This is a genomic window from bacterium (genome assembly GCA_023150945.1).
Taxonomy (GTDB): Bacteria; Zhuqueibacterota; Zhuqueibacteria; order Zhuqueibacterales; family Zhuqueibacteraceae; genus Coneutiohabitans.
The window spans coordinates 57,672-115,342 of record JAKLJX010000020.1 but is presented as its reverse complement, the minus strand read 5'-3'; the positions used below and the strand labels follow the sequence as shown (position 1 = coordinate 115,342).

General features: G+C 59.2%; 36 protein-coding genes (2 of these 36 cut by a window edge). 13 read left to right on the top strand and 23 right to left on the bottom strand.

Annotated features, from left to right (window positions below):
- From L6R21_21885 to L6R21_21810, 16 genes are all read right to left on the bottom strand, one after another.
- A protein-coding gene (locus tag L6R21_21885; protein MCK6561859.1) for a virulence factor family protein crosses the window boundary here: on the bottom strand, positions 1-1,147 show its 5' portion. It extends 248 nt beyond the left edge of the window; only the first 1,147 of its 1,395 coding nucleotides appear in the window; its start codon is at positions 1,145-1,147; its stop codon lies beyond the left edge, outside the window.
- On the bottom strand, positions 1,144-2,208 hold the full coding sequence (locus tag L6R21_21880) for a flippase-like domain-containing protein (GenBank protein ID MCK6561858.1): 1,065 nt from the start codon (positions 2,206-2,208) through the stop codon (positions 1,144-1,146). The genes L6R21_21885 and L6R21_21880 overlap by 4 nt, the downstream gene beginning before the upstream one ends.
- A 60-nt stretch (positions 2,209-2,268) precedes the next feature.
- Positions 2,269-3,918 carry a phosphatidylglycerol lysyltransferase domain-containing protein gene (locus tag L6R21_21875; protein ID MCK6561857.1) on the bottom strand — a complete coding sequence of 550 codons (1,650 nt, stop codon included), beginning with the start codon at positions 3,916-3,918 and terminating at the stop codon, positions 2,269-2,271.
- Positions 3,919-3,952: 34 nt separating this feature from the next.
- A complete protein-coding gene (locus L6R21_21870; GenBank protein MCK6561856.1) occupies positions 3,953-5,050 on the bottom strand; it encodes a PP2C family protein-serine/threonine phosphatase in 1,098 nt (365 codons plus the stop codon).
- 117 nt (positions 5,051-5,167) lie between these two features.
- On the bottom strand, positions 5,168-5,650 hold the full coding sequence (locus tag L6R21_21865) for a hypothetical protein (protein MCK6561855.1): 483 nt from the start codon (positions 5,648-5,650) through the stop codon (positions 5,168-5,170).
- The gene (locus L6R21_21860) at positions 5,620-8,694 is read right to left on the bottom strand and encodes a peptidase S9 (GenBank protein MCK6561854.1); all 3,075 of its coding nucleotides are present in this window, start codon (positions 8,692-8,694) and stop codon (positions 5,620-5,622) included. Before L6R21_21860 ends, L6R21_21865 begins: the two co-directional genes overlap by 31 nt.
- Positions 8,695-8,833: 139 nt before the next feature.
- Complete coding sequence (locus L6R21_21855; protein MCK6561853.1) at positions 8,834-9,223, bottom strand: DUF1634 domain-containing protein; 390 nt, start codon at positions 9,221-9,223, stop codon at positions 8,834-8,836.
- On the bottom strand, positions 9,224-10,060 hold the full coding sequence (locus tag L6R21_21850; protein ID MCK6561852.1) for a sulfite exporter TauE/SafE family protein: 837 nt from the start codon (positions 10,058-10,060) through the stop codon (positions 9,224-9,226).
- Between the two features lie 40 nt (positions 10,061-10,100).
- Positions 10,101-11,480 carry a magnesium transporter gene (gene mgtE, locus L6R21_21845; protein ID MCK6561851.1) on the bottom strand — a complete coding sequence of 460 codons (1,380 nt, stop codon included), beginning with the start codon at positions 11,478-11,480 and terminating at the stop codon, positions 10,101-10,103.
- A gap of 90 nt (positions 11,481-11,570) precedes the next feature.
- Positions 11,571-13,091: a DegQ family serine endoprotease gene (locus L6R21_21840; protein MCK6561850.1), complete on the bottom strand. Its 1,521-nt coding sequence runs from the start codon at positions 13,089-13,091 to the stop codon at positions 11,571-11,573.
- A gap of 93 nt (positions 13,092-13,184) precedes the next feature.
- Positions 13,185-13,649 (bottom strand): peptidoglycan-binding protein, encoded by a 465-nt coding sequence (locus L6R21_21835; GenBank protein MCK6561849.1) that lies wholly within the window; start codon positions 13,647-13,649, stop codon positions 13,185-13,187.
- 112 nt (positions 13,650-13,761) lie between these two features.
- Positions 13,762-14,436, bottom strand: a complete 675-nt coding sequence (locus L6R21_21830) for an opacity family porin (GenBank protein MCK6561848.1) — start codon at positions 14,434-14,436, stop codon at positions 13,762-13,764.
- 32 nt (positions 14,437-14,468) lie between these two features.
- On the bottom strand, positions 14,469-14,963 hold the full coding sequence (locus tag L6R21_21825) for a response regulator (protein MCK6561847.1): 495 nt from the start codon (positions 14,961-14,963) through the stop codon (positions 14,469-14,471).
- Positions 14,964-15,530: 567 nt separating this feature from the next.
- On the bottom strand, positions 15,531-16,889 hold the full coding sequence (locus tag L6R21_21820; GenBank protein ID MCK6561846.1) for a sigma-54 dependent transcriptional regulator: 1,359 nt from the start codon (positions 16,887-16,889) through the stop codon (positions 15,531-15,533).
- A complete protein-coding gene (locus tag L6R21_21815) occupies positions 16,886-18,352 on the bottom strand; it encodes an ATP-binding protein (GenBank protein ID MCK6561845.1) in 1,467 nt (488 codons plus the stop codon). The genes L6R21_21820 and L6R21_21815 overlap by 4 nt, the downstream gene beginning before the upstream one ends.
- Complete coding sequence (locus tag L6R21_21810; protein MCK6561844.1) at positions 18,349-18,750, bottom strand: hypothetical protein; 402 nt, start codon at positions 18,748-18,750, stop codon at positions 18,349-18,351. Before L6R21_21810 ends, L6R21_21815 begins: the two co-directional genes overlap by 4 nt.
- Before the next feature lie 492 nt (positions 18,751-19,242).
- Between L6R21_21810 and L6R21_21805 the strand changes: the two genes are divergently transcribed.
- The 7 genes from L6R21_21805 (at position 19,243) to L6R21_21775 (ending at position 37,155) form a co-directional block, all read left to right on the top strand.
- Positions 19,243-19,629, top strand: coding sequence for a hypothetical protein (locus L6R21_21805; protein MCK6561843.1), 387 nt, complete (start codon positions 19,243-19,245; stop codon positions 19,627-19,629).
- A complete protein-coding gene (locus L6R21_21800) occupies positions 19,626-22,034 on the top strand; it encodes a S8 family serine peptidase (GenBank protein MCK6561842.1) in 2,409 nt (802 codons plus the stop codon). Before L6R21_21805 ends, L6R21_21800 begins: the two co-directional genes overlap by 4 nt.
- Positions 22,027-25,461 (top strand): hypothetical protein, encoded by a 3,435-nt coding sequence (locus tag L6R21_21795; GenBank protein MCK6561841.1) that lies wholly within the window; start codon positions 22,027-22,029, stop codon positions 25,459-25,461. The genes L6R21_21800 and L6R21_21795 overlap by 8 nt, the downstream gene beginning before the upstream one ends.
- Positions 25,458-28,760, top strand: a complete 3,303-nt coding sequence (locus L6R21_21790) for a hypothetical protein (GenBank protein ID MCK6561840.1) — start codon at positions 25,458-25,460, stop codon at positions 28,758-28,760. Before L6R21_21795 ends, L6R21_21790 begins: the two co-directional genes overlap by 4 nt.
- A gap of 285 nt (positions 28,761-29,045) precedes the next feature.
- Positions 29,046-29,498: an IS200/IS605 family transposase gene (tnpA, locus tag L6R21_21785; GenBank protein ID MCK6561839.1), complete on the top strand. Its 453-nt coding sequence runs from the start codon at positions 29,046-29,048 to the stop codon at positions 29,496-29,498.
- A 346-nt stretch (positions 29,499-29,844) separates the two neighbouring features.
- On the top strand, positions 29,845-35,289 hold the full coding sequence (locus L6R21_21780) for a hypothetical protein (GenBank protein MCK6561838.1): 5,445 nt from the start codon (positions 29,845-29,847) through the stop codon (positions 35,287-35,289).
- A 6-nt stretch (positions 35,290-35,295) separates the two neighbouring features.
- Positions 35,296-37,155: a hypothetical protein gene (locus L6R21_21775; GenBank protein ID MCK6561837.1), complete on the top strand. Its 1,860-nt coding sequence runs from the start codon at positions 35,296-35,298 to the stop codon at positions 37,153-37,155.
- Positions 37,156-38,167: 1,012 nt separating this feature from the next.
- Here the strand turns inward: L6R21_21775 and L6R21_21770 are convergent.
- From L6R21_21770 to L6R21_21755, 4 genes are all read right to left on the bottom strand, one after another.
- Positions 38,168-39,166 carry an ABC transporter permease gene (locus L6R21_21770; GenBank protein ID MCK6561836.1) on the bottom strand — a complete coding sequence of 333 codons (999 nt, stop codon included), beginning with the start codon at positions 39,164-39,166 and terminating at the stop codon, positions 38,168-38,170.
- Position 39,167: 1 nt separating this feature from the next.
- Positions 39,168-40,706 carry a sugar ABC transporter ATP-binding protein gene (locus L6R21_21765; GenBank protein ID MCK6561835.1) on the bottom strand — a complete coding sequence of 513 codons (1,539 nt, stop codon included), beginning with the start codon at positions 40,704-40,706 and terminating at the stop codon, positions 39,168-39,170.
- Positions 40,694-41,686, bottom strand: coding sequence for a substrate-binding domain-containing protein (locus tag L6R21_21760; protein MCK6561834.1), 993 nt, complete (start codon positions 41,684-41,686; stop codon positions 40,694-40,696). The genes L6R21_21765 and L6R21_21760 overlap by 13 nt, the downstream gene beginning before the upstream one ends.
- 173 nt (positions 41,687-41,859) lie before the next feature.
- Positions 41,860-43,332 carry a rhamnulokinase gene (locus L6R21_21755; protein MCK6561833.1) on the bottom strand — a complete coding sequence of 491 codons (1,473 nt, stop codon included), beginning with the start codon at positions 43,330-43,332 and terminating at the stop codon, positions 41,860-41,862.
- 429 nt (positions 43,333-43,761) lie between these two features.
- On the opposite strand from L6R21_21755, the gene L6R21_21750 reads away from it, so the two are divergent.
- The 6 genes from L6R21_21750 (at position 43,762) to L6R21_21725 (ending at position 55,786) form a co-directional block, all read left to right on the top strand.
- Positions 43,762-45,732, top strand: coding sequence for a DUF362 domain-containing protein (locus tag L6R21_21750; protein ID MCK6561832.1), 1,971 nt, complete (start codon positions 43,762-43,764; stop codon positions 45,730-45,732).
- Between the two features lie 256 nt (positions 45,733-45,988).
- A complete protein-coding gene (locus tag L6R21_21745) occupies positions 45,989-47,461 on the top strand; it encodes a glycosyl hydrolase (GenBank protein ID MCK6561831.1) in 1,473 nt (490 codons plus the stop codon).
- A gap of 149 nt (positions 47,462-47,610) precedes the next feature.
- Positions 47,611-48,624 (top strand): glycoside hydrolase family 88 protein, encoded by a 1,014-nt coding sequence (locus tag L6R21_21740; GenBank protein ID MCK6561830.1) that lies wholly within the window; start codon positions 47,611-47,613, stop codon positions 48,622-48,624.
- 109 nt (positions 48,625-48,733) lie between these two features.
- Positions 48,734-51,070 (top strand): alpha-xylosidase, encoded by a 2,337-nt coding sequence (locus L6R21_21735; protein ID MCK6561829.1) that lies wholly within the window; start codon positions 48,734-48,736, stop codon positions 51,068-51,070.
- An 80-nt stretch (positions 51,071-51,150) separates the two neighbouring features.
- Complete coding sequence (locus L6R21_21730; GenBank protein ID MCK6561828.1) at positions 51,151-53,604, top strand: DUF4982 domain-containing protein; 2,454 nt, start codon at positions 51,151-51,153, stop codon at positions 53,602-53,604.
- Positions 53,605-54,013: 409 nt separating this feature from the next.
- Positions 54,014-55,786, top strand: coding sequence for a right-handed parallel beta-helix repeat-containing protein (locus L6R21_21725; GenBank protein ID MCK6561827.1), 1,773 nt, complete (start codon positions 54,014-54,016; stop codon positions 55,784-55,786).
- A gap of 48 nt (positions 55,787-55,834) precedes the next feature.
- Here the strand turns inward: L6R21_21725 and galK are convergent, their stop codons facing one another.
- The 3 genes in view from galK to L6R21_21710 are tightly spaced (at most 11 nt apart) and all read right to left on the bottom strand, a layout consistent with a single transcriptional unit that may run on beyond the window.
- Positions 55,835-57,043: a galactokinase gene (gene galK / locus L6R21_21720; protein MCK6561826.1), complete on the bottom strand. Its 1,209-nt coding sequence runs from the start codon at positions 57,041-57,043 to the stop codon at positions 55,835-55,837.
- Between the two features lie 4 nt (positions 57,044-57,047).
- A complete protein-coding gene (locus tag L6R21_21715; GenBank protein ID MCK6561825.1) occupies positions 57,048-57,269 on the bottom strand; it encodes a hypothetical protein in 222 nt (73 codons plus the stop codon).
- Between the two features lie 11 nt (positions 57,270-57,280).
- Positions 57,281-57,671: the final stretch of a sodium:solute symporter family protein gene (locus L6R21_21710; GenBank protein MCK6561824.1), read on the bottom strand. 1,271 nt of this gene lie beyond the right edge of the window; only the last 391 of its 1,662 coding nucleotides appear in the window; the start codon falls outside the window, past its right edge — the gene reads right to left on this strand; the stop codon is at positions 57,281-57,283.

The window sequence follows — 57,671 nt, the reverse complement described above, 5'->3', positions numbered from 1 at the left end:
CTGTTGCGCTCGGTCCGAGAAAAACGAGCAATTCCACTTTGGCGCGCAACTCGTCCGGCAGCCGGTTGACCACAAAAGGAAGCACGTCCGCGCCGAAGGAATAACCGATGAGTATCAATTTCTCCTTTTTCCACGCGGACAAATAATGGCGCAGCAGGCGTTCCACATCGTTGGCTGTTCCCTCCGGCGTGCGTTTCGTCCAGAAGTATTTAAGTGAGTTCAACCCGACCACTGGAATGCCGTGTGCGGCCAGGGTGTTGCTCAATCCTTTGTCCGTCACGCCCCAGCCGCCGTCACCGGTGATATGAAGGGCCATGAGATTTCCGCCGTCACCGCCGCACGGAACCTCGATGAGTGGCAAATCTTGCAGCGCTCGTTCATGCGGCCCCGGCTCGCTTTCGCTTTTCATTGCGAGGCGTGCGAATGCCTGCTTGAATTGGGGCATCCAATTCTTTTGCACGGAAAAACCATGCCCGACCTTCGGCAGCATCACAAGCTCACCCTGTTTGACTTGCTTGACGTATTTTGCCGTAGAGTCGGAATTGCAGACTTGGTCGCTGGTTCCCTGCAAAGCGATCCAGGGGACCTCAAGATTGGCAGCCGGCAGAAAGCTGAAGCCTTTGCCTTTGCGACCGGACTGCCATTCCAAACCACTGCCTTTGCATAGTGGTTTGCTGAGCGGCAAGTCCGGACAGAAGCCAAGGCTGATGGCGCCGCCAAAAGTGGTGGACGGCGCCTGCACCAGCGTTGCATAGACCAGCGTGGCGCCGGAAGAATATCCCACCAACACCGGCGTCACGTAGCGCGGGTAGCCGAGTTGCTTCTGCACAAACTGGCTGAGCGCTTCGAAATCCGCTGCGGGATAAGCGCACTGGTCATCGGCGCCTTCGAGTTGTCGGAGATAATGGGTAATATCAACGCCAACAACAAGCGCATCGAGATGCGCCAGCGCTTGCGCCATATCGATCACGCCCAAATTCCAGCCGCCGTCGCCGGAAACGAAGAGCACAACGTGCGCCGGCTGCGGCTTTTCGCGATAGAGAAAGACTTTGCCGAAGCGGCCGAAACGCAGGGAATCTTCCGTGCGAGCGAGGCTGAGGTTGGCCAGAAGAGAAGCAATGCCAATGAACAGGAGAATGCGTTTCATTTTTCGTCCGCAGATAATCTATTTTTTGTTTTGCTCATTATCCCGCCGATCTCGCCGCGAATCGTCGCCAAAGTCATTCCGGATTGGCTAATTGCGAGCAAGCCGAGCAGCCACAGCGGGATCGTCAACACGATGAACACCACCACCGAAAAAGCGGTGGCCAGCGTTTTATCAATGCCAAAGAGCTGCAGGCCGACGACGGTGAAGAATTGATAGGTGCCGATATTGGAAGGCGCGTTGGGAATCGCGGTGCCGATGTGCACGATGAGCAGCACCACCGCGCCCGCCCAAAACGACAACTGCAGGCCGCACGCCCGCATGACCAGCCAGAAGGCGATGATCTGAAAAACGAGAATGAAAGCCGAGACCAGCATGGCGACATAAGAGAAACGCGAAGCGCCAATACTGCGCACCTCGTTCGCTAAATGTTCGACGAATCTTGTTATTGTACGCAGCGGTTTCCAGGCGGAGATTTTTTTCTCACTGCGCACGCGAGGTTTGCCGAAAACCAGGTAGACGAACAAACTGATTGCCATCAAAACGAGGACGCCCAGGATTTCTTCGGCCGCGAGGAGATCGTGGGGCAATGGCACGAAGAAGGCCGCGACGCCAATGGCGAGCGCCAACCAGACGCCGTCAAATAAACGCTCGACAGCCATCGACGGGATGACGGATACAAACGCCGCCGGCAGCCAGCGCGAAACCAAATAGGCACGCACCAGTTCGCCGACGCGCAAAGGCACAATCTCGTTTGTGAAGAGTCCGGCGTAGATCGCCTGCGTCGTTCGCATGGAGGAAATTTTTCCGAGCGAGCGCAGCAGCAGCTCCCACCGCAGACCCTGGCAGTAATAGCTCAAAATATCAAAGAAGATCGCAACGCCAATCAACCACCAGTTGAGGTGTGTGAAGCTGTGCCAAAGCCGTCTGGCGTGAATGTCGTGAAAGACCCACACCAGGCAAACTGCGGCGATGAAATAGCCCAACGCTTGTTTGAGCCATGGGGACCCGCGTTTGGTCACGGCAGTGGGACTGGTGGTCAATTCGAGGGCGGGCTGATTCATGGCAAGACCTTGCGCGACGCGCGACATAAGCCGGCAGCATGTTCTGTACTCACTGCCTGCTCAATTCTCAATTTCCGCCACTTTGCTGAGCGCCACGCCCAGTCTCGGCAAGTCGAGCAGGCTGCGCAGCACGTCATAGCGCGGCTCCCAAAAGTCGGCGAACTTGGCTTTGTATTGGCGCAAGCCGGTGTAGCTGAACAGAAAATTCAAATGCTGGAAGAAATAATGTATGGCGCGCTCTTCCGGCGTGGCTTCCTCGCGTTCTTGAAAGCCGGACATGGGCGCCATGCCCAGATTGAAGCGCGTGAAGCCTTGTTCTTTGGCATGCTGAAAGACTTTCACAAACAAATAATCCATGACGCCGTTCGGTGCGTGTACCCGCCGGCGCATCAAATCCACGGTGCTCTCGCCGCGCGCAAAGGAGGGAATGATATTGACGAATGCGAGAATCTTTTCATCTTTGTCCGCTGCCGCCAGCACCGGTGTGGAACGCAGATAATTTGGCTCAAAAAGCCCCAGGGTGAAGCGCCGCTCGCGCCGGCCGGGCGTCTGCAGCCATTCATCCGAAACTTCCCGCAATTGGACAATTATTTCATCCGCCAGCGGCGGCGCGTAATGCACGGCGTGCACGCCGGATTTTTCCAGCCGATTGACGGCCTGGCGCATTTCCTTCCTGACGTTTCCCGCCAACGAAAACGCAGTCAAATCCACGATGGCATCGTCGCCGATCTTGAGTCTGCGAAAACCGAGCTTCTGGTAGAGCGATAAAAAATCCGGTGAGGTTTGATGAAAGGCCAGGTGCCAATCATTCTCCTGGCAGAATTCCGTGAACGCACGAATCGTGTGCTCCATCTCTGCTTCCGGTCCGGTGGGATCGCCGAGCGCGATCGCGAAATTGGCGCCGACACGATAGGCCACGAAGCTGTTCGGTGATCCGCCGAAGAAAATCGATTTGTCCGGCCACGATTTGAAATAGTCGAGCGAGGAACGGCCATACGCGCGCACGATCTCCGCCGCGCGCTCGCGTTCATGCGGCGCGGTGCGAAAACGATAAAGCACCGGACGGAACAAGGCAACCAGTGAATAGCCCATGGCGGTGAGCGTGATCAATTGCAGCGAATCCAGAAACCAGCGGGCATAATGCGTGTGCGGCTTAAGTTGCGGATCGGGATTGAGCGACAAATATTCGAGCGTGCGATGGATGGCATCGTTCCAGTGGAAATTGATGCCGAATTCATGCGGTTCTAATAGCCAAAAGCCCAGAACGCCGTAGGCGAAGGCCGCAATCACGGCAATGCCAAAACGCAACAAGCCCCAGCGCAGATCGGGCATGCTGCTCCTCACCGTAAAAATCTTGCGCGCGAACGTCAACGCCACGACGAGTACAAGTGACAGCGTCGCTTCTTCGTAGTCGAGGCCCTTGGTGAGGTGAAACACGATCGCGGCGCTGGCCAGCAGCAGCACACTCCACCAAGCGCGCTGCTTGCGTTTGTAAACGTTGAGCGAAGAGATGATCAACGCGAAGCCGATGAGCACGGTTAAGAAACGCGAGAGATGCAGAAATTCGAGCGGAAAAATTCTTATCAAGATGGCTGTGCGCTCCGGCAGGCTGGGGCCGATGACGGAATAAAGATTCAATACACCGCTGCCGAGCGTGACCAGGGTGACGACCCCAATCGTCCAGGACCGCGCTTTGAGATGATTTTGCATGATTTCATCATTCACTGCAGCCACGTTAAGCATTTCACACCACTGCCAGCACCACCAGCGTCAGATCATCCGAATACCGGCTTTGGCAGAATTCGGCGGCGGCACGAATCACGCGTTCCTTCAGGCCCGCGGCGTCAAGCTGGCGGTGTTCGCGCAGCAGGTGCAGCAATCGCTGCTCGCCGAATGCTTGCTCTTTGAAACTGGTGCATTCGATCAAGCCGTCCGTGAACAGCACCAACCGGTCGCCGGCGGCGAGTCGGATTTCGCCGGTTTGATATTGGCGATTTGCCTCCAATCCCAGCGGTATTCCGCCCAGGTCGAGGCGGGTCCAAGTGCCATCACGATGCAAGAGAATGGGCTGATTGTGTCCGGCATTGACATAAACCAGGCTGCGGCTTTCGGTGTCGAGCAGGGCATAGAAAAAGGTGATGAAGTTACCATCCGCGACGTTGCCGCACACCAGCCGGTTCAGTTTTTTGCAAAGTGCGGCCGGGTCTGTGTTGTGAGCGGCGAGCAGCTTGACGGCGGCTTGCAAATTCGACATCAGCAGCGCCGCCGGCAGGCCGTGGCCGGAGACATCAGCGATGCACAGCCCCAAGGCGTGTTCATTGAGCGGCAAGACATCGAAATAATCTCCGGCAACAGTGTCTGCCGGCTGCCACGCCGTGGCGATTTCATAGCCGGGAATTTGTGGAACCTGCCTGGGCAGCAGGCCGAGCTGGATTTTTCGCGCCATGCGTTTTTCCCGTTGCACGGCCTCCTGCAAACCCGCCAGCAGGAAAGTGAAGAGCAGGAAGAAGCCGAAGATGCCGAGGGTATTCCAGGTCGAAAAGATTGGATGCAAATGGGAGGGCGAAGCCAGCACGTCGGCCAGCAGCCAGGCCGCCGCGCTCATCAACGAAATCACGGCGCCGGCCGCTTTCCCGACAAACCACGCCACAAAAAAGATCGGGATGAGATAGAAAATCGAGAACGTCAATTCGACGCCGGTCGCGTAATCCAGGCCAAAAATCACCGCCACCATGAGATAACCAAGGGTGAGCAGCTTCATATGCGATTGCCGGCTGAAATACGCGAGCAGGCTATTCAGTTTTTCACGAAAGTTCTGCTCCATTTGATCAAGTAAACCCATAAGCAATCCATCGTGTCATTGACTCGCCCGGGCAAACCAAGTGGCCATTGCAAAACCATCCCTCCCGCGTGAGCGGGAGGAACGAGTTGTTGTTGTTTGCCGGCAGTGGCGCGGCAATCACTTGGCTTTTGCATGCCAGTCGACCAGCAACGCATTGGGCGGCACCGGCTGGGTCACGTCAATGCCATGCGACGTTTTGAGAAACTCACGGAATTTGACGGCCCAAGGCTTCTGCGAAGTGGCCAGGCTTTGAAATGCTTTGGCCGGATCCTTGACCTCGAAGCTGGCGACTGCAAAATCTCCCTGCGGCGTGTGCTGTAACCAAACTTGCTCACGCGAAATCCCCGCCGCCAGGAAGACCTCGTCGTGCTCCTGGTTGTTGACGATCATCTCTTTATTCCACTTCTTCATTTGTTCCAATCCGCCGGGCAGGATCGGTGCGAAAAAGCAATAGTTCGCCATCGTGCATGCCTCCTGAGTGATGAGGGTGCCGTTATCCCGCAAGGTGGATGAACGAAGGGATTGGCTTGGCCTGCCTTGCCAGGCTGCAGCTTTCCAATCTGCGTGTATCAAAACCCCGCGGTAAAATTGAACTGCCAAAACCATCCTTTTTGCGGTCGATCCACCGGATTGACGTAATCAGCTTCCACCACGGCGTAGCCCAACAAATTGAGACGGGCCGTGGCGCCATAGCTCCGCACCGCATCGCGACCGCCGCCCAAGAAGCTGGCTTTGTCCTTTCTCGTCCACGCCCAGCCCGCGTCATAAAACACGCCGGTTTCAATGGGAAAAACGCCGTAGAATCCCGGGCCCAAGTGGAGCAAGCCGAGCAAGGGGAAGCGCACTTCGAAATTGGCAATGGCCAGGCGCGAGCCGATGAGCCGATCAAACACCGGGCTGTCAAAAGTCGTATCCGAGGTGGCAACAAATTCATTCGTGTTGAAAGAGTTGCTGCCGTAGCCGCGCACCAAGCCGGGATAGCCGAGGAACAGCGGCGTGAGCCGGCCGTCTTCCGCATCTTTGCCGTAGCGGCCAAAATGCAGCAATCTGCCGGCGACTGTGATCGGTTTGATCAGCATGAAATAGCGGCGATAATCCGCGAGCAGCGTGTTCATCGCGATCGTGCCGATGGTCGGAGAGAAATCGAGGCGATAACTTTGCCCGAGCAGCGGACTGGTGGCGCCGAACACCGAGGAGTCATACACCAGTGCCAGGTCGGTGTTGGCAAGATAAAGCGCACTGGGCGCGGGCAGCTTGTGCGTGTCGTCGATGACCTTTTGGCCGGCATCATACGAAAATGCCCGCGTGCGCAACTGCTCGGAGAAACTGATACGCTGCATGCCCACGGAAAATTCCACCCGCTGCGTCCGGCTGAGCGGATAGGCCAGTAAACCAGCGATTTCCTGATTGAGCTGGCGAGAGCGCAGTTCTTCCTGCACGTCGAGCACGTCGCCATTGTTGCCCGGCGCGTAGAACTCGCCGCTCTGGCTGATGATGTACGGAATCTGCTGCAGCACCACGCCCCAATTCAACCGGTGGGTCGTGTTGGTGTATCCGAGCTGACCGGCAAAATCTCTGAACGCGCCATCGATCTGCGCCTGCGTGACCAAACCGAGCGTGTGATTGCCGAGCATGTCGCTCCACAAAAATGAAATGCCGCCGCCCAAAAACGCGCCGTAACTGTCGTAGCCGGCAGCCAAAGTGGGCTGGCCAATATAGGCCAGCCGCAACTTGGAACTGTAATTGACCACGCGCTCCGTGCTCGTATCGGATAATCCCATCGTCGCATTGTGCAGAACCGAATCGAGTTTGGTGGCAACGCGCGCCATGGGCGGCAACTCCGCGGGGTTGGCGTCATCGGCAGATTGCGCTGCCGGCTTGCCGGCCAGCACTTCCGGCGCGTCCACGGTATAGATGTTGTATTTGCCGTCCTCGAACACGCTGAAAGCAAGTCGATTGGTCTTCTGCGCCACTGAAAGTGCCGGACTCGAGGGCGTAATGCCGCTCACGCCGGTGTAAAGATTGGTCACTCGAAAAAGACTGCCGCTCGCCAGCTCGACGCGATAGATATTCGAAACGCCGTTTTGGTCCGAAATGAAGTAGATACTTTTGCCGTCCGGCGACCATTGCGGGTTGAGGTGCTTGCCTTCTGAGAACCCGGGCACTTGGGAAATGTTGCCGGTCGCCACGTCATACAGCGCCAGGCGATAATTGCCTGCTCGCAAAAGGTTGAGATCGGCAGTGAAACGATCGGTGGCAAAGACGATCTGCTTGCCGTCCGGTGACCACGCCGGATGCAAATCCGAATAAAGATCATTCGTCACGCGCTGCAAGCTGTCGGCTTGCAGATCATAGATGAAAATATCGCTCATGCCGTTGGCCAAAGCCGAAAAGGCAATGCGCCGCCCCTCCGGCGACCAGGTCGGATTGAAAACTTCGCCGAGCTGCGGCAGGCGGATTTCGCGGCTGATTTTGTCCTTTTTCACGTCGAGCACGCCGAGGCCGGGCCGGCCTTTGGTGACGAGCGCAAAAGCAATGCGGTCGCCGTTTGCGTCCCAAGCGCCGGCCGAGCTGATGAATTCCAGACTCTCCAAATGCGGATTCCGTTCGGCGCGCAGAATATTGCGCTTGATCTTGCCGGTTTCCGCATCGGCGAGAAACAGGTCGATGGCGAACAAGCCTTTTTCCGAAAAGAAGATCACATTTTTGCCGTCGGGACTTAACACCGGGCCGACGTTAAGCTCGCTGCCGCCCCGTTTCTTGCTGATGATCTGCTTACCGTATTTCTCCGGCGCTTCCGTGGTTTTCAGCAGCGGGTCGTAGGCCGCATGCAGCGCTTTGTGCCAATCATTCGCCAACGTATCCGGCCCGACATGCAGCACCTGGCGAATGGCGCGCTCGAGGTTTCCCGATTTGCCGGACTCTTTCAGCAAGTTGTCGATTTTGTCATCACCCCAGCGCCCGGCGATATAAGCCAGCAGCGCCTGACCGTAGCGATACGGAAAAAAGCGCGAATCGTCGAGCTGCCGGTATGATGGCAGCCGCTTTTCGGATTTGACGGCATCGCGCATCCACATCGCGGTGTTGGGGTCATTAGGGCCGAGCGACAGAAATTCCGCCATGCCTTCGATAAACCACAACGGCAATTGCAGGCCAACGTCGGAGCGAAACCTGCCGCCGGTATTCACGCCGGTGATGTCGTATTGAAACGCATGCACCAGCTCATGGCCGATGACGTGATCGGTCTCGGCAATCGGCCCGGCAAACGGCAGCACGACGCGGCGCTGCAACGCTTCGGTGACGCCGCCGGTGCCCTCGCCGATTTCGCCGCTAACGGCGTTGGTTTGCTGAAATTGGGGAGAGCTGGCGTAAAGCAAAATGGGCTGGCGGCCGCTCAGCTCGTGCTGCAAAATGAATTTGTGCCGCGCGTACCAGCGTTCGGCCATGCGCGCCGCCTGCTGCGCAGCTTCCCTTTCTTCGGGATAGAAATAAACATCGAAATGGTCGGTCTGGAGAATTTCGAATTTGAAGTTTTCATACTGCACGCGGTTTTGGCCGAAGTATTGGGCTTCCGCGCGGCGCACCAACGTTGTGCTTAACACCAAAAGCGCGGTCAAGAAAGAATGAAAGCAAAATGATCGCATGGCGTGGGCTCCTTTCCCAGGTTTGAGCCCTTTCTGATATAGTGAAACTGCTTTGTCCGGCCCGCTCCGCTTTCGGGCCTGATACTGATCCGCGGACCACCACGCTGCGCCGCACCTCCTCCGGCTGCCCGCCGGCGGCTCACAGCGACATGCCGAACAGGCTGAAGAGGAGCGCCGCCAGGACGATGAGGCTGATCAAAGAGTACAAACGGTCGTGGAGCCACAAGAAGGCCAGCAGGGCAAAGACCACACGAAACACGGGCGTGGCAATCAGGAGCAACATGCCCGCCAGAATGATCCCCCGGCCTCTGATCTGCATGGCGTTGTGCAGAATGCCGTCGGCGGTCCGCAAGTCTTTGGGCTCGCCTTGAAAGAAATGGTAGTCCGGCACCTCTGTGCCATGGCGATACAGAAAGAGGGCTGCGCCGGCCAGCGCCACCAAAGCGGCCAGCAGTACGCCGGTGCGCAGCAGATTGCCGATGATTTGCTCCATGCGGTGCTCGCCGGCTGATTGCCTCAGTTGTTCCATTTAGAAGCGTCCTCCAATTCCCTTGATGATCATTTGCACCGCCAGCGCCAGAACAATGGCGCTGAACAGCAAGCGCAGCCACCGGGTTTGGGCATAAACCAGCACGCGCGCGCCCAGCAGCGAACCGGCCAGGACGCCGAGCATCACCGGCATCGCCAGGCCCGGCTCGAGGTAGCCGCGCTGGAGATAGACACCGGCACTCGCCGCGGCCGTGACGCCGATCATGAAGTTGCTCGTCGTGGTGGAGACTTTGAACGGTAGGCGCATCGCCTGGTCCATTGCCAGCACTTTCACCGCGCCGGAGCCGATGCCGAGCAAACCGGAGAGCGTGCCGGCGATGAACATCAGGCTGAATCCCTGCGGCACATGATAGACATTGTACCGTACCGATTGCTCCGGACCGGGATAACTGCCATTCAACTTCAGCCACGTGGCGATGCGATCCGGCGGTGTTTGGCTTTGGTCATGACGGCGCGGGCGTTGCGATAGGTAAGCAGAAAATATCAAGACGACGCCAAAGATCACGGCAATGAGGTTCGCCGACAATACCGCGGCCAGGTGAGCGCCCAGCAGCGCGCCGAAAGTGGTGGCGATCTCCAGGAACATGCCGACGCGAATATTCGACAAGCCGTCTTTCACATACGCCGCCGCGGCACCCGACGAGGTGGCGATCACGGAAATCAGCGAGGCGCCGATGGCGTAGCGAATGTCAACGCCGAATCCCAGCGTCAGCATGGGAATGAGCACGACACCCCCGCCCAATCCGGTGAGCGCCCCCAGGAATCCCGCCAACAGGGAGCCGGCGCAAACGGCAGAGGTCAGTTCAAGGAGATTCATCATTGCTCAATTGACTTTTTTGTGCCCGCATGGCCTTTGCCTAAAGCAAAGTGCCGTGCAAGACAACCAGTGCGAGGGAAAAGTATATCACCAATCCGGTGACATCGACCAGGGTGGCGACGAACGGCGCGGAAGACGCGGCCGGGTCAAAGCCCAATCGTCGCATGACAAATGGCAGCATCGAGCCGGTGAGCGAGCCCCAGGTGACAACGCCGACCAGGCTCAGGGCAACGGTTGCCGCCACGAGCAAATAGTGCGGCCCGTAAAGGGTGGCATGGCGCGGCCAGGAAACGATGCGCACGAAGGCTATCGTGCCGAGTATCGCACCGAGTGCAAGGCCGGTGAAGAATTCACGGCGCATCACGCGCCACCACTGGCGCAGTCGAACTTCCTCCAGCGCCATGGCGCGGATGATGAGCGAGGCCGCTTGCGAGCCGGAATTGCCGCCGCTGCTGATGATGAGCGGAATGAACAACGCCAACACCACGGCACGAGCGATTTCGTGTTCGAAATAGCCCATGGCCGTTGCCGTCAGCATTTCGCCAAGAAACAAGGCCGTGAGCCATCCGGCGCGTTTTTTTATCATGCGCAAGAAGCCGATGCGCAAATAAGGCTCATCGAGCGCTTCGACCGCCGCCATTTTGTGTATATCTTCCGTTGCTTCCTTCTCGACCACGTCGATGATGTCATCGACCGTGACGATGCCGATGAGCACGCCGTCGGAATCCGTCACCGGCAGAGCGACGCGATCGTATTTTTGCATGAGCTTCGCCGCCGCCTCCCGGTCGGCATAAGCCGAGAGCGCCACGTAGCGATAATCCATGACGGTGGCCACTGCTTCCGACGGATCGGCAAGAATCAGTTTCCGCAGGCGCAAATCGTCGATGAGCTTGCCGTGATGGTCAACGACGTAGATCATGTTGATGGTTTCGGCATCCTTGCCGTAGTGGCGAATGTGTTCCACCGCCCGGCCGATCGTCCACTCCGGCCGGATCGCGACGTATTCCGGCGTCATCAGCCGGCCGACGCTTTGTTCGGGATAGCCGAGCAGTTGGCGCGTCTTGCTCAGCTCCTCCGCAGAAAGCAGGCCGAGCAGTTGCTGCGTCACCTGCGCCGGCAGCTCGCCAAAGAGCTTGGTGCGATCATCCGGCGCCGATTCCTCCAGCAATTGCCGGACGTGCTCCGTCGTCAAGCTTTGCAACAGGCGATGTTGCTCCGGCAGGGGGAGATGGGCAAAAACTTCCGCGGCTCTGCCGCGCGGGAGAAGCCGGAACAACAGCGGCTGCTCTTTCTCCGGCAGGCTCAACAGCAGGTCTGCGGCCTCCGGCACTTCCCACTCCGCCATCCCGTCTTTCAAACCGGTGTAGTCTTTGTTGCGGAGTAGCTCATCGATGTCAGGGCCGAGCAGCTCTTTGAGCATTGGCACGATCTCCTCAGAAAACTCACATTCCCGTGAAGATTTTGGGAGCATTCAAGAACCATGGGGACTTTGGGTGCGACTACAAGCGCGCTACGGTAACTGCAGCGCTACGTAGAAAGTGTTTTGTCCCCGGCGTACCAGCAGCGCCACGCTTTCACCGTTGCGCAGGCTCGCAAGCATGCGGTTGAAGTCTCGAGCCGAGGTTACGGCGACACGGTTGATCTCCTTGATCAAATCGCCCTGTTGCAATCCGGCCTCCTCCGCCGGGCTGCCCGGCGCAACCTCCGTCACCATGACGCCGTGCTCGCGCTGATAACCCAATTGCTGCGCGATATCCGGCGTCAAATTTTGAATTGTCAGGCCGAGCTTTTTGCTGGTTTGTGCCTCCGGTTGTTGCGCTTCCGGCTGCTGCTCGCGGCCGCCACGCCCTCTCGGGCGCTCGCCCAGGATCACTTTGACCTGCAGCTCGCGGCCGTCGCGCAACAATGAAATCTTCACCGAAGTTCCCGGCGCTGTTTGCGCGACCAGATTGCGCAACGCGGTACTGTTCTTCACCTGCTCGCCGTTGAATGTGGTAATGAAGTCACCGCGCTTGATGCCGCCCCGGTCCGCCGGCCCGTCCGGGGTCACGTCTCCCACCAGCGCGCCTTCCGTGCGCTTCAACCTCAACGCCTTCGCCAAATTCTCATCAATATCCTGCGGCATGAGCGCGAGATAGCCGCGCGTGATCTTGCCCTGCTTCATGAGCTGATCCATGACGTTTCTCGCCATGTTGACCGGAATCGCGAAGCCGATGCCGACGTTGCCGCCGGAGGGACTGCTGATGGCGGTATTGATGCCGATGACATTGCCGTCCAAATCCGCGAGCGCGCCGCCGCTGTTGCCGGGATTGATCGAAGCATCGGTTTGAATGAAATCTTCGTAATCCGCCAAACCGACATTCGAGCGCCCCTTCGCGCTGATAATGCCGGCGGTCACGGTGTGCAGAAGCTGAAAGGGATTGCCGACGGCAATGACCCATTGCCCGACTTTGACGTTGTCAGAATTACCCAAAGTGACCGCAGGCAGGTTCTTCGCCTCGATTTTGATCACCGCCACATCGGTCTGGGGATCAGTGCCAATGACCCTGGCCGAATATTTCTTCTGATCGGACATGACCACCGTCAGTTTCTCGGCGCCGTCAACCACATGATTATTGGTTAAGATGAAACCGTCGCTGCTCACAATTACGCCTGAGCCCAACCCGCGCACCGTCTGCTTCTGATCACCCTGCGGAATCTGGCCGAAGAAGTGTTTGAAGAAATCGTCGCCAAAAAAATCGCGGAAAGGATCCTCCGGCGAGCCGAAGGGACTGGCGACCTGCACTTCTTGCTCGGAAAAGATCGGCACGACTGAAACACTGACCTTATCCGCGGCGCTTTCGAAGAGATCACTCAACTGACCGGCGAGCGCGCGCGCCGCCGAGGGAGACGAGTTTTGCGACAAACTGTCCGGCTTGCTGCGGCCGGCACTGACCGGCGTCCACTCCAGACTGGAGGCGATGAGGAGTCCGCCTGCGAGTCCGGCAACCAGCGCGATCAGAACGAACAATGGAGGTTTATGCCTTTTCACGAGATCAGTACTCCGCAATTGGCAAAAAGGGCGACGCTCTTCGCCAGCCGTCGCCCTCATTGGTTCTGCACCTTTCATCCGCAACCAGCATCATCAGTTCTGCTGCGTGTCGGATTTGTGGGTGGCTGCTTTGGTTTTGGAAGCAGCCGGCGGTTTCCCATCCTCCGGATGCGTCATCGCCGGCGCCGCCGTCGGCATGCTCGCGGCCGGATGAGATACGCCGAGCTTGTCCAGCGTTTCCGCATTGGGCTCGCCGGTCACTTTCAGCTTGTTGTCCTGCTGATACCGCCGTAACGCCGCCTTGGTCGCCGTGTCGAGCATGCCGTTGGCCTTGCCGTGGTAGGCTTTGGCAGCGATCAAGGCGTTTTGCAGCGCGGTCATTTCCTCCTTGGTAAGCTTGAGCGGGGCCGTCGTGGCCCTTATGCGCTTGTGCTCGGCTTTGGCCGGCGCTGTCATCTGTTGCTTGGCCATGGGCTTGGTGGCTTGCTGGGCAAAACCGGTGGCGGCCAGGCTCAACACCAGAACCGCGGCGGCGGCAAAAGAGATGATGCGTTTCATAATGCTTCCTCATGTGAAAGTGGATTGTAACGGTTCGAGTTGGCGGGCGCTTGGGGCGGGCGAGTTGCAGCGCCCGCCCCGCCGGAGCCGGCTCATTCCTGCTGGCACCAGCTCAGCGCCCGAAAGGGAAATGATAGGCCAAACCGAGACCATAACTCAGCAGCCCCTGATTGCCAAAGCCGGCCTCGGCGCCGAACTTGTCATCGTCTTTTGAGAACAGGTAATGATAACGGGCGCCGCCGTTGATCGAGAGATGATCGGACAACCGATACGCCAGGCCGGCATTCCCATTGAGGCCGAAGCTGGTCTTTTCGAACTTGTTGCCGTTTGCCAGCTTCACGACGCTGCCGGAGAGGCCGTCATCGGTCAACCGGAATGGATAGAGGCCAATGCCCGCGCCGAGGTAAGGCTGGAAGCGCGCCGAAGACGCAATCAGGTTCGCGAAGTTGTACAAACCGGCAAGCGTGATCTGATGCACGACGAACGCCGGAGTTTTCTGGTTTTCGCTGCGATACGGTTCGTCAACATTCTGCCAGCTCAACTCATACCCGGCTTGGATGCCGGCGCTGCGTAGCGGAAAATACTGCCAGGCGATTCCAAAACTCGCGCCGGTTTGCAGAAAGTCCGTGGACTTCACGGCATTCGAAAAGTGGCCGCTCACCGAGCTGACGCCATTGCCCCAAAGATCGAGGTTGAATCGCGACGACCCGATTTCACCGGCCTGCAGATTCGACCTGAAGCCCAGCAGAGAGACGGCGCTCAACAGCAGGAGCATGTTCCTCTTCATGATTTGACCTCCTAGATGGTTTGTGACCGTGTTCACTCCACTGGCGGCACTATTTTTCGAACTCTTGCCAACAGATCGTCCAGATCGAAAGGTTTGTCAAAGACGGCGAGCGCGCCGAATCGTGCCGCGTCCGCATGGGTCTCCGCATCGCCGAAGGCCGTGATCAAAATGAAGGGCGGAAAATCCTGATGCTTGCTCAGGCCTTCCAGGATTTCCAGGCCGGTGAGGCCCGGCATGCGGACATCTGAGATGATCAAAGCGATCGGCTCCTGTTCTTCGTCTGGAAGAAAATAGGCGCCCAAGTGCTCCAACAACTCCACACCGTTGCGGCACGTGACCACTTCATATCCCGCGTACTGCAGCGCACGCGCCAACAACACGCGCATTTCGTGATCGTCCTCCGCGAGCAGGACATGCGGCGCGGACGATGCGCCTGGTTTCACTCGGCGCCTGTTTGTCTGTCGATGATTTTGCATTTGAGTTCCGCAACCATTCGAATGACTACCCTTTCCGTCATCACCATCCATACTCTCCTTTCCGCTTCTGGCAAACGCAAAGAGGATACCACATTCTCACGGCGGGAAATCAATCACTTGTGAGGCAGGAGACTGAGGCAATTTGCCCCAGCGTGGCAGAATGCCTCAAGGGCCACGCCGACCGGCACGGCCCGTGAAATGAAATTTGCTCCGCGGTTCGACGTTGCTGGCAGTTGTCATACAGCAATTTCTGTCTGCGTGAAGCGATATTATTCTGTCTGACACAGCCGCAGTTCGTTTGGGCCTGCCTGCCGGCGCAAAGGTTTAACCAGCAGGCGGGATGACAGGGGCGCTGACGCGGCATAAAAAAGCGCTGTAAGGTTGGACCACCCAGGCAACAGGAAGGAAACTTGCTGAACGGCACCAAATGAAAAGTGAAGCGGGGAGTCGAGCGCACCGGACGCCCGTGGTGACAGGCGAACTGGCGGCATGAGACCGCAGGCCACAACCAGAAGGGAAACGGCGGAGAGGGAGGCAGCCCAACGACCAGCGCGACTCAGGTGGGCCATTGCTGCTGCCGGGGAAAGACGGCGCATTTACGTGAAGCAGATTCCCGTATCAATCCACGCCATACTGCTGCAATTTGCGATACAGGGTCTTGCGATTCAGCCCCAGAATGCGCGCGGCATGGGTTTGGTTGCCACCGACGCTCTGCAGCACATGCAGAATATAGCGGCGTTCCACCTCTTCCAGGGAAACCAGCTCAGTGGGGTTGTCGCTGCCGATCAGAACGTGCGAGCTGTGGTAAGCACGAATATTTTTCGGCAGATCTTCCACCGCGATTTTCTCATAGGGCGTGAGCGCCACGGCGTGCTCGATGGCATTGCGCAACTCCCGGACATTGCCGGGCCAGGCGTAGCTCAGCAATTTTTCTGCGGCTTGCTTTGAAAGCCCGAGCACGCGCTTGCCGGAACGGGCGGCGAAGTGCTGGATGAAATTCTCGGCCAGCAGCAGAATATCCGTTCCCCGCGCCCGCAGCGGCGGCGCTTCGACGGTGATGACGTTGAGGCGGTAGAACAAATCTTCACGAAACCGGCCTTCGTCAACCGCAGTCTCCAAATCACGATTGGTCGCTGCGAGGATGCGTGCATCGAAACTCTGCTCGGCCTCGCCGCCGAGCGGGCGGAGCCGCCGCTCTTCGAGTGCCCGCAGCAGCTTGGGTTGCAGCGGCAGCGGCAGCTCGCCGATTTCGTCGAGAAAAAGCGTGCCGGCATCTGCCTGGAGAAACAAACCTTTTCGATCCGATTTGGCGTCGGTGAAAGCGCCGCGTTTGTAGCCGAAAAGCTCACTCTCCAGAAGCGCTTCCGGCAGTGCCGAGCAATTGAGGGCGACGAATGGGCCGTCACGTCTTCGGCTCCGGCGGTGCAGTGCGTGCGCCACCAGCTCCTTGCCGGTGCCGCTCTCCCCGGTAATCAGCACCGCACTCTCCGTATCGGCGATGCGAGTCAATTGCGCGAACAACTCACGCATCGGCGAGCTGTCACCAATCAGTTCATCAAAACGCTGCGATTGTTTGACGGCCGCACTGAGCCGCTGCACTCGATCTTGCAGCGCGCGGTGCTTCACCGCGCGTTCAAGAATAAGGACGAGGACGTCAAGCTCAAAAGGTTTGGCGATGAAATCGTAAGCGCCGGCGCGAATCGCAGCGATGGCCGATTCCATGCTGCCGAACGCGGTCATCACCACCACCGGCACGTCGGCGCGATTGGCCACGACCCGTTCACACAACTCGATGCCGCTCATGCCCGGCAGGTTGAGGTCGACCAAGGCAACATCGAAATCCTCGCTCTGCAAGGCAGTGAAGGCCGGGCCTGCCGCGGTGTGCCAAGCCACCACAAAACCGCGTCGCTGCAAATCGACCGCCAGCATCTCGCACATGCCTTGGTCATCATCTACAATCAAGACTCGCCCGCTCATTCTTCCGTCTCCCGGGGTAGATAAACCGTGAAGCACGAGCCGATTCCGACCTCACTCTCGACCTCGATCCATCCGCCGTGCTCTTCCACAATGCCGTGCGCGATGGAGAGGCCCAACCCCGTGCCTTTGCCCACTTCTTTGGTCGTAAAAAACGGCTCGAAGATGCGCCGCTTGTTTTCTTCGGCGATGCCGGTGCCTTGGTCGCGAATCCGGATCGTCAGGAAGTTTTTTTCACCCAAGCCTTCCCGACCCGGCCGAAGGGCGCTCGTCATCCCGAGAGTCAATTCCAGCCGGCCGCCGTTGGGCATGGCCTGTATGCCGTTCATGACCAGATTGGTCAGAACCTGTTGGATCTGCGCCTGGTCGAGAGCCGTCACGCAAGGCCCACCGTCTTCGACGAGCGCAAGCGTCACCCGATTCTTGCGCGCGGCAGCCGCCAGCATTTCGAGCACTTGCGCCGCGACTTTTCGCAGGTCGGCTGGCTGCCGTTTTGCCGTTTGGCGCCGGGCAAAATCCAGCAGTTGCTGAATGATTCTGGTCATGCGATCGACTTGCTCGCGAATGATGCGCGAATTATCGAGAATCTCATCCCGACCGGGATTTTCCACGGTCATGAGTTTGGCCCGGCCGCTGACGACATTCAGAGGGGTGCCAAGCTCATGTGCCATGCCGGCGGCAAGCTGGCCAATGGTGGCCAGTCGTTCGGAGTGGCGCAATTGTTCGAGCGTGGCGATGCGGGCTTCGGTTTCCTTGCGCACCGCTTCCCGTGCCAGAGAAAGTTGCTCGCACATGCGATTCATTGCGACCGCAAGATCGGACAGCTCATCGCGCCCGGCGAGAACAAGATCGCCGGAGAGATCGCCGGCGCCGATTTGTTGGGTTTTCGCCATCAACTTGTTGAGTGGGCGCACGATGAACCGGACACTGAGCAGCCACACCAGTAGTGCGCCCACCAGAAGCAGCAGGCTGGTCAAAACGATCGACCAAATGATGGTGTCATGGGTGTAGGCCCTGAGCGCCTCATGAGATTCGCGCAGCTCGAGCGCGCCTCTTCTGCCGCCTTCCAACATCACCGGAACATAGGTGTAGAAATAGCCGGGGCCATGCTCTAGCGGTTCATTGATGGAAACTTCCTGGCCGCTGCGCGCTGCACCCAATCTAGCCGGTGGGACTCGTGGCGCAAAGGCATCGCCCGGCCGCGCCGCCAACCAGACCCAGCGAATCTGCAATTGCGGCTCATCCTGGTTGACCTCTTTGATCAATTCCAAGGCACGGCTTTCGCCGCCGTGCTGCCAGGCCTCGATCACCAGTTGTTTCATGGCCCGGCCGAGCAGAAGAGCATCGTGCCGCATGTCTTCGGTGAACAACGCCACCTCCCGCTGCACCGAGAGGTAGCCATCAATCACCAGCGGCACCAGCATTCCCAAAAAAACCAGACCCATGATTTTGAAGGAAAGTCTCATCTGAAGCCATCCCTTCGTTTATGCACCGGGCGATAGCGCGTCAGCAGTTCGCCCTGCCGGCTCGCCGCGCGGCTGCACACGGAGACCGCCGCCCAAGGGAGGCCGGTTTCATTCGCACGCCGCGGATTCGTATCCGCCGGCACAGCCAACCTGCGCCGTGCGGAATCGATATGACCAATCAATTTCACGCTTTTTTCCATCTTTTGCCAATCTTCTTTTCCATTGTTTGACGAGGCCTCGCGGCTTGTGAGCAAGCCGGCGCGACATGCTCCCAACTCGGCGAGGCATGCGTGAGAGGGCAAACCCAGGACGGTGCTTGCGCCACGAGGTACTTGCTGTTTGCGATGGCGCGGCACGTAGCGGTTAATTAGACTTTCGCAGCGGGCGATTTGGTTCATCTGCGCACTCCTGCGGAACTTGGCCGGGCTGCGGAGGATGGCTTGCCCTCTTCCTCGTGAGATTCTTCGAGTTCAGGCAGCAATCCGGTCCTCGCCCTTTGCACCCTGCGCCCTGCCGGCAGTGCAGGTTATTACGCGGCAAGCCCACGTGAGGTCTGCGCGATATTTTTCTTGCATTCCATCGGAAAAATATTAGCTTCGCCACACCCGTCCGGAATGCGGCGGCAATTTCTTCCCTGAACGCTTGCGCTGTGCTCCTCGCGCCCAATTGCCCGTCCATTTCCCACAGCCTTTCGTTTCGCATATGCTGCACATTGCCACCGGTGCGATACTTCTGTGTTGGAGGTTGGACGCGCCGGTTGGCAAGTTCTGAAGGATGATTGGCCGGATCCCATGGCAAGAATCGCATCCGGCTTTTTGTGCGCTATCCCGCCGACCCTATACCGCCTCAAGTCACCACGAAACGCAGATCTCTTTGCCTGAGCCTGTTGCATGGCAGTGCGCATTGTGATTGCCACGAAAAAACCTGTCAGTCCTGCCGCCCGAATCGGCCTGGTGCTGATGTTGTTGTTGTTGGCCGGTCTGGTGCTGCTGGTAGCTGGTGCGATTCTTCTGCCGTTGTTGGGCGTGGCCGTGGCGCTGTCCGTGGGAATGCTGGTCTGGATTTTCATCCTCGCTCTCGCCGGCGCGTTTGCGCTCGTTTGGCGGCGGGCAATGATGCGGATCTTCTCCAAATTTCGCGCGCGCGGCAAACACCATGAGCCGCTGGCGGAGTCGCCGCAGGAGAATCTGCTGCAACTGCCGGCTTCCGCAACGGCACGGCAGAGGCAGGAAAATTCGAATCAAAGTGGCCCTGAGGGCAAGCCGGAGGTGCAATGATCAACAAACTGGATCCCGGACTGCGCCGGCGCGTGCAAGCGTTGAAGACGCAGAAGGCGGCCACGCTGGCGAAGGCTTTGCTGCGGGAAGAAACTGAACGAGTCGAGCTGCTGGTGGAGTTCACCGGTGATTTGAGCGACCTCATCGCGATCGGCTTTGAATCCTTTGGCCTGCTGCAGCACCCTCGCGCCGGCTACCAGATCGCTGCCGGTTCGATCCCCGTCGATCGTCTGGAAGACCTGGCCGCGATCGCTCACGTCGTCGCCACCGAAGGCCCGCAACAATACCATCCGCTGCTGGATTATAGCCTGCCGGAGATTCGCGCCACCGCGGTGCACGGCGGCTCACCCTCGCGCAAAGGAGCGGGTGTGGTGATCGGCGTCATCGACAGCGGCATCGATTGGCGCCACGGCGTTTTCGTGGATTGGGACGACCGCACTTCGCGAATCCTGGGCATCTGGGATCAAATGCTCACGGCCCAAACCGGCGAGACTGCCGGGCCCGGCGGCGTTGGCGTGGCGTATAACCAGGCGCAGCTCTCACGGGGCGTGCAGGGCACCGAAACCATCCGCACGCGCGACCAGAACGCGCGCGGCGAGACCAGCGGCCATGGCACCCACGTGGCCGGCATCGCCGCCGGCAACGGCGCACCGGCGACTTGTTGTCACGGCATCAACACCTATGTCGGCGTCGCGCCGCGAACCGAGCTGATTGTGGCGCGCTACGACTACACCCACGCCACGCTCGGTGCCAACGTGCGTCTGGTTGCGGCGTTGGACTACATTTTCAATCACCCTGACGCTGCCGGCAAGCCGGTGGTGGTCAATATCAGTCTCGGCGTCAATCGTGGCCCGCATGACGGCACCACACCGGTAGAACGGGCGATCGACGCGGCAGTAGCGGCAGGTCCCGGACGCGCTGTGGTGGTGGCAGCGGGCAACTTCGCTGATACGCGCTGCCATGTCAAAGCAACCGTGCCTGGCAATGCCATGCGCGAGGTCGAGTTTGAAGTGAGGGAGGGACACGAATTCGACGCGTATCTCGATCTTTGGTATGATCGCGCCGGCACCCTGAATCTGGAAGTCATTGCTCAGGGCGGCACCAGCAGCGGCGTCGTAAACCACGGCACGGACAGTTCGTTCATCGCCAACCCCAATGCTTCCAACGCGCGCCGGGTGACGGTCAACATTGACGCGACCATCAACGGGCCGCACGGCCGCGACAACAACTTCCGCATCGAGATCGACAAACCCACCTCCGGCAACATCCCCGCCGGGAACTGGAAACTCAAACTCACCAACCCGAACGCAGCCCCGGTCAATTTCCACTGTTGGATCGAGCGCGGTGACAATGCGCCGCAATTCCTGCCAGCGGTCAGCACGCCGGACGGCAAAATCCGGTCGTCTTCCGATTCCACCATCAGCACGCCGGCGACGGCGCGCGAGGCTATCTCCGTTGCCAATCACGAATCGCGCACCGGTTGCTGTGATTGCTGGCCCTCGACCGGCATTGTAGCTTCTTCGAGCCGCGGACCGGTGGCGCGTGATGCCGCCGCGAATCCAAAGCCGGATATCGCCGCGCCCGGCTTGTTGATCGCCTCGGCCAAAGCAGATGCCGCCAATCTCCCGGGCAACTGTTGCTCATGCTGCCCCGATGCCTGCTGCTGTCTGTATGATGACAAGACCGGCACCAGCATGGCGGCCCCGCATGTAGCTGGAGCCGTGGCGTTGCTGCTGGAAGAAGATCCCACTTTGACCAAAGCGCAGATCTTGCATCATTTGCAGACCACTGCGCGCGACCGGCCCGCCGGCGGCCGCGACGACACTTGGGGCGCAGGCAAACTGGACGTGCAGGCGGCGATCAATTCCGTGCGCAGTGCTGGTGGTGGCGGCGGTGGTGGTGGCGGGGCCTCGCCATTGCTGCATGGCGGTTCCAATGGCAGCAGCGGCTTGCGGCATGCCCACGCGCCTTTCAACGGCGCTTCGACTGGCGCGGACCTTGGGGCATGGGGCAGCCCGCAGTTTTTGGCCACGCTTCGCATTTTGCGCGCCCGGCTGCGCGTGTGTCCGCAAGGCCAGGAGGTGGCGGCAGCCGTGAGCCGGCACTTCAGCGAGGTGCGGCGCCTGATCAACACCAACCGGCGCGTCGCCACGCTGTGGCATCGCAGCGAAGGCCCGCGCATGCTCTGGCGCCTCATGCAAGGTGCCCTTGATGCTGAGGCGCCGGCCGCCCTCTTGAGCCGGCCACAACGCGATTGCTTCCAGCGCTGGTGCGACCTGCTGCTGCGCTACGGCAGCCGGCGGTTGCAGGAGACCCTGCAGCGCCAGCGTGCCGCGTTGATCCTTTTGCTCAGTGCACCATTGGCAGCGCACGCAGCGGCAGCCGCGGGGAGCAACCATGAGTAATGTCGCCGGTACTCTTGAACTGTTTGCTGCTGAATTGGCCCGGGTCTTTGAACCGCTGGCTCGCCGGATCGAGGATGAGTCAACCGAATCGATACTGGAGTGGCTTGGCCTGCGGCCCGCGGAGAGTGTAGCCGGAGCGACCGAGCTTGCTGCCGCGTTGTCCACCAGCGCCACCGCAGCGGCGAATCTCACCGATTTGATTCGCGATCTGACCGCGGCGATCAGCCGTGAGGATGCCGCTGCTGTGGCTTCCACCAGCGTGGCATTGCTTGAGCAAGTCAAGAACGCAGTGCATGCCGCGCAGGCTGTCGCCACGGCGTTACAGAATTTGAGCGCCGGCGCGCCTGGACTGTCACCGCCGCAACGGGCGGAACTGGCCGCATTCGCCGGTGCGTTTGTGGATCGGCTGCTCAACCACCTGCTGGTGGAATATCTCGAGCAGCGTTTTCCGCAATTGGCGATTCCGCTGCTCGCGACCGGCGGCATTGAAATCGTCAAAGAAGCAGGCGGGCCGGCCAATTCGCTCAACGGTGCCTACACGCGCAAGACATTTCGATTCGATCGCGCCGTGAAGCTGTTCACCGATCCCGCCGGCCTGTTGCGCGAGGTGTACAAGTGGGGCGCGCCGGACTTTGACGGCCTTGCGCTGTTCCATGCGCTGCGCAATCTGCTGGAGCAGAAGTTCGAGCTGCCGGCGGAAATCATTCAGCCTGGCGGTGCACCGGCGCTGCTCGAAGCCTTTGCCTTCAATACCGAGGTCAACAACAGCTTCAGCCCGCCGGGTGTCGATCTCTCCCTGCGCTTTCCCCTTTCCGTTTCCCGCACCGAGACCTTCAGTGCCGAGGACTGGCAAGTTGAGCTGACCACCCAGGCCAGTCTTGCGGCAGATCTTGGCGCCACCCTGCGGCCGCTGTTCGAGATTGAGTTTGATCTGCCGGAGGGTGCAGTTGATTTTCTCCTGGCCATGACGCTGCAGCGCTCGCGCACGGCCGCGCCGTTTTTGATGCTGGGCACCGCGCGCGGTTCCCGTCTGGAAGTGCGCAGCCCCGGACTGGCAGGCCAGCTCCGCGCCCACTTTGACACCGCTTCCCGCAGTGCTGTGCTGGATCCGGAATTTCGCATCTCCCTGAACGGCGGCAGAATGGTGATCAGCGGGGAGGGCGGGGATTCGTTTATCAGCGCGCTGCTCTCCGGCGTGAATCTCGATTCCAACTTCGATGTGGAGGCGAGTTGGAGCCCGAGTCGCGGTTTGGCGTTTATCGGCAGTGCTGCACTGGAAATCGCGCTGCCGGCGCACGTCACACTCGGCCCGCTGGAAATCCTGTCGCTCTACTTGAAAGCTGGTCTGGCCAGTGACGGCTCGATTCCGGTGGAGTTGTCCGGCGGTTTCTCCGCGGCGCTGGGGCCGCTGCGCGCCTCGGTCGACCGGCTGGGTTTGATTGCCACCTTCACGTTTCCGCGCGGCGGCGGCAATCTTGGGCCGGCGGGAGTGGCGTTTGCCTTCAAACCGCCCAATGGCATCGGCCTGGCCATTGATGCCGGCGTGGTCAAGGGCGGCGGCTATCTCTATCTTGATTTTGAAAAGGGCGAATACGCCGGCGCGCTGGAGTTGACGATCAGCGGCTTTCTCTCCCTCAAAGCCATCGGCCTGATCAACACGAAACTGCCGGGAGGCCAGCCGGGCTTCTCACTGCTGGTGATCATCACTGCGGAGTTCAATCCCGGTTTCCAGCTCGGTTTTGGTTTCACGCTGCTGGGCGTGGGCGGATTGCTGGGACTGCATCGCAGCGCGTTGCTGGAGCCGCTGGCGCAAGGCGTGCGCACCGGTGCCATCAACAGCATTCTGTTTCCCACCAACATCGTTGCCAACGCGCCGAAGATCCTGAGCGACTTGCGCACCATCTTCCCGCCGCACCCGGGCACGTTTCTGATCGGGCCCATGGCCAAGATCGGCTGGGGCACACCGACGCTGATCAGCGTGGCGCTGGGCGTGATCATCGAGATTCCGGGCAATGTCGTCATTCTCGGCCGCCTGCGCGTGGCGCTGCCCACTGACGAGCAGGCGGTGCTGATCCTGCAGGTGTCCTTCCTCGGGGCATTGGAATTTGACCGGCGCCGGCTTTGGTTTTTCGCCACCCTCTATGAGTCGCGGGTGCTGTTCATCACGCTCGAAGGGGAAATGGGGCTGTTGTTGGATTACAGCGACAATCCCAACTTCGTCCTGTCCGTGGGCGGTTTTCACCCGCGCTTCACCGCGCCGCCGCTGCCTTTTCCTTCACCGGCGCGGCTGGTGCTGTCGTTGATCAACGAAAGCTGGGCGCGGGTGCGGGCGGAAACCTACTTTGCGGTGACTTCCAACACCGTGCAGATCGGCTGCCGCAGCGAGATGTTCTTCGGCTTCGATGCGCTCAGCGTGGAGGGCTATTTCAGCTTCGATGCATTGTTGCGCTTCTCGCCGTTCTATTTCATCGTGACGCTTTCGACCGGCTTTGCGGTCAAGGTCTTCGGCCTCGGTGTGTACAGCGTGCATTTGCGCGGCTCACTCGAAGGGCCGACGCCGTGGCATGTGAAAGGCTCAGCCGAGATTGGTTTTCTGTTCTTCTCGATTTCAGTGGACGTTGATGTCACCTTTGGTGAGCGCCGCGCGGAGACGCTGCCGCCGATCGCGGTGCTGCCGCGCCTGCAGGCTGAGTTTGAGAAGCTCGAAAGCTGGCGCGCGACCCTGCCGGCGGCGGGGCAATTGTTCGTGAGCCTGCGCGATTTGGGCAGCGCCGGGGTGCTGGTGCTGCATCCGGTCGGCACGCTGCAAATCAGCCAGCGCTTCGCGCCGTTGAATCTGCCGCTCGACAAGATCGGCAATCAGAAACCGTCCGACGTGAAGCAGGTGACGGTGGCCGTGGAAACCGGCGGCCTCGCGGTCAAGGGTCCCACCAGGGAGAAGTTTGCCGCGGCGCAGTATCGCGACATGGACGACGCAGCGAAGCTGTCGGCACCGGCGTTTGAGCCGCTCGAAAGCGGCGTCGAACTGGGCGCTGCCGGCCAGCCCTGGGCCACCGGTCCGCTGGCGCAGCGCAACGTGCGTTACGAGACCATCATCATTGACACCGCCTTTGAACGCGTGCGGCTGCGCTTCTTCAAATTCTGGGACGGACTGTTCACGCATTTCCGCAGCGGCGCGGCCGTGACGCGCGCCGCGGTTTCCCTCGCGGCCGAGAAGCAGTTGCGGCCCTTTGCCGACAAGGTCGAGATCGCCGCCGAGGCCTACACCGTTGCATTTCAAGCCGACAATCGGGCGTATGAAACGCGGGCCAGCTTCGGCAGTTTTGCCGAAGCTCAGGCGCAGGTGGCGAATCTGTTGCGCTTCTCACCCGAACTTGCGGAAGTCATTCACGTCATTCCCGAAGCGGAGGTGAACCGAGCCGCATGAGCACGCCAATCTCCTCTTACTCATTTCTTCCCTGGGCGCGGCAGGGGCTGGGTATTTTTCTGCGCGAAGCGGACCAGGACACTGCGGTGAAGGCGCGCGCCTCCATCGACGTGCGCCTGCAAATCAACGGTGAACAACTCAGCGGCGGCACGGCCACTGCCACCGTGCCGCGTGCCGTGCAATTGTACGGTCCCGGCGACATCATCGGCATCGACCTCAAGGCGATCGTGCGCACCGAGCCGCGTCATTATATCACCAACTTCGAAAGCAACTACCTGCCGTTGGTGGAATTCTATGACGAAGATTTTCCCTGGCGCTACACGCCGGCCCGGCCTTCATCCAATCAACTGCAGTTGCGGCCCTGGCTGGCGCTGGTGGTGCTGGAGGAAAGCGAATTCAACGAAGGCAACAACCGGCTCGGGCGGCCGCTGCCTTACATCGAAGTCGCCCAGGCAGCGCAGAAATTTCCGCCGGCTGACCAGCTTTGGGCCTGGGCGCACGTGCATGTCAACGGCGGCATGACCGGAGATCCCAATGACACGACTGCGCTCGCGGCGCAACTCGATGAAACCGTCCGCGCCAACCGCGACCTGGCCTATTCGCGCTTGCTGTGCCCGCGCATTCTAAAACCCAACACCGCTTATCATGCCTTCCTGATTCCCTCTTTTGAAACCGGCCGGCTGGCAGGGTTGGGGAAAAATCCCGACATCGCAGAATTCGCCACCCAGAGCGCCTGGGCAAGTTATGCCGGCAGGGTGGAGGGTGATTTCTTTCCCTTCTATCACCGCTGGTATTTTCGCACAGGAACAGTGGGCGACTTCGAGTATTTGGTGCGGCTGCTGCAACCGCGCACCGTGGATCCGCGCGTGGGCCGTCGCGACATGGACGTGCAGGCGCCGGGCGCGAATCTGCCCGGCATTCCTGAACTCGGCGGCATTCTGCGCCTGGGCGGCGCGTTGCGGCCGCCGCTCGCAACGCTGAGCGAGGAAGATTTGGAAGATTACCGCCGCCATGAGGAGTGGGGCAAACCTTATCCCCACGCATTTCAAGTTGCGCTCGCGGCGCTGATCAATCTGGCCCAGGACTATTCCGACAGAAGTGCGGAGCAGGCCAATGCCGGCAGCGGCTTGGGACCGCAGGTGGAGGAGGATGAAGATCCGCTGGTCGTGCCGCCGCTCTACGGCCGCTGGCATGCAGAGACGCAGCGCCTGGTCGCGGAAGAGGGTGATCCGGCGAAAGCGAAGTGGGTGCAGGAATTGAATCTGGATCCGCGCCACCGCACGGCTGCCGGCTTCGGCACTGCGGTGGTGCAGGAGAATCAAGAAAACTACATGGAGGCGGCCTGGCAGCAGGTCGGCCGCGTGCTTGAGGCCAATCAGAAAATCCGCTATGCGCACATGGCGCAATTCACCAGCCAGGTCTGGCATGCCCGCGAACTCACGGCAATCAACCAATCGGCGCCGGAGCGTTTCGTCGCGCTGGTGACACCGGTGCAGCGGCGCGTGGTCGCGCAGGGCTTCACGCTGCATCATCACGTGCAACAGAGCACGCTGGCAGCACCGCTGCTGGCGAAGACCATGCGCCAGGCGCTGCGACCGCGCGGCCGGGTGGCGCAACTGGTGGGATTCGACGCCGGCCGGCATCGCGGCAATCTGCTGGCGCGCGCCAATCGCGGTGAAGTGTCGGCCGCGCCGCCGAAAGTGGTTGCGCCGGCGCTGCCCACCGGCGAGAAGATCGCGGATGAGCTTAAGCCGCGCGAGCTGCCGGAGAACTGGCTGGCACTTTTGCTGCGCCGGCCCTGGCTGCGTTTCGCGCCTCTCGCGCTCGCCCTGCTGATTTTCCTGGTGCTGTTGCTCATCAATAAAGCCGTGGCGATCGTAATTGGCGCGGCTTTGTTTGCGGGCGCGGTCTGGTTGGTGCGCTGGCTCAATGGAATCCTGCAGCGCGCGCGTGCCGCTGAAGCGCTGCACCCCGAAACTCGCACGCCTGCAAGTGTCGATCAACTGCCGTCCAGTCCGGATTTTCGCATCGGCGTGCCGGGCCAGGATCCGCCGCCGAATACCAATGGCAGAGACAGCGCGGAGGCGGTGCGCTTCAAGGGCGCGCTGCGCAATCTTTACACCGTGGACGTTGCCGAGCGCGCAGTTCCGGTGCGCGTACGCCGGCCGCTGGATTTGCCGGCCTTGGCCGCGAGCATGCTCACAAATCTTCAACCCACGATCACGATTCCGCGGCGCACGCTGGCTACATTGACGATCCCGCCGCGGCTGCGCGACCAACTGGTCGAGTCTTTCGGTGAAGTGATGGCTTATCCGGAAATCGACCAGCCGATGTATGAGCCGCTGAAAAATCTCGCCAGTGAGATGTTCGTGCCCAATCTGCAATTGATTCAAAACAACACCATCACGTTGCTCGAGACCAATCAGAAATTCATCGAGTCGTACCTGGTGGGACTGAATCACGAGTTTGGCCGCGAGTTGTTGTGGCGGGAATATCCCACGGACCAGCGCGGCAGTTACTTTCGGCAATTCTGGGACGTGCGCGGTTTTCTGCCCGAGGCCGCTACTGATCCGGAAGCGCTGCGGGAACGGCTGCGTGACATTCCGGAGCTGCATCGCTGGACGAGAAATTCAGCGCTGGGCGATCATGACCATCGCGAGGCGCAGGGCGACAAGGAGGAGGAGCTGGTGCTGGTGATTCGCGGTGAATTGCTGAAGAAATACCCGACCGCCGTGATTTATGCGCATCGCGCCGCCTTTGAGCGCACCGGCGACGGCAAGATCGACAAGACCCGGCCCCGCAAGCTGCTGCCGCTCACGCCGGCACAGGAGGCGAATCCGCCGCGCGAGGTTGTGAAGACGCCGCTCTACGAAGCCAAGGTCGATCCGGACATCTACTTCTTTGGCTTTGACCTGACTGCGGAAAAGGCGCGCGGCGGCCAGATCGTGAATGGGGAGGAGGATGCCGGCTGGTTCTTCGTGATCAAAGAGCGGCCGGGCGAGCCCCGTTTTGGCCTCGATTTGCCGCAAGCGGCTCCGCAAGCCGCAGTTCACACCTGGAATGATCTCGCCTGGACTGACGTGCTCAACGACTATGCTGCCAGCACTTTTCTGCGCCTCGGAGAGAAGAGCATCACGTTGACTGATCCGGGCAGCGGCAGCGAAGCCCGGCCGCAGTATCAGGAAGACAGGCGCTTCCGCTGGCATGGCGACACGCATGCCGCTGAGCTGGCTTACATTCTCTACCAGGTACCGGTATTGGTCGCCGTGCACGCCGCGGAGATGCTGAAGCAATCCTGAGACCAATGTGGGTTTGAAATGATGGTTGCAGGTGGGTTTGGCAAACCGCGAAAACGCGAAGGGCACGAAGATTTTGCGCCGGCTAGTTGTAGGCGTGACATGCGTTGTGGTTCATTCGTCTGCTCTTGGTGGAAGGATTGCGTTTCAAACAGCCCCGACGGGGCGGCATGTGATAGCGAAGGGCAACGCCCTGGAAATCGGACGCGCGTGATCGAGTTGAGCCCCAGGGGCGAAATAGGCATCGTGTCGGTCGATCGTCTCCGTCTTGGAGAAAGGGGGTAGCCAATGCCGCAGAGTCTTGCCTGCATTCCGGTGCATTTCATTTGGAGTACCAAAGATCGCGAGCCATTCATTCGGCCCGAAATTGAGAAGGAACTGTTTAGCTACATGGCCGCCATTTTTCGTGAACATGAATCGCCGGCGCTAACGATCAATGGCACCACGGATCATATTCATGCTCTTGCGCTGCTCTCGCGCAAAATCACAGTGGCCAAGCTTGTGGAAGAAGTGGAAAGAAGTTCTTCGAAATGGATCAAAGCCAAGGGCGTGTATCACAGAAATTTTTATTGGCAAAGTGGATATGCTGCCCTGAGCATAGGGCAATCGAATATGGCGACATTGAAGCGATACATTGCAAATCAAAAAGAGCACCATCGCGCCAAGACGTTTCAGGAGGAATACCTAGAATTCTTGAAGTTGTACAACCTCGAATACGATGAACGATACGTTTGGGATTAATGATGACACCCGGCGGGTTCATACCGCCCCGTCGGGGCTGGAGAGCGAAAGTGAGGGCTGTTCAATCCAGGGCGTTGCCCTTCGCTATCACATTTCACCCCGCGGGGCTTGGGTTTCGGTGATCAACCCAAAACAAAGGCATTCCAAAAGAAGTGGTACATCGAGGCCAATCGGCATTTTGATTTCGTTCAGGCAAAATAGCAGGATTGCGATTGAAACATGCCTGGCGGGGGCGAAATAGGCTTCGTGTGGTTCGACCCGTTTTCACACTGCCAACCGGGAACAGTCTGACAAAGAAGAGAATCACCCCACACTTGCTGGCATTTTATGAAGGCACAACCAACCCATGGCTGAATTCGAACAACGCCGCAGCGCGCTGGCTGAGCTGCGCGGCAGACTGACCGAACTGCGGAACCAAACCTTGCTCGCCCGCGAAGCCGTGCGGCAACGCGAACGCGCACTCGCAGAGTTCATGCGCAGCGCAGCCGCCGGACCCAGCGAAGAACGCACCCGCTTGGAAATTGCGCTGCAGCAAGCGCGCGCCGGCGCCGCGCGCCTCGAAAAAGAGCTGGCGGGATTGCGCAGCCGCGAAACCGAATCGCTCAAGGCCTTCGAAGTCTTCACGGATCCACGCGAGAATCTCCGGCAATGGCCTGACCTCCATCCGATTCTGCTTTTTCCGCTGCGCTTGGAGACGCGCTTCAAAACCGGCGTGCGCGGGCAGCCGCAACTTTGGGTGCGCGTCTATCCCGACACTTGCCTGGTCGATTCCTTCGAAGATTCGCTCACCGAGCAGGAGGCGCAGAATGGCCGGATTTTTTGGGCAGCAGTGTGGCGTTCCGGCGGGGAGGAGGCATTGGAGCGCGCGGCGTGGCGGGAACTCGTCGCCGCGCATGGCTCCGGCCGCGCCGGCTGGATCGTGCGGCATTACCAGCCGCTGAATCCCGGCGACAAACCGGAGAAGGACGATGCCACCGGCATTCTCCTGATCATCATTGCCTCTGGGCCGTTACCTGCGCCGGCAAGCGACTACTGGCGTGCGATGTGGCAGGCTGGCGATGATCTCGCCGCGCAGCAGCAGGCATTCACCCAGCTTGCACTCGCGCTCGGCGCTGACCAGGCCCGCGACATTGCGCAGAACTACCGGCCGTTCAACTTCAGCGATGCGCCTGCAGCGCCGCGCACGCGCCAGCAAGTGCAAGTGAAGGTCGCGGTGCTACAAATGGAGGCATTGGACAGCATGGCGACCCGCCGCACTTCGTGGTCGCGCGCACCGCAGGTCGATCTCTTGCCCGAGCGCTTCGTGCTGGTCGGCTATGGCCGCACCGGCACCCCGCTGACCGTGATTGGCAACGTGATTCGCACGCCGTTGATCGCCGGCCCTGATCCCAATGCGCCGCCGGAAGAGCAGCTCAAACCCGTCGACGACACGCTTCAAATTCCAGAACCACTGGCCTGGATGTTCGACTTCGAGCAGGCGCTTGCGGCGGGAATGGCATTCCGGATCAACCTCAATGCCGACCAGGCGCGCGAGGGTTTTGAGCGGGTCATCGTGCTCGGCGTGCGCCTGGGTGATTCTCCGGAACAGGCAACCCACCATCTCGAAAAATTGCTCGAGCATCATCTCTTTAGCCGCACCGGCTTGGAAATCATTCCCCAGGGCACACCCACCAACAACACCGAGCAGACCGGTTCGGGATATTCTTTCCGCGATGACCCCGATGCGACGTTTGATCTCTTTTTCCGGCGCACTCCGGCGTATGCGCTCGCAGACGATCCAATGCTCCGCCGCGACGGCCAGTGGCTCGCGGACTTGTTGGGCGTGCGTCACGAGTTGGTGCAACAGATTCCCCATGCCGGCGGCCGGGATCAAAGCGAGGCGCGCGCGATGCAAATCGCGCTGTGGCCCGGCACGCTCGGCTACCTGATGAAAACACTGCTCGCCCCTGTGTTTTCCGCGCCGGACATCGCCGCCACACGTTCGTTTTTCACGCGCTACGTCAGCGGCCGGGGACCGCTACCCGCGTTGCGGATTGGAAACCAACCTTACGGCATTCTGCCGGTAACGGCATTCGACAGCATCAACTGGTTTGCCTCGCGCGCCGGCGCGGGATTTCCCGGGCAGCTCTACCAAATCCTCAAACGCATCGACGATGATTGGAAACCGCTCGCCGCGCAGCTCAGCTACGTCGGCAAACCGGGCGGTGATCCGCACCAAATCCTGCTGGACGTGCTCGGGCTGCATCCGGCCTCGGTCGAGTATTATCCTCTGCAGGCCGAGAGCGTCGCCCACAAGTTCTACGAGCTCGCTTTTTTGAACTATTCTATCGCGCTCAATTTCCTCGGCCTGTTTCCCGCGATTCTGCCGCTCACGTTGCTGCGCAGCTTCGGCTATGCCGGAGAAGAAGTGCCTGATCTCCTCAACCAAGTTTTCAAAGCCCGCCAGACACCACTCACCGGACCGGTGATTGACGACCGGCCGCTCTCGGAAACTGCGGGCATCCGCAAATATGCCGGTGACAAAAATTACCTCGAATGGTTGGTCGAGGCTGCGCGCGCGGGGATCGAGGCGATTCAGCAGGAGAAGGGATTCGACGACAACAAGAAACCCACGGCCCTGCTGTATTTGCTGCTGCGCCACGCGCTGCAACTGAGTTTTCACGAAACCGGCGTCAGGTTGAAGGCGCTGATTGGACCGCTCCGCGAGGCGCAAGATCTGCAAAGCATGCTGCGCGAGCCGGCGTTTGTCCATATCAGCGAAAGGGCGGAAGCCAGCGAAAGCCGTTACGACCTGCTCTTCCGGCCGGATGAACGCGTGACGCGCGATCCCAAGGTGTTGTTGGGCGACTACATCGCGCGTAATCTCAAGACGGTCGATCCGGACCTGCGCGAGCAAATCGAGGCACTCGAACGGCTGGCCGGCGTGCCGACCGCACGCCTGGAGCGCATTTTCGCGGAGCATCTTGATTGCTGCAGCTTCCGGCTGGACGCATGGAAAACCGGACTGCTCACCTGGCAGCTCGAGAGCATGCGCGCACCGGTTGCCGGCCGTGGGCCTTCCGGAATTTTTCTGGGCGCATTCGGCTGGCTCGAACCTCTGCGGCCGGAGAACAAAGTGTTGACGCCGGTGACGCTGCCGCAGGAACTGGACGAGCTGGTGAACCGGCGCGACTCCCTGCCGTTGGTGCGCGACAACACCAACCTCGGCCTGATCCACGCGCCTTCGCTCAATCACGCGACCACGGCTGCGGTGTTGCGCAACGGCTATCTCGCCAATGACGGCCGCCTCGCGGTCAATCTCTCCTCGCGGCGCGTGCGGCTGGCGCTCGGCATTCTGGAAGGCATGCGCAACGGCCAGTCGCTGGGCGCGCTGCTCGGCTATCAATTCGAACGCCACGTGCATGACCACGGCCCGCTGCAGGTGCGCGATTTGATCTATCATATGCGCCGCGCCTTTCCGCTGGCGGCGAATCAAATTGCCAAAACCAACACGGAGACCGGCGAGGCCCACGAGTCGATCGCAGCGATGAATGTCGTGGACGGCCGGAAGCTGGTGGAACACGCCGAACGCACGGCGGCATTCATCTATCCCTTCGGAGTGACCTCGTTGCCGCGCCGTGCTGCGGAGCAAGAAGCGGCACTCACCGCGGCGTTGGCGCATATTCGGGACATCAACGACGCGGTGGCTGATCTCGTGCTCGCGGAGGGCGTGCATCAGGCCGTGCTCGGCAATTACGAGCGCTCCGCCGGCACGCTCGAGGCATTTGCGCGGGGCAATTATCCCCCCGAACCGGAAGTGATCCGCACGCCACGCAGCGGCATCGCCTTGACGCTGCGCACCGCGATTCATTTCTCACCTGTACCGCCGGCGAACCCGCTGCCTGCGATCGCGTTGACGCCGCTGGCCGCGGCCGAGCCTGCGGTCAATGCCTGGCTGGCAGACCGGCTGCCGTCTCCCGCGCTGGTGGGCTGTCAAGTCACTTTCACCGATCGCGCCGGCAACAGCGAGCAAACTGTCTTCATCACCCAGGAGCAACTCGCGCTGCAGCCGATCGATCTGGTTTATCGCCTCGAAGCCGGCAGGGACCAGGCGCTCGGCGACCTGGATGATCAGATACTCCGCTACTTGCACGCGCATCATGCGCCGCGCCACGATCGTGAAATCCGCCTCCGCCATACCGAACGCGTGAACGGCAATGTCACCTGGTTCGAATTGCAGGCATTGCTGCGCAGCCTGCGGCCGCTGCTGACGGCTTCGCGACCGCTGCAACCTGCGGATTTGATGCGCGCCAACGATGCGACTCGGGAGCAACAAGCCGCGGTCTCTCTGCCACGGGCGCGCGTGGCCGACCGCCGCGACGATCTGCGCAATCAACTGCTGCCCGCGCTCGACAACCTCGCGGCAGCGCTGCAAAACGCTGCCGTGTCCATCGATGACGTGCTGACTCAATTTGCCGCCACGGTGGCGCGCTTCACTGCGTATCGCCTGCCGCAGACCGGCACCGGTTTTGTGTTCGAATGGCGCGCCGGTGCCTACAGTGCGTTGGCCGCGAAAATCTCCGCGCGGGTCGAGGCGTGGAACGCGCGGTTGGCGCGCTTCGACGCGGCGCTCGCCGAGTATGATGCCCAGGCCGCGGCATTGACCGAGAGCGAACGGGTCACCCGGCTGCAAGCCCTCGAAATCATTCTCAAAACCTTGCTCACCAGCCCCTCACCGGATTCGATTAACTATCGTGCCGCGCTGGACAATCTCCGCCTGGCCTTCGTTGCGAAGCGGGACGATTTGCAGCAACTCGTGGATCGGCCGCGCGCCACGCTCACCGTGTTGCTGGGCGATGCCCGGGCCGTGTTGCCACTTACTGATTTCGATCCGGAGGCTCTGGACTTTTCCAGCGAGGAAGGAGAGATCACCCGGTTTCGCGCGCAATTACGCGACGCGGTGTCCAGTTTGAAAGAAGACACGCTGCAGCGCCTGGCACTGGTGGAGGCGCTGTTGGTGCAGCATGACGCGGCTGCTGCCTCTGAATCGCGCGTAAAATTGCTGCAAGAGGCGGGCAAAATCCTGTTGGGAGAGGATTTCCAAATGGTGCCCCAAATCACGCTGCCGGAAGCGACTGCCGAGGAGTTGGCGAATGCCTGGCAGCACAGCACCTCGGGCGATTTGACGCGGCATCTCACCGACACCGGCGACCGCGACTTTCCGGTGGATGACTGGCTGCATGGCGTTGCCCGCGTGCGTGACAAGTTGCGCCACTGGGAGAATGCCGTGCTGCTTGGCGAAGCGCTGACTGCCGCGCCCGCCGCCGAACTCACGCCGCTGCAATTGCCGTTTCAATCCGGTGAGCCCTGGCTGGCGCTGGAATTCCCGGAAAGCCACCAGATTAACAGCGACCGGCTGCTGTATACCGCGCATTTCGCTGAGCCGTTCGACAAAACCAAACCGGTCGCCGGCCTGCTGGTGGATGAATGGACCGAGGTGATTCCCGCACCCGACCAGACCACCGGCATTGCGTTTCATTACGACCGTCCCAATTGCGAGCCGCCGCAATCGTGGCTGCTCGTGCTGCCGGCGGTGCGTGATGGTGCCTGGTCCTGGGAGGAATTGCTCGCCGCGGTGAACGATACGCTGGATGCTGCCAAGCGCCGCGCGCTCGAGCCGGTGCACCTCGACAACACCGCCTACAGTTGGTTTCTGCCGGCAACGATGTCCGCCTACACGTTTCCGGAGATTTCGATTTCGAACAATCTGCTGCGTAATGTGCAGCTCTACGCCGAGCGGCCGAAGGAGTGAACGACTATGGGTTTGCCCTACATTGTACCAAACATGGCAGAGGCGGTGGTGGCGCGGCTGCATCCTGCTGCCACGCGATGGAACCGGCTCGAAGGCCGGCCGCGCACGCACGATTTCGACCGCGCCCTGCGCGCCGAGGTGCGTGATGCGCTGTGGCTGCTCTCGCGGCAATGGCAAATGGGCGAATTTCAAGGAGACGATGCGGGTTCGCCGGTGCTGGCGCGCGTCTGTGTGGAAATCGCGAGTCTCAATCGTTTTCAAGCCGGTGCGGCGGCGGTGGAGGATCTCAAACCCGAGGAACCGCTCGAGGCCGTGGTGGAACGCCGGCCGGTTCCGTTGCGCGCCGGTACGCAATATCTTTCGCTCGATCTGCGTTTGGCAGTGGGGCGGCGCTGGCTGAAATTGCTGGCGCGCGAGGCCGCCAAACCTGGCGGTCTTTCCGCCGACTATCGCGCTGCCTATCGCACGGCCTATGCTGTGTTGGTTCCTGATCCTGCGCAAAAGGCGGACGCGGCGGTGTGCGCTCACCTCGAGGCTTGGCAACAGGCCGGCGCTGCCGCAGAACGAGCCATGGATGGCATCGCTTTGCTCGAATATCTCGTCGATCCGGCGCACAGCGTTTATGACGGCATCGGCGCGAATCCGGCTGACGAGTCCAAACTCGTGGCGCTGGCGGAGCGGTTGCAAGACTGGTTCGCCGGCCTGATCATGCAACCGGAGCAGAACGCAGACACCGCTTGGCAGCCCAGCCGCCTTGAATATCAATTCGGTTGCGCCGCACCACAAGGCGAGGCTGAGCTGGTCATGCGCGCCGAGGAGTATTACCAGGGCAATCTTGATTGGTATGCGCTCGAGCGCCGGCCCGCTGAGCCATCGCTCGGCGACCCGCCGGCAGCGCCGCAGCCACCCCGCCGCGAAGTGCACACGTTTATTCCCACTGCCGTCATGTTCGAGGGCATGCCCAACACGCGCTGGTGGGCGTTTGAAGACCGGCAAACCAATTTCGGCGAGGTGCGGCCGGACACCACTGATCTCGGCAAGCTGCTGTTACTCGAGTTTGGTTTGGTCTATGCGAATGACTGGTTCGTCCTGCCCTACACTGTTCCGCTCGGAACGGTGAGTGAGGTCAAGGGCATTGCGCTGACCAATGTGTTTGGCGAGCGTTTTTGGATCGAGCCGGTGCTCGAGCAACCGGCGACCGATTGGCAAAAGTGGGGCATGTTCACGCTCACGCCTGCAACTGCTGAGCAGCCACCGGCGCCGGCGCGACTGGTTTTGCTGCCGACCGTGCCGAAGGTGCAGGAGGGGCCAGCGCTCGAGGAAGTCGCTTTCATTCGTGATGAGATGGCGAATATGGTGTGGGGCATCGAGCGTCGCATTGCGCTGCCTTCGGGCGCGCCCAAGCCCGGCAGCGAAGCAGCACGCGAGCTGCGGCAATGGTTGGAGCAACTGGCCGGCCCGCCGCCGGCTCCGCCGAATCCGCCGGCAGCGCCGATCCGTTATCAGGTGATGAACACGGTGCCCGAGCACTGGATTCCCTTCATCCCGGTGCATGTCGAGGGCAGCGTGCGGGAGATTCAATTGCAGCGCGCCGCCTTGCCGCGATTCCTTCCCGGCGATCCGAATCCGCCGAAAGCGGAAAAAGTGCGGCCGCGCACCACCCTGCTGCGCCATGGCTTGCCGCGTGCCTACTTCGTGCACGAGGAGGAAGTGCCGCGCGCCGGCGCAGTGGTGAGCCAGGCCTATCAGCGCACGCGCTGGCTCGGCGGCAGAGTCTTCACCTGGCTGGGCGCACGCAAGCAGACCGGTCGCGGCGAAGGTGCCAGCGGCCTGCGCTTCGATTTGCTGGCCGAGATCAAACAGTGAGGCCGGGAAGGAACAAAACGCCTCAAACTGGAATGAAAGAAAAAGCGTAACTCACCGCTGAGTCGCGGAGCACGTGGAGTTATTTCTTTGCATAAAAGCCTACGCCAGATTTCAGACAAGCTGAAATCTGATGCCCTCCTGGCAGCAATAAGCCCAATTCCAACACTTTTGTCTTGCACGAGGTATTCACCACCGCTGTCATTCAGTTGTCATCCCGTGAGATCCTGTGAAGACTGGGGCACACGCCCTTGCCATACACCTCAGAAGCTCACCGCCAGGACGGGGAGAACGCGGAGAAGGACTCTCTTGATTTCAAAACACCGCGCTCTGCGCGGTGCAAGCGGTTGCTTAGTGGTCGGGAATCTTTCGGAATTCTATTCTGACTTTGCGCGCCTTGTGGCTTGCATACTCTCATCGTGATAGAAGGCCAGCTTGACCCCAACGAGGTCGTATGGAATCGCCCACGGGCAGCGCCCTGGAAACCGATAGAATCTCTCGCGCCTAGCCCTGCAGGGGTGGCATTCCTGGCCTGGCTTTATGGCGCCCCGCCGGGGCTTGGAGATTTCTCCTGAATACGGCTTTTCCAGGGCGTTGCCCTTCGCTGCTACATTTCGCCCCTTGGGAGTTGGTTGTCGGTGCAACAGAATTCCACTGCACGTTCCACCCTGATTTGTAGACAAACTGCAAATCAAATCTTCCGCGAAGCAGTAAATAACTGTTTGGCGAAACTCGGTGTCTGCGGTGACCATCGGCGATAGAATTTTCCCACCGAAATGCTTCGAATTGATCGAGCATCGCCGCAAAAACTTTGGCAGGATGATTTATCGGCAAAACAAGTTTGCATCGTTCTGTCGGCAAATTATTCTGCCATGAACTTTTAGAATTCTATTCCAACTTTGAGCGCTTTACGGCTTTTCTCCGCGTCTCCACGGTTTTTTTGATGGTGGGGTTGATGGGATGCAGTTTGCACGCCGACAATTCTTTTCACCGCAATTCACCAAGCAGCGCAGCCTCAATTCGCCGCGCGGTGCCGCAGGCGATCCACCGCGACTGCAATCACGATAACGCAACCGGTGACAGCTTGCGTAATCCACGGCGCCCAGCCATTCAACTGGCAACCGGTGCGAATGATGGTCATGATGATCGCGCCGATCAAGCTGCCCGCAATCGAACCCTCGCCGCCGGAAAGGCTGCCGCCGCCGATCACCACCGCCGCGATGATGTCCAACTCCAAACCCACGGCAGCCGTGGGATCGCCCTGCTCCTGATACGACATCAACATCAAACCCGACAAGCCCGCGCAGGCGCCGGCAATGGCATAGACGGTCACTTTGACGCGATCGACGGCAATGCCGCACAGTTGCGCGGTGCGTTCATTCGAGCCGATCGCAAAAATATGCCGGCCGAGTTTGGTGTAGCGCAGCAAGGCCGCGGCGACAAGCGCCAACACGATCATGAGCCAGGCGCCGGGCGGCACGAGCAGCCATTTGCGTTCGGGCGGCAGCACCGCCAGAAGATTGCTCAGCCAGCTTTGCCCGGCGTTGATTTGCATGCTGTTCGCGATGCCCTTGGCAAAGCCGCGCACGATGAGCAACGTGCCGAGCGTGACAATGAACGGCACCAGCCTGAGGCGCGTGATCAACATCCCGTTGCACCAGCCGCATAGCGTGCCCGCCGCAATCCCGGCGAGTGCAGCCACGCCCGGACGCATGCCGTACGCGACCATCAAATGCGCGATGACCACTGAGCTGAACGCGATGAGGGAACCGCCGGAGAGATCGATGCCGGCGGAAATGATCACCAGCGTCATGCCGATCGCGGCCACGCCCACGATCACGGTTTGCTGCACCATGGTTTCCACCGCGCTCAAGCTGGTGATCTTGTCATTCAGAATGGCAAAAAAGACATAAACCACCACCAGCGCCACCAGCGGGCCGAATTTGTCGAAGAAGTGCCATTTGCTCGTTGCGCCGGGCGGCGTTGCCGACTTCATCGCGTGCACAGTTGTCACCTCAATTCCAGTCTGATTGTCCGGTGGCTGCCAGCAGCAATTGGTGTTCATCGACTTCCGCGACGGGGCGCGGCGCGCTGAGTTTGCCGCGTGCCATCACTGCCACGCGATCGCAAATCCCGCGCAGCTCCGGCAGGTAGCTGCTGACCATGAGCACGGCCTTAGGCTGGGGATGACTCGCTGAAACCAGGTGATCGATGACTTCATAGATCTTGGCTTTGGCGGCCACATCGATGCCGCGCGTGGGTTCGTCCAGCAAGAGAATGTCAACGTCGTGGTGCAGCAAGCGGCTGAGCGCCACTTTTTGTTGATTGCCGCCGGAAAGGTCCGAGACTCTTTGTTGCGCCTCGCGGCAGCGAATGCCCATTGCGGCAATCCATTTGTTCGCGGCGGCGGCTTGCTGCTTGGGCAGAATCAATCCCCACGGACCCAGGCCCGCAAGCTGCGAAAGCGTGACATTGTCGGCCAGCGAAAGGTTGAGTGCGAGGCCTTCTTCTTTGCGATCTTCGCTGAGCAGTCCCACGCCTTGCTGCCAGCGGGTGAGCGGCGAGGCCGGACCCGCATAAACCCCAATCTTGATCTCACCGCTGCGCACGGCCTCCAGGCCGAACAGGACGCGCAATAATTCCGTGCGCCCTGCGCCCACCAGTCCGCACAGCCCCAGCACCTCGCCGCGATAGAGCGTGAGGCTGGCGTCTTTCGGCTTTGCCACGCCGCTGAGATGCTTGACCTCCAAGACCAGCTCACCGCGCTGCCGTGGCGAGCGCGGATACAACTCGTGCACCGTGCGGCCCACCATCATGGCCACGATCTCATCAGGCGTGACCTCGGCGGTGTCGCGCGTGCCCGCCACCCGGCCGTCGCGCAGCACCGTCAACCGGTCGGCAATCTCCTCGACTTCCTCGAGAAAATGGGAAATGTAGATGATGGCGAGGCCTTTGCGCTTGAGGTCGCGAATGATGCGAAACAGGCTTTGAATGTCTCTTTGCGAAAGGCTGCTGGTGGGTTCATCAAAGACGAGCACGGTGCATCCCATTGCCAGCGCGCGGGCGATTTCGACGAGTTGCCGCGCACCGGGCGATAGTTCCCGCACACGTGCCTCGGGCTTGATTTCAGGATGGTCAAAATGCTGCAAGGCGGTCCGCGCGCGCTCGCGCACTTCGCGCCGTTTGATGAAGCCGAACGTGGCGGGCTCCATGCCGAGCAGGAGGTTTTCGGCGACGGTCAAATGCGGCGCCAGCGACAATTCCTGATAGATCATGCCCACGCCCTGCCGGCGGGCTTGCAGCGGACTGCGCGGTTGATATGGCCGGCCTGCCAGCAACATGCTGCCGGCTTCGGGCTGCAGCGCGCCGGACAGGATTTTCATCAGCGTGCTTTTGCCGGCGCCATTTTCGCCCACCAACGCATGCACTTCACCGGCACGCACTTCGAAATCCACCTGCGCCAGGGCCACGGTTGCGCCGAAGCGCTTGTGGATGCCGCGCATCGCCAGGCGCACTGCCGCAGCCGGCACAGAGGACGGAGCTAGTTCAACCATTGGCTCAAATCCGGCTTGATCAACTGCTGCATCTCCGGCGCGTTCATGTTCGCGCGGCTGACGAATGCCACGCCGGTGTCGATGCGCTTTTCAACCGGCCGGCCGTGGAGATGATCGAACATGGTTTTGACGCTGAGATAACCCATGTTAAACGGATTCTGCACCACCAAGCCGTTGATCTCCTCGTTGGCCAGGGCTTCCACCAGCGGCGCGCTGGCATCGAAGCCGATGAAACGCACCGTGCCTGTCAAACGATTGCGGCGCAGGGCCTGCAACATGCCGAACGTGGAAGACTCGTTCGGCGTGAAGATACCGTCCACCGTGAGTTTGCCCTGTGCATCTTTGAAACGCAGAAGCAGATTCTCACTCGCTTGTTGTCCCGATGTGGCGGTGGGCCCGGCATATTGATCCGCGCTCACCACCGTGATCCCGGGAAATGCGGCAATGGCATCCAGAAAGCCGGCCTCGCGCTTTTCGGTGCTGGCCGAGCCTTCGGCATAGCGCAGCATGATGACCTTGCCCTGCCCTCCCAGCATCTCGCCGAGATTCCTTCCCGCAAGCTGCCCGCCGGCGTAGTTGTCGGTTGCCACGAAGCTGACCGTGAAGTCCTGGGCATCCTGCAGATCAGAATCAAAAATCACCACCGGAATGTTTTTGTCCGCCGCGGCCTTGGCGGGGCGGCGCAGCGCCACGTCATCCAGCGGCGCGAGAATGATGCCGCTGACTTGATTGATGACTTGATTGTCAACGATGCTGATCTGCTGCTGCCGCGCATCTTCACGTTCCGGCCCGACCCAAACGATTTCAACGCCAAGCTCGCGCCCGGCCTTGACGGCGCCGGCATGCACGGATTGCCAGAAGCTGTGGGTCGTGCCTTTGGGAATCACAGCCAGGGTGATTTTTCCCTTGCCGGCTTGGCTGCATGAGGACAGCAGCGCCGTGGCAGCGGCCAGCATCAGCAGACAGGAACTTTTGCGCATCAATTTCCTCCTTCAGTCTTATAACGCAGAGATTGGTGAAGAGCATTGTTTCGCGCAGGCCACTGCGCCTGCCCGGATCATTTATCGCCGTCCGACAAAACCACTGCTTCCCTCGGCACGCTGCAACTGCGCGGCAGCTCTGCCAGCGGTGCGAGCAGGGCGGGCTGGCCGCTTCAGCGCAGCAGCGGCTTGATTTTTTGATAAACCTCGCTCCAGCGATCGACCTCGCGCGGCAGATATTCCTTGAGCGGAAACGAATTCCGCACCAGCGTGCGGCCTTCGTCGAAGTTCGCGATCTCGCCGCATGAAATTGCCTGGCTGATGACATTGCCGAGCGCGGTGGTCTCGACCGGACCGGCAATCACCGGCAGGCCGGTGGCGTTCGCTGTGAATTGGTTGAGCAACTCGTTTTGCGAGCCGCCGCCGACCAGGTGAATGACCTCCACCGGTTCCGCGCTGACGGCGTTGATTCTGGCGATGATGAAGCGGTATCGGAAGGCCAGGCTTTCCAGAATCGTGCGGACGCAAGCGCCTTTGGATGCGGGCGGGGTTTGCTGCGTCTGCCGGCAGAAGTCTGAAATCGCCTGCGGCATGTTGTCCGGATTGATGAAGACGGGCGCGTCCGGATCGATGATCGCGTGAAACGCCGGCGCACGCTCGGCCAGCGCGATCAACTCGGCGTATTCATGCGCCTCGCCTGCTGCTGCCCAGTCTTTGCGGCAGCGCTGCAACAGCCAGAGTCCCATGGTGTTGCGCAGAAAGCGGATTTTGTTGTTCAGCCCGCCTTCGTTGGTGAAGTTGTAGTTGCGGCCACGCTCGTCGACAATCGGTTCATCGCGTTCAACTCCCACCAGCGACCACGTGCCCGAGCTGATGTAGGCCCAGTTGGCCGCGCGCGCCGGAATGGCGGCCACCGCGCACGCCGTGTCATGCCCGCCGCAGGCGATCACCTCCGCCGTTCGCAGTCCCGTCGCCGTGGCGACCGGCGGCAGCAGTTTTCCCAGTTTCGTTCCGGGCATGATGATGGGAGGCATGAGGCGCAGCGGAAGGTTGAGCTTGGCAAAAATTTCACCGGCCCAGACTTTGGTTTTGGCGTGGAGCAATTGCGACGTCGAGGCGATGCTGTATTCCGCGGCTTTCGCTCCGGTGAGCATGAAGTTGAAGAGATCCGGCACGAAAAGCAAGCTCTCAGCCGCTTGCAACACCGCAGCTTTTGCTTCGACCAGACTCAGCAATTGATAAAGCGTGTTGATCGGCATGATTTGAATGCCGGTGAGGGCATACAGCTCGGCCGCCGGAATCAGCTCGAAGCCGCGTTCGACCATGCCGTTGGTGCGGGCATCGCGATAGGCCACCGGATCTTCGAGCAACCGATCGTTGCGATCCAACAGGCCAAAATCAACGCCCCACGTGTCGATGCCGATCGCGGCAATGTCCCGGTGGCCCTGCTGCGCGGCGCGCGTGAGGCCCTGTTGCAATTCGCTCATCAGCCCGCCGGCCTGCCAGCGGAGATGGCCTGCCTGCATGATGGGAGAGTTTTCGAAACGGTGGATTTCCGTGAGTGAAATGTGGTCGCCGGCCAGTGTCCCCAAAATCGCGCGACCGCTTTCCGCCCCCAAATCAAAGGCTAGGTACTTGTTCGGCATGGGAAAGCACCTTGTGGTGAGGAAGGTTCATGGCAACAGGCACGTGATAGGGAATGAGTCACGGCGACCCGGCGACCTGGTGATCACAACTCTGCTTGCCGTCATCCGTCCTGGCTGAGACAATCTGCCGGATCATGCGGGTGAATTTTCGCGAAAGAAGATAACGATCCGCAGCCACAACGTCAATGGCCCCGCATGAGCCGCGTCCGATCGGCGCCCTTGCTCTCGGGCGAGCGTTTTTCCACGCCGCTCCTTCAAACGCCGGGCTGCGGGCAGTCTGCCGGAACAACCAAGATGCAAACTGCCTGTTGAATTTCTTGCAGGAAAAGTTAACTTGGCAATGCCGCCGCAACCGTTCTTGGACAATTCTTCCGCGCGCAATTCCAACCGTACGATCTCATTGGCAACCGGGCATTGGAGAAAATGATCATGAATGCGAACCCCAAGCAATCCGAATCATCCACAGATCAATCTTCTAAGCGCCTGACCTTTGGAAGACTATATTTCCATCTCATCGGACTCGGCGCTTTGATCTGGTTTCTTGTCCGCGTCATTCCCAAACCGAGCCGTGCCGCCTATCCCTGCATGCGTGCCGCCTTTCCGGTAGCCTCTGCTTTTGTGCTCTACATACTCGGCCTGGCCGCTTCGGCATTGGCCTTGGTCAAGGCCAAGGCGCATTGGCGGAGCGCGCGCTACGCGATCGCCGCACTGTTTCTGATTCTTGCGGCAATCAGCGGATTCCTTGCTTTGCAAGCCGACCAGCCCTTTGTCTATGCCGATTCCCGCTCGCGGGATCCGTCCAATCAGCCCATGGGAAATGGCCAGGGAATCTTTCCCGGACGGGTGGTTTGGGCGTGGAATCCGGAGGCCACGAACGAGAGTTGCAGAAATGATAATTGGGGAGAAGCCTACCACGAGCCCAAAAACTCCAATATGAATGTCATCCAGGCAATGATCGACCGATCTTTGCTGAGCCTGACCGGCGAGCCTTCGGTGAGCGCGGCCTGGAACGCGCTGTTCATTCATTTCAACCAGCACAAGGGCAGGGGCGCGGTGGGTTATCAACCCGGCCAGAAGATTTTCATCAAGACCAATGCGGTGAGCACGCCGGTGGACGGCTCTCACAACTATAGCGGCTTGAGCAACTACACCATGGCCAAAACCTCGCCGCAGCCGGTGCTCGCCATTTTGCGGCAATTGGTCAATGTCGCCGGCGTTGCGCAGGAAAACATCTCAGTGGGCGATCCGATTCAGAGTGTGCCCAATGACTACTGGGACATCTGGCACACTGAATTTCCCAACGTGAAGTACATTTCGAGCGTGGGAGGCAACGGCCGCACCAAATCGCTGGCCGGCAGCCGGGCGAGTTTGTTCTATTCCGATCGCGGCGCGGTGTTGCGTTCCGGTGATTGGGGCGATGCCACCAAGGGCGTTCCTATTTACGATGACAAGCTGTACGCGGTCATTGAACAAGCCGATTACATGATCAACCTCGCCGCGCTGAAGGTGCACGAAAGAGCCGGCGTGACGCTGTTGGCCAAATGCCATTTCGGCTCGCATACCCGCACCAACGCTTTGCACGTCCACAACGGCTTGGTCAATCCTGACGGCCTGCCGACCGCCGCTCCCCAGCGCGACGGCTACGGGCTTTATCGCGTGTTGGTTGATTTGATGGGACACGAGAAGTTGGGAGGCAACACCATTCTCAATGTCGTGGATGGTCTGTGGGGCGGACCCGGCGCGAATCTTCGTCCGGTCAAATTCAAAATGGCGCCGTTCAACAATGACTGGCCCTCTTCGATCCTCATGTCGCAGGATCAGGTGGCGCTGGAATCCGTCTGTTTTGATCTTCTCAAGGCCGAATTCACCGGCGACCAGCATGCGGAAACCTATCCGCAAATGGTGGGCGTTGATGATCATCTCCATCAAGCTGCGGACTCGAGCACCTGGCCCGCTGGCATCAAGTATGATCCTGAAAAAGACGGAATTGTGCTTGCCAGCCTGGGCGTGCACGAGCATTGGAATAACGCCAATGACCAGCAGTATTCGCGCGATCTCGGCATCGGTGCAGGCATCGAGTTGATCAAGCTCCACGGCGTGACTTCCGTCAGCGCGCCGGCAGTGCCAGAGGGGCCGCGCGGCTTTCGCCTGGAAGCCAATTTCCCCAATCCGTGCAAGGCAGGCACGCGCATCGTTTATGAAGTGCCGGCAAACCTGCGTGTGCGCCTCGAGCTTTTCAACATGAACGGCCAGCGGTTGGCAGTATTGGTGGATGACTTCCAGGCCGCCGGCAAGCATTCGGTCGATTTCGATGCAGCAGGCCTGGCGAGCGGCACTTACGTCTATCGGCTTTCGACTTCGCAAACCACACTCACCCGGAAGCTGGCCCTGGTGAGGTAGGGCTTGTTGTTCTTACTCCTACTCGCTTTTAGAAACTCCAATGCAGAGTACGAGAAAAAACAGGAGCAGCGGTGATCAGCACAATCAACTCAACTCGAGAAGTTCAGAGAAAGAATGGGCAGACGCGAAGCTCTGCTTTACAGCGCAGGACCGCGCCGTTTGCCTGAAGCAGTGCAGCCAACACCCACGCACATGCCAGCGTCGGACTTTCTGTGACTGTTGAAACAGAACTCACTATTTGCTCTGGAGAAACGCCATGCTGCCATTTACCAAACAACTCACTGCCCTTTGCCTGACGCTGATTGTGTCGTTCTCGACCTATGCTGCCGCGCAGGCGTTGGACGGACCTCAAGATGTCAATGCTTCTGCCGCGAGGCAGTGGAGCAAAGCCGAGGTTTATGTCACCGCCAAGGCAACGAACGACAGAATCACAAAAAAAGAGCCGCTGACCTTTCTCCCGCTCGAACAACCGGATGAGCACACGCCGACCATTATCCTCGACAAGGACAAGACGTTTCAAACCCTCGTCGGTATCGGTGGCGCGCTGACGGATGCCTCCGCTGAGACGTTTTACAAATTGCCCGCGAAACAACAACAGGAAATCCTCACCGCCTTTTTTGACAAAGCGCAGGGCATCGGCTTCACGCTGTGCCGGACGAATATTCACAGTTGCGATTTTTCCAGTTCAAGCTACACCTATGCGGAAATTCCCGGCGATAGCAGTTTGCAACACTTCAGCATTGCGCCGGATTTGAAATACAAGATTCCTTTCATCAAAGCCGCATTCGCGCAGGCCGGCGCCGAGTTCAAATTGTTCGCTTCTCCCTGGAGTCCGCCGGCGTGGATGAAAACCAACAACAACATGCTGCAGGGCGGCAAATTGCGGCCGGAATACAACCAAACCTGGGCGAACTATTTCGTCCGCTTCGTTCAGGAGTTCGAAAAAGCCGGCGTGCCGATTTGGGGGTTGACCGTGCAAAACGAGCCGATGGCCGTGCAAACCTGGGAATCGTGCATCTTCACCGCGACGGAAGAACGGGATTTTGTGAAATACCATCTCGGGCCGGCATTGGAACGCGCCGGCTTGTCGCGCCTCAAGCTGATGATCTGGGATCACAACCGCGGCATCATGTATCAACGCGCAAAAGTTGTTTACGACGATCCGGTGGCGTCGAAGTATGTGTGGGGCGCCGGCTTTCATTGGTACGTTGGTGATCATTTCGACAACGTCCGGCTGGTGCATGACGCTTATCCGGACAAGGAGCTGGTCTTCACGGAGGGCACCGAGGCCAATTTCGATGCGAACAAAGTCAAAGACTGGCAATGGGGCGAGTTCTTTGGCAAGTCGATCATCATGGATTTGAACAACTGGGCTTCAGGTTGGGTGGCTTGGAATGTCATTCTCGATGAGCGCGGCGGTCCGAACCACGTCGGCAATTTTTGCATGGCGCCGATTATCTGTAACACCAAAACCGGCGAGCTGACCTATATGAATTCTTTTTACTATCTCGGGCATTTTTCGAAATTCCTCCGCCCCGGCGCCAAGCGCATCATTTGTTCTTCCAATCACGATGATCTTTTGGCAACGGCATTTCTCAATCCTGACGGGAAAATTGCCGTGGTGGTGATGAATCAAACGGAAAAGGATATCGCGTTTCATGCTTGGATTGAAAACCAGGCGGTGAAAACGAATAGTCCGGCGCATTCGATTGTCACGCTGGTCTTGTGAAAGAAATCCGAGGCTCCTCCCGCACTCGTCCAATCACCTGATTCACCAAACGAGGCTTGAGCAACATGCGAAAACTTTTCGGCCCTTTCTGCTTGATTCTTGTATTCGCAGCGATCATCAGCACAGTGACGCGCAGCCAGGAGAGGGAGATGAATGTCTTCTCACAGTCATTTGCCTCCACAGTGATGAAAAAAGTCTGCGACTGGCAACTGCAGAATCCCGTGGCGCTCAATGAACGCAATGAGAATGACTGGGCGCGCGCCGCTTTCTACACCGGCGTGATGGCGACCTACCGAACGACGCAGGAAAAGAAATACCTCGATGCCGCCATCGCCTGGTCGGAATCATGCGACTGGAAACTGGCCAGGCGACTGCGGCATGCCGACGATCATGCCCGCGGCCAGACGTTTCTGGAAATCTATGAAATCATGCAAAAGCCCGGGATGATCGCGGACGTCCAGAGCACGTTTGATTCGCTCATCGCCGACCCCAAGTCCGGCCGCGAGGATTGGTGGTGGTGCGATGCGCTATTCATGGCGCCACCGGTGCTGGCCAGGCTGGCGGCGGCAACTGGTGACAATCGCTATCTCGGATTTCTCAACACCATGTTTTGGGATACACACGATTTTCTCTATGACAAGGAAGAACACCTGTTCTTTCGAGACCAATCCTATTTCGACAAGAAAACACCCAATGGCAGCAAAACTTTTTGGGCGAGAGGCAACGGTTGGGTGATGGCAGGCACCGTGCGAGTGCTGCAATACCTCCCAAAGGATGATCCTTTCCGCGATCGCTATGTGGCATTACTGCAGGAAATGGCCGCCGCGATCAAGAGAATTCAAGGAGAAGACGGCTTGTGGCGGCCCAGTTTGCTGGATGCCAAGGAAGTGCCGCATCCGGAGACCAGCGGTTCATCGTTTTTTTGTTATGCCTTGGCGTGGGGCATCAACAACGGACTCTTGAGTAAAGACGAATATTTGCCCGTCGTGAAAAAGGCTTGGCAAGGTCTGAATTCGTGGGTGACGGCTGAAGGCAAACTGCAATGGGTGCAGCCGATTGGCGCCGCGCCGGACAAAGTCACGAGGGAAAACTTTCAAGAGTATGGCTCCGGCGCATTCTTGTTGGCGGGCAGCGAGATTTACAAGTTGAACATAAAACCATAAGCGGGATTTTATGAACCACAGACCAGGCATCTATGATCGACTCTGTTCCTTTGCCATTGCGGTGCTTGCAAGCGCGTGGATACACACCACCGCCTTGGCGCAGATTCCGATGCATTCACCAGATAAGAATCAACATCTGTTGAATGAGCCGATTGATATCAGCGATGATTTTCGAAATTTCTCAAATACTTATTATGTAGCGGACAGCCTTTCCGCCTTTGATCCGAAAACCGGCAAGGGTGAGCTGACTTACCGGCGCTATGAATACGCCACGCGCCACGCTTTCAACAACATGTTAGCCGTCTTGCAGCGAGCCGCTGCCAATGAGTTCCCGACGGTTGAATATGCCGCTGCACCGGCGCTGCCTTTTTCGGTTGAGTTTGTCTCGGCGCGCACGATCCGCATGCGGGCAAGCTCGCGCTTTCAGATCATGCCGGAGCAGGAATCTCTCATGCTGGTCAACGGCAAAGCGCCGCTGGACAACAGCGCCTGGCGATACAGTAAAATTAATGGCGGCCATCTTTACACCAGCCCATACGGTTCGGTCATCATCCGCGAAGCGCCCTGGCACATTGAGATACGCGATGGCGCTGGAAAGCTGCTCACGCGCACGATTCATATCAACGATGGCGCAGAAACGTTCACGCCGTTGCTGCCTTTCTGTTATGTTCGCCGCGCTTCTGATTATTCCACGAGCATGGCAGCGGTGTTTTCGCTCTCACCCGATGAAAAAATCTTCGGCTGCGGCGAGTCGTTCACGGCATTCAACAAGCGCGGCCAGAAAGTAGTTTTGTGGACGGACGATTCCAACGGCGTGCAAAACGAGACGATGTACAAGCCCATTCCATTTTTCATGAGCAGTCGCGGCTACGGGATGTTCATGCACACCTCTTCGCCGATCACCTGCAATTTCGGCAAGTATTACAGCGGCAACATGGCGCTGATGATGGGCGACGATGAGCTTGACCTGTTCGTTTTTCTCGGCAGCCCCAAGGACATTCTCGATGAATACACCGATCTCACCGGCAAAGCCGCCATGCCGCCGTTGTGGTCATTCGGTTTCTGGATGAGCCGCATCACCTACTTCTCCGAAGCCGAAGGCCGCTCGGTTGTCAGAAAACTTCGCGACAACAAAATCCCGTGCGATGTGATTCATTTCGACACTGGCTGGTTTGAAACCGATTGGCGCTGTGATTACCAGTTTTCCAAATCGCGCTTCGACAATGCCGCGCAAATGATGGCCGACTTCAAAAAGATGGGCATCCAAACTTGCCTGTGGCAGTTGCCCTATTTCACGCCAAAGAACACGTTATTTCCTGAAATCATACAAAAGAATCTTTTTGTGAAGGATCGCAAAGGCAATCTGCCTTACGAAGACGCTGTTCTCGATTTGTCGAATCCAGCGACGATCAAATGGTATCAGGACAAAATCGGCGGCTTGCTGCAGCAAGGCGTCGGTGTCATCAAAGTCGATTTTGGCGAGGCTGCACCTCCCGATGGAATTTATGCTTCAGGTCGCACCGGTTTTTACGAGCACAATCTGTATCCCCTGCGTTATAACAAGGCGGTTGCTGAAATCACCAAACAGATCACCGGCGAGACGATCATTTGGGCGCGCAGTGCCTGGGCCGGCAGCCAGCGCTATCCGGTGCATTGGGGTGGCGATCCCGCCAACACCAACACCGCGATGGCCGCAACACTGCGCGCGGGTTTGTCATTTGGACTCTCGGGATTTTCATTCTGGGCGCATGACATCGGCGGATTTGTCCATCGCACGCCGGAAGACATTTATCGCCGCTGGGCGCCGTTCGGCTTCCTCACCTCTCATACACGCAGCCACGGCGCGCCGCCCAAAGAGCCGTGGGAATATGGTGAAGATTTCATGAATGCCTTCCGCAAGGCCGGCGAGATGAAATACAAGCTCATGCCTTACGTCTATGCCCAGGCGAAAGATTGCACCGAACGCGGTCTACCGATGGTGCGCGCCCTATTCGTGGAGTTCCCGGATGATCCCGGTTCATGGGAAGTGGATGATCAATACTTGTTTGGCTCGGACATGCTGGTCGCGCCGTTGTTTGAAAATGTCACTGCGCGCAACGTTTACCTGCCACCGGGTCAATGGATTGACTATCAAACCAAAAAAATCTACGCCGGCGGTTGGCACAACATACAGGCCGGCGAGATTCCCATCGTCGTGCTGGTGAAAGAAGGAGCGGTGATTCCGCACCTCAAGCTCGCGCAATCAACGGCGCAGATGGACTGGTCGCAAATCGAACTGGTGGTTTACGCCAATGATGCGCTAACCGCGCAAGGGTTGGTTTGTCTGCCTGCAGACCAGGTGCTGCGCAAAATAACTCTCACCAGCAAAAATGGCGCCTTTAGTTTCGCCGGCAATTCACTTCCCACTACGGTAACCTGGAAAGTGCGGAAGAATGTTGAGCAGTGAATGTGTCGAGTTGAGCCTGAGTGATGCGAAATGTTCCCAATGGAATCATTGGTCGGCGTCGCAAACGAGGAATACTGACGATGAAAACGCCAACGTTGAAATCTGTGACATGCCTTCTTGGTTCTTGTCTGCTCATTCTCCCGGCTTTATTGTCAACTGTATGCACGTCATCTTCATCCCAAAACAGAAAAATCGAAAACTTCGGCAAGACTTGGAAATTCCAACTGGGCGAGATCACCAACGGGCAGGAGACCGGGCTGGACGATTTGCAATGGCGAACACTTGCTCTGCCGCACGACTGGAGCATCGAAGGCAATTTCAGCAAAGATCATCCTGCGACTCCCGGCGGCGGCGCTTTGCCTGGCGGCATCGGATGGTATCGCAAAACATTCACGCTGCCTGAAGTGGACAAGGACAAGCTGACTTTCATTGAATTCGACGGCGTTTACCGCAACAGTGAAGTGTGGATTAACGGCCACTATTTGGGCCAACGGCCGTATGGTTACAGCTCTTTTCGTTATGAGCTGACGCCGTTTTTGAACTACGGAACGCAAAACAACGTGTTGGCGGTGAAAGTCGACAACTCGCAACAACCCAATTCGCGCTGGTATTCCGGTTCAGGAATCTATCGGAATGTTAGATTGGTGACCACCGAGAAAGTTCACGTCGATCACTGGGGCACCTTTGTCACGGCGCCCGAAGTGAGCGAGCAATCAGCCAAGGTCTCGATCCAAACCAAAGTGCGGAATGCGTCACCGCAGGATCAGCCGATCACACTGAAAACGGCTGTCTTTGACCAGAATGGCAAACAAGTCACCGCGGTGAAATCTGCCGGTGTTGCGCTCAAGGACTCAGTCTGCGAAATTGTACAGCAGCTTACCGTCATGAATCCGGCATTGTGGTCGATTGAATCTCCCCAACTCTACCAGGCGGTTACAACCATCGAATGCAACGGCCGCGTTTGCGATGATTATGTCACGACATTTGGCATCCGCACTTTTTCGTTCGAGTTCGACAACGGTTTCTTTCTGAATGGTAAACCGGTCAAGCTCAAGGGCGTTTGCAATCATCACGATCTCGGCTGTCTCGGCGCCGCGGTCAATCGCCGGGCGCTGCAGCGCCAACTCGAAATCATGCGAGACATGGGCGTCAACAGCATCCGCACGTCGCACAATCCGCCGGCGCCGGAGCTGCTGGATTTGTGTGACGAAATGGGCTTCATCGTGATGGATGAAGCCTTTGACATGTGGAAAAAGAAAAAGACGGAATATGACTACGCGATGAACTGGGATGAATGGCATCAGCGCGATTTGGAGGACATGATTTTGCGCGACCGCAATCATCCCAGTGTCATCATCTGGAGCATTGGAAACGAGGTGATGGAACAATGGAACCGGAATGACAGCAGCGGCATTGTTATCGCCAGCAAGCTGGCAGCCATCGTCAGAGGGCTCGATCCCACGCGGCCCGTCACTGCGGCGTGCAACGACCAGGATCCTGCGAATCCCGTCATCAAATCCGGCGCGCTGGATTTGATCGGATACAATTACAAGCAGAATATTTTTCCCGACTTCCCGAAAATCTATCCGGGTAAGAAATTCATTGCCACCGAAACCACCTCGGCTCTCGCAACGCGAGGGCATTATGACATGCCTGCCGACAGCATCCGCCGCTGGCCGGAGCGGTGGGACAAGCCTTTTGATGAAGGAAACCCGGACAATACTTGCTCGGCGTATGACAACTGCAGCACACCCTGGGGTTCAACCCACGAAGAGACGTGGAAGATCGTAAAAAAGCATGCTTTTCTGTCCGGCATGTATGTGTGGACCGGCTTCGATTATCTCGGCGAACCCACACCTTATGGCTGGCCCTCGCGCAGCTCTTATTTCGGCATCGTCGATCTCGCGGGCTTTCCCAAAGATGCCTATTACATGTACCAAAGCGAGTGGACGGACCAACCGGTTTTGCATGTTTTCCCGCATTGGAATTGGAACGAAGGCGATGCGATCGATGTGTGGGCATACACCAATTGCGAAGAGGTAGAGTTGTTCTTGAATGGCCAATCACTCGGAACCAAAAGGAAAGCTGGAGATGATCTGCACCTTGCATGGCGCGTGGCGTTTGCACGGGGCGCGCTGAAGGCCATTGGACGCAGTGACGGAAAGGAAATTTTGACTCGTGAAGTCAAAACCGCCGGCGCACCGGCAAAAATCGTTCTGGAAGCCGATAGAAATGTGATTGCGGCAGACGGCCGCGATCTTTCCTTCGTCACCGTCAAGTTGTTGGATGAGGAAGGAACGTTGACGCCGCGCGCAGATAATCTGATCAGCTTTGAAATCGTCGGCGCGGGCCGCATCGCCGGTGTTGACAATGGACTTCAAACCAGCGCTGAGCCCTTCAAGGCGAATTCTCGCAAGGCATTCAACGGCCTATGTCTGGCGGTGATCCAATCCACTGAAAAGCCGGGCCGGATTGCCCTAAAGGCAACTTCGGAGGGTTTGGAGGAAGCGGCAATTGTCATTGACTCAAAATAGCGGGAGATAAACTCGCACACTGAGTTTATGCGATCCAAAAAGCCACGCGGTGAAATCGTCAATGCCCGCCTGGCTTTTTTTGTTCACATGAGAAATGCCGCGCACGGCGATTTGTGCCGGCCGAGCGTTCGATGTTCAGGCACGATCTTGAGCAAACCAAATGCGGTTTCAGGTAGTTCAATCTGTTGGTGCTTTGCAGGAATTTGAAGTGAGCGCTTTGCAGTAAGAGTGTACTCCACTGCCAACTCCAAGATCAATGCTTGTGACGTTTCCCATGAATGCCAGGTTGGCGCGAGGGGAGTTTGATCTGGCTTGCTTGGCGCTTTTGACGCAACAACGAATCAAGCCCCTGAGTCGCTGGGATGGGATTGTGCCGCATGGCATCGAAGATATTTAGAGGCAAATGACCATGAAGAAACGACTGGCTGTCCTCAGCGCTGTGTTATCCTTTTCTGCCGCCGCGATCGTCACGTTCTGGAGCGTCCCCGGGTGGGCGCAACCCAAGGCGATTCACGTTCCCGAAGGTTTCACCACGATTCAGGCCGCCCTCGACTCTGCCGCTGCCGGGGATACCATTTTGGTCAGCCCGGGCATCTACACGGAGAACATCAACTTTCGCGGCAAGAATATTGTATTGAAGAGTGTCGCAGGCCCGCGCAGCACGATCATCGATGGCAAGCAACAGGGAAGCGTGGTGACGTTCGCTGCGGGCGAAGATGCAACGGCATGCCTGGAAGGTTTTACGTTGCGCCACGGCTCCGGCACTGTCACCGCTGACGGCAAAATCTATGGCGGCGCGATTCACTGCTTTTCCTCCTCGCCAACCATCAGGCGAAATGTGATGCGAGAGAATGTCGTGACCGCTGCCTGTGGCGCCCTGGGCGGCGGCATCGCGATCCTCGGCAGCTCCGCTCCGTTGGTCGAGAGCAACCACATCTATGACAATAGCGTCATCTCCATGTGCGATGCGATCGTCAACTTTGGCGGCGGCATTTTTGTCGCGGGCAGTTCGACGCCGAGTCTATACGAGAACACCATCACGCGCAACAGCGCCGACTTTGGCGGCGGTGTCGCGGTGATGGATACCGCTCGCCCCCTGATTCAACGAAATACCATCGTGCGGAATTTTCGCAGCGGCATTCTCGTCACGCAACTCGCGCAGCCGGTCATTGGCGGCGCGCCGCGAACCGGCAATGACATCGCAGAGAACGAAGGCTTTGAACTGGAGCGGCGCTTGCATGACGCCGGTCAAATTGAGAAGATCAATGCCCGGTTCAACTACTACGGCGCCTGCCCGCCCACGGAAGATGAAATCTTTCCACTCAGCGAATTTGACACGAGCGATTGCCGGCGCTTTGCGGTGCGCAATTATTTCCCGTTGCAGAAGGGAAATGCGTGGACGTTTGACGGTCCCGTGGCCATGACCGAAACCATCACTGACACCTTCACGCTGGGCAAGCGCTACCTCTTTTATCGCTTCAATGAATTCTGGAACCGCAAAGACATTGCGCTGCGACTCACCGAAGAGAACAGACTTGCCTATCGCTTTGATCCGATGAGTGTCATCGAACACACCTGGGTGGATTTCAGCGCGGAGATCGGCGAGCAATGGACCCTGGCACTCGGTGAAGAAAAATGGATGGTTGAACTGCAGAGCAAAACCGACACCGTCACGGTGCCGGCCGGCACCTTCACCGAGTGTTACCGCTTTTTCTTTGATTGGGGCTGCTGCGATAATAGCTGGATCGAATGGTACGCGCCGGGCGTCGGCCCGGTGAAACGCGTGCTCTTGGGATTCGCTGTGATTGAGTACCCGCTCTTGCGTGCGTTCATTCATGGCCAGCCGGTTTCCGTGAACGACAGGTCAGGCAGCGCGAGACCGGCGCAGTTCATGCTTCATCAAAACTATCCCAATCCCCTGCTGCCAGCGCGCATGCGGGCCGGCACGGAAACGGTGATTCGCTACGAGCTTCCCCAAACTGCTTTTGTTCTGCTGGAAATCTTCAATCTGTTGGGTCAAAAAGTGCGCACCCTCGTTGCAGCCTCGCAGCCGCTGGGACGATACGAGGTGCTGTGGAGCGGGAGGGACGATGCGGGCAAGGCGCTGCCCAGCGGCGTGTACTTCTATCGCCTCGACGCGGGGAACTTCACGCAAGTGCGCAAGCTGGCGCTGCTCAAGTGATGGCAGGCATGAGGCCATCGCCGGTCCAAGCGCACGCAGGGTGAAGGCCTACGGTGCGACGCATTCTGTTCCGGCGCTGAGGTGCACGACGTGCGTCCTAGCCGGGCGTCCGGAGCTGCGCGGATATTCCGCGTGCACCGCTGCTTCAAATTGCGCGAGCCGGTCCTTCTCCACCAGATTGAGCGTGCAACCGCCGAAACCGGCACCCATCATGCGGCTGCCGAGCACGCCCGGAACGCCGCGTGCAATCTCGACCAGCGTGTCAAGCTCACGGCAGCTCACTTCGTACTCGTCGCGCAAGCCGGCGTGTGATTCGAACATCAGCGCGCCGAAGGCCTGCAGATTGTTGCGCAACAGGGCCTCGCATGCTGCCAGCACCCGGGCGTTTTCGCGAACGACATAAGCACAGCGTTGATAGATCACCGGCTCCAGCTCTGGCCGGCAGGCCGCGAGCATTTCCAGGTTCACGTCGCGCAGGCTCTGGACGGCCGGTTGATGCCGGCGCAGCACGGCCACGCCGCTTTCACATTGGCTGCGGCGCACGTTGTACTCGGACGCGGACAGACGCCGGCTTACGCCGGTATCGCACAGCACAAAGCATACATCGTCGTGCGCGCAGGGAAAGTACTCGTAGGCCAGCGTGCGGCAATCCAGCCGCAACACCTTCTGTTCGCGGCCAAAAAGGTTGATGAACTGATCCATAATGCCGCACTGCACGCCGACGAATTCGTTTTCGGCTTTCTGCGCAAGGCGAACCAGTTGCTGCCGGTCGAATCCCAGCTCGAACAGCGTATTCAGTGCGAAGGCAAAGCCGGCTGCGATGGCCGCAGAGGAGGAAAGGCCTGCGCCGATCGGCACATCTCCGCCGAACACCACCTCGCATCCCGGCAGCTCGCGGCCGGCTTTCCCTATTTGCTCGAGTACACCCATCAGATAATTCGGCCAGGCTTGGGCAGATTTCCGGAGGGTTGTGCGCGCGCAGACGAAGTCATCGTGCAGATCCGCTGCGACGAAATGAAACTGCTCGTCTGCGCGCGGCGCCGCGAGGAACCAGATGGCCCGGTCAATCGCGGCCGGCAGGACAAAGCCTTCGTTGTAGTCCGTGTGCTCGCCGATGAGATTGATTCTTCCCGGGGAGCGCACCATGATCTTGTCCTGCCGGTCTCCGAAGCGGGCCGCGAAAGTCTCGGCGAGGATTCGCAGCCGATTCTGCGTGGGGAGGTTCATGCTCGTGCCATGCAAATTGCGTCTTGCCATCGTATCATTCGCTTGCATTCCGGTTGAGGAAGAAGAACAGGGCGCCGGCCACAATCATGACTGTGCCCCACCAGAGATTGGGATGCAGTTCGGCGAACACCGTCCGGTAGTCAATCCCGGAAAAGTAAAGGTACACACCGGTCAACAGAATGATGCTTCCCATGCTGAGCAGCATCAATCCGACGAAATACCAAATTGGTTTCATGTGAACGGTTTTGTCGCTCATGCTTTTTCTCCCTACCAGAAGTAGATGTTCAAGGCGATCACCGCCAGCATCGAGAGCAGTGCGTAGAATTCCGGGGTTTTGAAGAACGGGACGTGTGCCGCCGCAGCTTCCTTGGTCAAACCCTTCACCAGGCCCACCAGCTCTTCATCGGGCTTGCGCTTGGTCAGGAGGCTGATGCCGATGGTCACGGCAAAGCAAATGAGCCATGCCCACCATGCCCGCCAGAAATTCGCGGCCATATCGCTCGCGACGCTCGACAGGGTGATCAAGCTTTTGCCGATCCAATCGAATTTCACCGCCAGAAACAGCGCAACCGAAGATCCCATGCCGGCCAGCAAGCCCCAGAATGCGCCGCTGGGCGTAATCCAGCGCACGAACATTCCCAGCAGCATGGTCGCGAAC

What these genes read in the sequence shown, in the direction of transcription:
- L6R21_21795 (MCK6561841.1), top strand. Translation starts at nt 22,027, where the DNA reads ATGAGTAATGTCGCCGGTACTCTTGAACTGTTTGCTGCTGAATTGGCC.
- L6R21_21835 (MCK6561849.1), bottom strand. Translation starts at nt 13,649, where the DNA reads ATGAAACGCATCATCTCTTTTGCCGCCGCCGCGGTTCTGGTGTTGAGC.
- L6R21_21880 (MCK6561858.1), bottom strand. Translation starts at nt 2,208, where the DNA reads ATGAATCAGCCCGCCCTCGAATTGACCACCAGTCCCACTGCCGTGACC.
- L6R21_21800 (MCK6561842.1), top strand. Translation starts at nt 19,626, where the DNA reads ATGATCAACAAACTGGATCCCGGACTGCGCCGGCGCGTGCAAGCGTTG.
- L6R21_21875 (MCK6561857.1), bottom strand. Translation starts at nt 3,918, where the DNA reads ATGCAAAATCATCTCAAAGCGCGGTCCTGGACGATTGGGGTCGTCACC.
- L6R21_21860 (MCK6561854.1), bottom strand. Translation starts at nt 8,694, where the DNA reads ATGCGATCATTTTGCTTTCATTCTTTCTTGACCGCGCTTTTGGTGTTA.
- mgtE (MCK6561851.1), bottom strand. Translation starts at nt 11,480, where the DNA reads ATGCTCAAAGAGCTGCTCGGCCCTGACATCGATGAGCTACTCCGCAAC.
- L6R21_21855 (MCK6561853.1), bottom strand. Translation starts at nt 9,223, where the DNA reads ATGGAACAACTGAGGCAATCAGCCGGCGAGCACCGCATGGAGCAAATC.
- L6R21_21745 (MCK6561831.1), top strand. Translation starts at nt 45,989, where the DNA reads ATGCTGCCATTTACCAAACAACTCACTGCCCTTTGCCTGACGCTGATT.
- L6R21_21780 (MCK6561838.1), top strand. Translation starts at nt 29,845, where the DNA reads ATGGCTGAATTCGAACAACGCCGCAGCGCGCTGGCTGAGCTGCGCGGC.
- L6R21_21790 (MCK6561840.1), top strand. Translation starts at nt 25,458, where the DNA reads ATGAGCACGCCAATCTCCTCTTACTCATTTCTTCCCTGGGCGCGGCAG.
- L6R21_21870 (MCK6561856.1), bottom strand. Translation starts at nt 5,050, where the DNA reads ATGGGTTTACTTGATCAAATGGAGCAGAACTTTCGTGAAAAACTGAAT.
- L6R21_21810 (MCK6561844.1), bottom strand. Translation starts at nt 18,750, where the DNA reads ATGAACCAAATCGCCCGCTGCGAAAGTCTAATTAACCGCTACGTGCCG.
- L6R21_21750 (MCK6561832.1), top strand. Translation starts at nt 43,762, where the DNA reads ATGAATGCGAACCCCAAGCAATCCGAATCATCCACAGATCAATCTTCT.
- L6R21_21825 (MCK6561847.1), bottom strand. Translation starts at nt 14,963, where the DNA reads ATGGATGGTGATGACGGAAAGGGTAGTCATTCGAATGGTTGCGGAACT.
- L6R21_21815 (MCK6561845.1), bottom strand. Translation starts at nt 18,352, where the DNA reads ATGAGACTTTCCTTCAAAATCATGGGTCTGGTTTTTTTGGGAATGCTG.
- L6R21_21715 (MCK6561825.1), bottom strand. Translation starts at nt 57,269, where the DNA reads ATGAGCGACAAAACCGTTCACATGAAACCAATTTGGTATTTCGTCGGA.
- L6R21_21850 (MCK6561852.1), bottom strand. Translation starts at nt 10,060, where the DNA reads ATGAATCTCCTTGAACTGACCTCTGCCGTTTGCGCCGGCTCCCTGTTG.
- tnpA (MCK6561839.1), top strand. Translation starts at nt 29,046, where the DNA reads ATGCCGCAGAGTCTTGCCTGCATTCCGGTGCATTTCATTTGGAGTACC.
- L6R21_21830 (MCK6561848.1), bottom strand. Translation starts at nt 14,436, where the DNA reads ATGAAGAGGAACATGCTCCTGCTGTTGAGCGCCGTCTCTCTGCTGGGC.
- L6R21_21755 (MCK6561833.1), bottom strand. Translation starts at nt 43,332, where the DNA reads ATGCCGAACAAGTACCTAGCCTTTGATTTGGGGGCGGAAAGCGGTCGC.
- L6R21_21765 (MCK6561835.1), bottom strand. Translation starts at nt 40,706, where the DNA reads ATGGTTGAACTAGCTCCGTCCTCTGTGCCGGCTGCGGCAGTGCGCCTG.
- L6R21_21805 (MCK6561843.1), top strand. Translation starts at nt 19,243, where the DNA reads ATGGCAGTGCGCATTGTGATTGCCACGAAAAAACCTGTCAGTCCTGCC.
- L6R21_21775 (MCK6561837.1), top strand. Translation starts at nt 35,296, where the DNA reads ATGGGTTTGCCCTACATTGTACCAAACATGGCAGAGGCGGTGGTGGCG.
- galK (MCK6561826.1), bottom strand. Translation starts at nt 57,043, where the DNA reads ATGGCAAGACGCAATTTGCATGGCACGAGCATGAACCTCCCCACGCAG.
- L6R21_21740 (MCK6561830.1), top strand. Translation starts at nt 47,611, where the DNA reads ATGAATGTCTTCTCACAGTCATTTGCCTCCACAGTGATGAAAAAAGTC.
- L6R21_21760 (MCK6561834.1), bottom strand. Translation starts at nt 41,686, where the DNA reads ATGCGCAAAAGTTCCTGTCTGCTGATGCTGGCCGCTGCCACGGCGCTG.
- L6R21_21725 (MCK6561827.1), top strand. Translation starts at nt 54,014, where the DNA reads ATGAAGAAACGACTGGCTGTCCTCAGCGCTGTGTTATCCTTTTCTGCC.
- L6R21_21735 (MCK6561829.1), top strand. Translation starts at nt 48,734, where the DNA reads ATGCATTCACCAGATAAGAATCAACATCTGTTGAATGAGCCGATTGAT.
- L6R21_21730 (MCK6561828.1), top strand. Translation starts at nt 51,151, where the DNA reads ATGAAAACGCCAACGTTGAAATCTGTGACATGCCTTCTTGGTTCTTGT.
- L6R21_21820 (MCK6561846.1), bottom strand. Translation starts at nt 16,889, where the DNA reads ATGAGCGGGCGAGTCTTGATTGTAGATGATGACCAAGGCATGTGCGAG.